Source organism: Burkholderia sp. Bp8984 (genome assembly GCF_003853755.1).
Lineage (GTDB): Bacteria > Pseudomonadota > Gammaproteobacteria > Burkholderiales > Burkholderiaceae > Burkholderia.
This window is the reverse complement of sequence record NZ_QTQN01000011.1, coordinates 1-55986: the sequence shown is the minus strand read 5'-3', so window position 1 is coordinate 55986 and position 55986 is coordinate 1. Positions and strand designations below refer to the sequence as shown.

Sequence of the window (55986 nt, the reverse complement as noted above, 5' to 3'; positions counted from 1 at the left end):
CTCGAGCAGGCCTACGAGCCGATCTTCGCGAAGATCGATTTCGACGTCGATGTCGATGCGCGGCGCGGCCGGATCAGCATCGACGGCGTGCTCGACATCGTCGGCGAGCCGATCCGCAATCCGGTGACGGGCGCCGAACATCGCGTGCGGATCGACCTGCCGCACGGCTTCGAATACGAGCTGGCCGAGATCGGATCCGGCACCGGCCGGTCGCACGGCCACATCCAGCTGGATCTCGAGCGGAGCTACGCGCAGTTCGCACGGCTGCACCTGAACAACCACGGGCTGATCCGGCATCGCGTCGCGGCATGATCCCCGTCGGCGAGCTGCTCGGACGCGAGCGCGTCGTCACGCTGCTCGGCATGACCGCGCTCGTCGGCGCGTGCTGGGCCTACCTGTGGACGGGGGCCGGCACCGGCATGTCGGCGCTGGACATGACGGCGGTCGCGCTGTTCCCGCATCGGCTGGCCGACGGCATGGGCGCCATGGATCCGTCGCTGGCGACCGTGATCCTGATGTGGTGGGTGATGATGATCGCGATGATGACGCCCGGCGCGGCGCCGGTCGTGCTGCTGTACCGGCGCGTGCTGCGGCATCACGATCGGGGCGATGCCGGGTTCATGTCGACGTGCCTGTTGGCCGGTTATCTTGCCGTATGGCTCGCGTTCTCGGTCGGCGCGGCCGTGCTGCAGATGCTGCTGCAGCCTGCCGGCCTGATCTCCGGGATGATGCTGTGGTCGAAGAGCGCCGTGCTGTCCGCGATCGTCCTCGCGCTGGCCGGCGTCTATCAGTTCTCGCCGCTGAAACAGGCCTGCCTGCGGCAATGCCGGTCGCCGGTGCGGTTTCTCGCGACATACTGGCGCCCGGGCATCACGGGCAGCTTCCTGCTCGGCGCGCGCCACGGCGCATATTGCGTGGGCTGCTGCTGGCTGCTGATGGCGCTGCTGTTCGTCGGCGGCGTGATGAACGTCGTGTGGATCGTCGCGTTGTCGCTGTTCGTGCTGGTCGAAAAGGTGCTGCCGGGCGGCGAGCGGGTCGGCCGGGCGCTAGGTGTCGTGCTGATCGGGTGGGCGGTCGCGACGTTGCTGGTGTAGGGGGTGCGTTCCATGCGTTGCCCGCTGCAGCCGGGAGTCGGTTGATGAAGATTCGAAATATTGCCGTCGCCGTCCTCTGCGCGATGAACGTCGTCGCGACACCGGCGTATTCAGCCGGCAGCATGTCCGACATGAACATGGACATGGGCGACTCGAAGACGTCGGCGCCGGATGCCGCGCTGACCAACGCCGAAGTGAAACGGATCGATGCCGAGCACGGCATGGTGACGCTGAAGCACGGCGCGCTCCAGAACGTCGGGATGTCGCCGATGACGATGGCATTCAAGGCCGGCGACCCGGCGATGATCGCGTCACTGCACGTGGGCGACAAGGTCAAGGTCCGGGTCGAGCGCGTGAACGGTGCGCTGACGATCGTGAAGCTCGAGAAGCAGCGGTGAAGTTTGCCGCGCGTGATGGCAGGCGAGACGGGCCAAACCCGAACGCTTCGATCTGCATGCGGCACATCGTGCCCGGGAACGATCGCAGGTACGGCGCGTGAGGGGGGGCGTCCGGCGAGCATTCCGGGGAACGGTAGTCCTGTCAATCATGGCGTTGCGGGGGCAGGGCATAGGCTTCGCCAAGGTAGTGCCACTGCACCTGCTCAGCGGCCAGCCAGTCGAATGACGGTGCGCCGAAGCGTTCCCCGATTTGATAGCGCTCCGCAATGTTACGGCGGGCGGGGATCAGCTCGGCTTTGGAGGCAGAGGGTGAGCCATACAGCGCGAGCCAATAGCCATCGCGTGGTACTGGATTGTCACCCGTGACAACCATCGTGCTATGTTCTCGTGCCGCCACGGCATACCCGTCCGGGATGAATTCCCGGCCTTGCTGCGCCACACTCTTCTGCGGCTTGGGGGGCGGTGTCACGGCCTTTGCGCCGTCGATCAGCGTCTGTGCTTTACCATCCCATTTCGGCAACGGGGCGGGTGGCAGCGGGAGTACCTTGTCGAGATTCGGCAGTTTCAGGCGACCCTGATAGAACTCGAGCGCATCCCCGAGCTTGCTGTAACGTTCCGCACGTGCTTTGTCGATATGCCCGACCAGGTTGGTTCCATCGGTAAGGTCCATTCCATCGAATTCGGTGAAAAGCTTATTTGCGCATTCAGCGGAACCTAGCTTGACCCCTTGATGAAGAACATGAAGCGCACGCAGCTTCGCTTCAGCAGTTTGCGGTCTCGCGTAGACGTGTCCTAACTCTTTCGCAGCAGTTCCATATCCCTGCGCGAGGGCACATTCCAGCATTTGCGTCGCGATAGGCAAATTTCCCCAGAATTCACCACCGGGGTCGTCATATGCAGCATCTGTCTTTGTTCCAATGAACGTTTGTGCGGACGGGCTGCCCATATCAGCCGCGCGCTGGAAGAAGGCATAGGCGCTGGTCGCATCGCCACCTTTAATCAGCCCGTTCTGATGGTAGACCCCCATCATGTCGTAGGCGTCAGGCACACCCAGTTTCATCGCTTTTTCCACCCAGCGGATAGCGGCTTCAGGATCATGGGTTGGTACGCCCTGACGATCGCTCAATATCAGTGAGGCGATATTGAGCATGGCCTTCCAGTGATTGCGCTCGGCAGCCTGCGAGTAGAGTTGGTAAATCTTCGGGTAATCACGCTTATCGTAGTCAATGTTCGGATCATCAAGCGCCAGCGCCTGCTGAAACCACAATTCAGCCTGGGGGTCGACAGGCGGTACGTGTTGGGCCTGATACACGCACGCGAAGGATTTGCGATGAGGGCTGAATAACGGCAGTTTCTCGTAACGGGGCAGGTCGGACATGGAGGTACTCAGCTGGCTGGTCTGGGCTGAAAAAGGGCTGGCTTGCGAATTGACGGCCAGCAAGCAGAGGCTGGCGAATAGAAATCGCAGAACGAGGGTGATCAGTTTCGCGTTGGATCGATTCATCTCAAGTAAGGGCCGATGTGTCTGACGTCGATGGAATGGTCGCGAAAGCGCCAGTTTCCGCCGCGAGGTACGCGGAAACCGCATGCGTGACGATGTTCAGGAAAGCCGCAGCGTCGATCGATGTGCTGAGCACTAATACCGTTTGTCACCGGAATCTCCGCCGACTTCCGCAAAATTCAACTCGACGCCGTTCCCGGCCGGATCGGTGAAAAAGATCTGCAGCTGGCTCGTGACCGGCACGTACCGGCGCGCGTACCGGACCTGCGCGTCGACAAGACGCCGCTCCATGTCCGCGGCGTTCGCGCACGAAAACGCCACATGGTCGAACGTATTGACGACGTGCGCCGGCCGCGCCTCGCCGGGTCGAGCTTCCGACAGGTGGAGAATCGCCTGCGCCCCGGCGTAGAGCCAGTAGCCGCTGCTCTGGAACGGCGGTCGATACCCGGGTTCGAGGCCTACGACGTTCACGTAAAAGTCGCACAGCGTATCGAGCGTGGCCCGATCCGCGCGGAGGTTGTAATGATCGAATCCGATGACTGGCATGGCAGGTTGTCCGGTTCGCGCAAGCGGCGCATGGCACAGCATCGCGCAGCGCGGGGCATCCTGTCACCCCCGAACGCCTTTGACCGCCGCGGCCGGACGCGCGAGCCCGCGTGCCGGCAGCGGCGTCGACATCACGATCGACGTGCGCGTTTCGCCATACAGGTTGATGCGCTCGATCAGCTGTTCGAGATGCGCCATGCTGACGGCGACGAACCGCATCACGTAGGAATCCGCGCCGGTCACGTGATGGCACTCGACCACTTCGGGAATGGTCTCCAGCAGCTTCAGGAATTTCGCCTTCGCCGGCTGCGGCACCGTGATGCCGATCAGCGCGCTCACCGGGTAGCCGGCCGCGGCCGGATTGACCCGCGCCGTATAGCCGTCGATCACGCCGCCCGATTCGAGGCGCTTCACGCGTTCCGTGACCGCCGGCACCGACAGGTGAACCTGGCGTGCCAGATCCGTGTAGCTGATGCGGCCGTTGGCCTGCAGCAGCGCGAGTATTTTCCAGTCGAGTTCGTCCATCGCGGCGGAGTTTTTAAGGTGAAGCGGCTATTTTTCCTTAAAAACCGCCTTCAGCGGCGACCGGAGTTTCCCTACGATGACGGTTCAACGCATTGCATGTCGCGAGGAGCCGGCCATGCTGTTCATCAAGTCCGTCGTAATGGGATTGTCGATCGCGGTGCCGGTCGGCCCGATCGGCATGCTGTGCATCCAGCGCAGCCTGAGCCGCGGCTTTCACGCGGGGTTCGCGACGGGCATCGGCGCCGCGTGCGCCGATGCGATCTACGGGCTGCTCGGCGCGCTGGGTGTCGCCGGCATCGTCACCGCGTTCCCGATGCTGACCGTCGCGCTGAAAATCGGCGGCGGCGCGTTCCTCGTGTGGCTGGCGTGGTCGATCGCGCGGCAGGCGCCGGCGGCGTCGACCGCATCGGCGGCGGTTCGAGACCTGCCGCGCACGACCGTGCTGCGCGATTTCCTGACGACTTTCGGCCTCACGCTGTCGAACCCGATGACGATCCTGTCGTTCGTCGGGATCTTCGCGGCGCTCGGCCCGCTGGCGGGCACGCATGAAGGCGCGATGGGGGCGACCGTGGCGCTGATGGTTGTCGGCGTGTTCCTGGGTTCCGCGACGTGGTGGCTGTGCCTCAGCAGCGCGACCGCCGCGCTGCGCACGAAGATGTCGCTGACGTTCATGCACGGGCTATCGCGCATGTCGGCCGTCGTGATCGCCGCGTTCGGCGCGATCCAGTTGATCGCGGGCGTGCGGGGCGTCGCAGGGGCGTGACGCGTAGCGCGGTGCGAGCGAACGCGATCTTGCGCTCGCGGCCGACGACATCCGGCACCCGTACACCCGTCGGCATCGCCACCCGCGCACCTGGGTGCCGATGCACCGACCACCCCGCTCAGAACGTATAGCTGACCTTGCCGAACGCCGTGCGGCCGAGCGTGTTGTAGCCGTACGCGGTCATGTACTGACGGTCGAACAGGTTCGACAGCGTGGCGGACACCGTCAGGTGCGCGTTGATCCTGTACGACGCGCGCAGGTTCACGCTCAGGTACGACGGCAGGTACGTCGTGTTGGCCGGATCGTCGAACGTCGTGCCGCCGTAGCTCAGCGACGCGCCCGTGCTCAGCGCGTGCAGATGGAATTCGTCCCACGTGTGGTCGACGTTCACGCTGACGGTCTGGCGCGGCCGGCGGTTGAGCCAGCTGTCGTTGGTCTCGTCCTGCGGATTCAGGATCCCGATCGCGACGCTGACCGGCGTATAGCGGCCGATCGTGCCCTTGTACGACAGGTCGATGCCGCGGATATGCGCACGGCCGATGTTGATCGGCGAGAACGTCGCGGGGTTGTACGCGATCAGGTTGCTGACGCGCGTGTCGTAGATCGCGGCGCTGAACGTGCCGTACGCGGTGTTCGCGTCGAGCGCGGCCTCGACCGAATCGCTGCGTTCCGGGCTCAGGTCCGGATTGCCGTAGCCCGGGTAGTACAGGTCGTTGAACGACGGCAGGCGGAACGCATTGCCGTACGACACGCGCGCCGTATAGACCGGCGTAATGGCCCACGACAGCGCGGCGTTGCCGGTGTTCACGGCCTTCCCGGCAATGATCTCGTGGCGGCCCGCGACGAACATCGTCACGCTGCCGAGCGTCGCCGACTGATGCAGCGAGAACGCGGAATCGTTGCGCGTCGGCACGCCGTCCGGCACGTCGACCGGCAGGAACGCCTGTTCGCGCGTGAAGTCGTACGCCACCTTCATCTCGCCCGACAGCGGCAGGCCGAACAGATGGAAGCCGTGCGCCTGATGGGTCAGCGACGTCGACGAGCTGATGCGCTGCGAGTTGATCTGGTCGGTCGGGATGGCCGGGTCGCTCGCGTACAGGAACTGGCGATCGTTCGCATAACCGAACGACTGGTCGAACTGCGTGTCGGGCGTGACGTCGAGATGGAACGCGAGGCCGGTCGTCAGCTGATGATCGAGCTCGCGGTTCGCAAAGCCGGCGTTGTCATAGGACAGGTCGGAGCGGTGGTACAGCGCGAACGTCGAGATCGACCAGTTGTCGCGCGCATAGCCGAGGCGCGCATCGAGGTCCTGCGCGTGATACGGATTGCGGCCGTCTTCGTGGTAGGGCAACACGGGCCGCGTTGCGTCGATGCCCGCCGTGTTGTAGTCGTGCAGGCCGAGCGTGTAGGTGAGGCCACCCAGCGCGGCGAGCGGCCCCGTCGACGGCACGGTGCCCGACGTGCGCAACTGCGTGTCGAAGGTCTTGTTCGAGCCGCCGCCGAACGACACGGTGGTCTGGTTCGGCTGGCCGGCGGCGCGGCGCGTGAACAGCTGCACGACGCCACCCATCGCGTTCGCGCCGAACGACGCGGCGGCCGGCCCCGAGATCACCTCGACGCGCTCGAACGCTTCGGTCGGCAGGTCGGCCCACGGCGCGATGCCGGTGGTCGGCGAGCCGATCCGGATGCCGTCGATGAACACCGCGACCTGGCTGGCCGACGAGCCGCGGATGCTGACCGACGCCGACGAACCCGGGCCGCCGTTCTGCGAGACGGTCACGCCAGGCAGCGTCGCGAGCGCCTGCGTGATGCTCGGGTCGCTCGGCGACAGCCGGTCGAGATCGGCGCGCGTGAGCACCTGCGTCGTCGCATAGCGCTGGTCGAACGACTCGGGCAGATGCCGCGTGTCGGTCACGCTGATCGTCGGCAGGTCGGCGCCTTCGGCGGGTTGGGGCGGCTGCGCGGGCGGCATGTCGCCGGCGGCGTGGGCGATCGGGGAGAGCAGCGCCGTGGCGGCGGACGTGGCGAGAAGGTGGCGAAGATTCATGAGGCAGCGAGCGTGATCGTGTTGCGGGTACGGCGAGCGTAAGCGGGTGGCGGCGGGTACCGCCTGGTTGTCGTTGGTCTATCGCGGGACCGGGCAGCGTGGGCGGCATTCACGCGCGTCGTCACGACACGTGCCGCACGACACGGCACGGCACACGCGTGCGGACACGCCGCGCGGACTGGCCGCGCAACGGCACGACGCTTCCGGCGTGGAAGCGGAGGCGGAAAGATCGGACATCCGAAGGGTCCTGAGGTCGGGCCGTCCATGCAACGGGGCGACCGCCAAAGGCGGTGCTGGCGCATCGGGACACCCCGCCCGGTGCGGCTGCTTGGACCTCGGGTCGATGGCAGGTCTCCTGGCTCGCGGGTCGCGATTCGCACCGGCCTTCCCGGTTTCCCAGTGGCATGGGGTGGTGCGGATTCGCCGCTCACAGTTGCGGGGGCAGCCGCAGATTCGAGGCACGGCCTCTCCTGCGTTCCCTTTTGATCCCGTTCCCGGGAACCATCAGCGCGCAAGCGTAATGGCGAGCGCGCCGGCGCGTCAATTATCGAAGTGCGCAGGGATGCGAAAAAACGTCAGTGTTCGCCGGATGCTTTCGAAATCATTTCAATAGGAGGCTTCGCGCCGCGTTTCATGTCTGACGAAACGCACCGCCGGCGGCGCTGCAATTGCGCCGGAACCGGCTCGGCGCGATGCCCGTCCATCGCACGAACGCCCGCCGAAACGCTTCTTCGCCACCGAACCCGAGATGCGCGGCGATCCGCGCGACCGGCCAGTCCGACTCGCGCAGGCAGCGCCGCGCGACGTCGGCGAGGCACTGTTCGCGCAATGCGTGATAGCCGCTGCCTTCGGCCGCCAGCCGCCGCCGCAACGTCGCTTCGCTGACGCCGAGCCATGTCGCCAGCGCCGCGAGCGCGGGCAGCGCCTGTTCGCGCGCGAGCGCCGCATCGAGAAAGCCGCGCACCTGCTGAGCCCATGACACGACGGCCGGCGCGGCATCGATCAGCCGAAACGGAAAATCGACGAGAAACGCGGCCAGCTCCCCCGGCTGGCGGATCACGCGCGCATCGAGCCGCACCGCGTCGAACGCGAAGCCGTAGGTCTGGCGGCCGACGTCGACCGGCGCGTTGAACAGCCCGAGCAGCGGCATTGCGTCTTCGCGGCGCGGATGGCCGAGCCAGACTTCGTCCGGCCGCAGCGGCTGCCCGATCAGCCAGCCGAACAGTTGCAGATAGCAGAACAGCCCCGTCAGGTCGACGAGGCACGCGGCGGGGTTGCGCGTGCGGCGCAGCGAATCCATCCGGAACGTCGCGCGTCCGTCGCGCGCCGCGAGCGACAGCGCGCCGGCGCGCGGCGTCAGCATCTCGCAGAACTCGGCGGCGCAGCGGATCGCGTCGGCGAGCGTCGCGCAACTGAGCAGGCACCGGCACATCAGGTCGACTTCCTGCTTGCGCATCGGCGGATGGCCGTCGCCGCGCGCGACCTGCGCCTCGAGCCGCTCGATCGCGTCGCGGTACAGCGCGACGAAGCCGCCGGGTGTCGTCGTCGACGCAGCAGCAACGGCCGTCGGCGCAGGCCGTTGCGCCGGCGGCACGCCGCTGCGCGCCAGTTCATCGAGCAGACGGGCACCGAGGCCCGGCAGCACGCGGCCGCGTGCCGGCAATGCGCGCTGTTTCATATGTCTCCCGGTTTGAGCGTCCTGACAGGGGCCGGTGAGCGCGCCGGTAGGGGTTCGCCGGCCGCCGCCACGCAAGAATGCTACTCACGCCGGCCGCTTCCGGCCTCGCCGGAACGGCGTAGGCGGCCGGCATCGCATCCCGCCACGAACCACCCGAGACGACCCGCGAATGATCCAGATCGTAGACGAAATCACCCTCGCGCCCGAGCGCATTCCCGACGTTCTCGCGCTGCTGCGCGACCGCTATTTGCCGGGCCACGCGGCACGCGGACTGACGGCGGCCGGCCGCTGGGTGTCGCCGCCCGTCGCGGTGCCGGGGCAGCCGAGCACGCTGTGGCTGACGTGGCAGGTCGCCGATGCGCCGTCGTACTACCGGATGCGCGCGTTGACCGACGGCGACGTGGTTGCGTTCTGGATGGCCGTCGACGCACTGTGCGACGCCCGCCGCCGCCATGTGATGACGGATGCCGATGCACCGCTGCCGGCCCTGACGGAGGTCGACCATGCGGCATGACACGGCCCAGATTTTCGTTTCGGCGACCGGCGATGCCGGCGCATTCGAACGCGCGTTGCGCGATGCCGCGCAGGCGCTGCCGGGCGCGACCCGCGTCGCGCTCGCGCGCAATCTCGACGGCTGCTGGGGCGCGGGCGACTACACGCTCGACGTGCTGCGCGACGAACGGGCGACCCGCCACGCGACGGATTTCGCCGCGCTGGCCGGCCTGCCGGGCGTTGTGCGGATCGACGGTGCGGCGTGTCATGCGATCGGCGGCGGCCTGCGCGAACCGGCGCTGCGCGACGGCGTATGGCGCACGCTGATGCTGCGCGTGCGGCCCACGGCCGGCGAAGCGCAGGTGGGCGATCTCGAGCGCGAACTGCTGCGCATGCCGGCATTCATGCCCGGCATCCGCAACTGGCGACTGAGCCGAATCGTGACGCCGGGCATGTGGACCCACGTCTGGCAACAGGAATTCGCGCACGTCGGCGATCTGCTCGGCGAATACCTGCTGCATCCGTATCACTGGGGCTGGGTCGACCGCCGCTTCGACGCCGAAAGCCCCGACTGGACGGTCGAGGCGATCTCGCACGCGTTCTGTCCGCTCGCGTCGAGCCTGCTGGCCGACACGGCGGCGTGACGCGCGACGCGCACGCGACCCGCCGCAATGCAAACGACAACACCGGAGACACCACCATGCGAGCCTTGCTGATCGACCGCGTCGGCCATTCCGACGCGCTGCGACTGGCCGACGTTCCCGCCCCGAAGCCGGGCCCCGGCGACGTGCTGATCCGCGTCGCGTACGCGGGCGTCAATCCCGCCGACTGGAAATGCCGCGAAGGCTATCTCGGCGCGTTCATGCAAATGACGTTCCCATTCGTGATCGGTTTCGACGCGGCCGGTGTGGTGGAGGCGGTCGGCGACGGCGTCGAAGGTGTCGCGCCCGGGATGCGCGTGTTCGCGCAGACCGACGTCGGCGCGGGGCGCTGGGGCGCGTATGCGGAATACGTCGCGGTGCGGCACGACTCGGTCGTGCGCCTGCCCGACGCGGTCGGCTTCGCGGAAGCGGCCGCCACGCCGACGCCCGCGCTGGCCGCATGGGCCGGCCTGTTCGACGACGGTGGGCTGCGGGCCGGGCAGACCGTGCTCGTGCACGGCGGCGCGGGCGCGGTCGGCACCTTCGCGATCCAGCTTGCCGCCCAGGCGGGCGCACGCGTCGCGGCGACGTGCTCGGCGCGCAACCGCCCGAGCGTCGAAGCGCTCGGCGCGGCGGCGAGCATCGACTATCGCGCGCAGGACATCGCGACGGCCGTGCGGGCGTGGGCGCCCGGCGGCGTCGATCTCGTGCTCGATGCGGTCGGCGGCGACACGCTGCCCGCCGCACTCGACCTGCTGGCGCCGGGCGGCACGCTCGTGACCATCATGACGCTCGCGCCCGGCGATGCGCAGCGGCTGGCCGCGACGGGCGCGGAGGCCGCGCGGCGCGGGCTGCGCACCGCGATGACCTACAGCCGGATGCCGAGCGGCGCCACGCTTTCATCGATCGCCGAGCGGCTCGGCATGCGCACGCTGCGCGTGCCGCGCTTCGACAGTTTTCCGCTCGAACAGGCGGCGCGCGCGCTCGACCTCGTTCAAACGGGCGACGCGAAAACCAAGTTCGTGCTGCACGTTGCGGATATCGCGGGCTGACGCATAACGGCCCCGACACACCATCATCTACACCGGAGACATCATGACCGACCACCGAACCGCGACGCTCGCGGGCAAATGCGCGCTCGTGACGGGCGCGAGCCGCGGCATCGGCCGCGCGATCGCGCAGCGCCTCGCAGCCGAAGGCGCGACCGTCGTCGTGACGGCGCGCAGCCTCACGCACTCGGCGACGACCGCCGGCACGCTCGCCGAAACGGTCGCGCTGATCGAGCAGGCCGGCGGCCGCGCGATCGCGCTCGCGGCCGACCTGTCGAAGCCGGCCGAGCGCGATGCGCTCGTCGCGCGCGCGGCCGAGGCGGCCGGCGGCCTCGACATCCTCGTGAACAACGCGGGCGTGGCCGACTACGCGTGCGTCGACGCGATGCCGATGACGATGTTCGACGCGACGATCGAACACTATCTGCGCATCCCGTTCGCACTGAGCCAGGCCGCGATTCCGCTGATGCGCGCGCGCGGCGCCGGCTGGATCGTGAACGTCGGCTCGGTCACCGCGCTCGCGCCGCTGCGGCCGTTCGACGACTTCGCGCGTGCGGGCGGCGCGACCGTCTATGCGGCGGTCAAGGCCGCGCTGTCGCGTTTCACGCAGGGGCTCGCAGCCGAACTCGAAGCCGACGGCATCGCGGTGAACCTGGTCGCGCCGAGCACCGCGATCCGCACGCCGGGCGCGGCCCGCTATATCCCCGAAGGCTATCCGACCGAGGACGTCGCGTATCTGGCGGAAACCGCGCTCGCGCTGTGCAGCCTGCCGGCGCGCGAGCGCACGGGCCTCGTCACGCACAGCCTGCATTTTCCGATGTCGCAGGGGCTCGCGGTGCGCTCGCTCGACGGCCGCACGCCGTTGCCGCCGCCCGAGATTCCGGCGTACGCGCATCCCCATATCGACCCGGCAGGACTGTGACATGACGAACCCGATTCGCTTCGACGGCGGCACCGCCGTGATCACCGGCGCGGCCAGCGGCATCGGCAGCGGGCTCGCGCGCCACGCGGCCGCGCTCGGGATGCGCGTGGTGCTGGCCGACCTCGACCCGGCGAAGCTCGACGCATTCGCCGCGACGCTCGACACCGACGTGCTGTGCGTGCCGACCGACGTGAGCCGCCCGGAAGCCGTCGACGCGCTGGCCGACGCCGCCTGGCGGCGCTTCGGCGGCGTCGACCTGCTGTTCAACAACGCGGGCGTGATGGCGACCGGCTTCAGCTGGGAAATCACGCCGGAGCGCTTCGAGCGCAGCGTCGCGATCAACGTGCACGGCGTGATGAACGGGATCCGCAGCTTCGTGCCGCGCATGCTCGAGCGCAACGTGCCGGCGCGCGTCGTCAATACCGCGTCGGTCGGCGGGTTCCTGCCGAGCCCGCTGATGTCGCCTTACTCGGCGACGAAATTCGCGGTGGTCGCGCTGACCGAATCGCTGTACGGCGAACTGAAGATGCTCGGCGCGCCGGTCGGCGTGTCGCTGCTCGCGCCGGGCCCGGTGCAGACGGGCATCTTCAACGACCCGTTCGGCGCCGCGCACGACCGGCCCGAAGTACAGGGCTTCGTCGATACGATGCGCGCGATGCTGAACGCGCACGGGCTCACGCCCGACGTGTTCGCGGCGCGCGCGTTCGACGGCATTCGCGACGGGCGCTACTGGCTGATTCCGCAGCCGGAGACGCTCGACGGCGCGCTGCAGCGGCGCACCGCGGACATCCTCGCCGCGCGCGATCCGTCGCTGCCGTCGTTGTGATGGCGTGACGCGGGCCGGCCGACCGACGCGGCCGGCTCACGCAGCGTGACCCGCGTTACATATGCATGCCGCCGTGCGTGCGGCCGCTCGGGTCGCCGCCGCGATCGGGCGGCGTATTGTTCTGATCGATCTTCGCGAGCACGAAGCCGGCATGCGGCAGCGCGGCGGGCGAACGGTGGGCTGCCTGCGCGACCGAGGCGTGCGGTGCGTGCAGCAGCGTGGCGGGAAAACCGGATGACGTCACGCCCGGTTGAGCGAACGCCGAAAGGGATGCTGCCGCGAGGGCGGCGGCGACGATCGCGTGCGTGTTCATGGTGACTCCTTCTTCACGACTGACTGCGGGACAACGCATTCAGTCTAGGGCGCGAAACTTAACGCGGCGTGAAGGAGCGGCGGCGCGTGGATGACAGGATGTTCATGCGGTCATCCGCGCGACGCGACGCATTACGCGGAGGCGGATACCAGCGCGCAGAAGTTCTCGAGATCGACGTTGCCGCCGCTGATCACGATGCCGACGCGCTTGCCTTGCAGTTCGTCCTTCATCCGGCGCGCGGCCGCGAACGACAGGCAGCCGGTCGGCTCGACGACAATCTTCATACGGGTCGCGAAGAAGCGCATGCAGTCGACCAGCTCCGCGTCGGTCGCGGTCAGGATGTCGTCGACGTCGCGCCGCAGGATCGGGAACGTCAGGTTGCCGAGGTGCTGCGTCTGCGCGCCGTCGGCGATCGTGCGCGGCGTGTCGATATGGACGATCGACCCGGACCGGAACGATTGCTGGCCGTCGTTGCCGGCTTCCGGCTCGACGCCGTACAGCTTCGCGTGCGGCGACAGCGCGCGCGTCGCGAGCGCCGTGCCCGACAGCAGGCCGCCGCCGCCGAGCGGCGTGAAGACCGCGTCGAGCGGCCCGACTTCGTCGAACAGTTCCTTCGCCGCCGTGCCCTGGCCCGCGATCACGTCCGCGTGGTCGTAGGGCGGCACCAGCGTGAGCCCGTGCTTTTCGGCGAGTTCGCGGCCGATCTGCTCGCGGTCCTCGGTATAGCGGTCGTAGGTCACGACGTTGCCGCCGTAGCCGCGCGTCGCGGCCATCTTCGCGGCCGGCGCGTCCTGCGGCATCACGATCGTCGCGGGGATGCCGAGGATGCGCGCCGACAGCGCGATCGCCTGCGCATGGTTGCCGGACGAGAACGCGACGACGCCGTGGCGCCGCTGCGTCGCGTCGAAGCGCGACAACGCGTTGAACGCGCCGCGGAACTTGAACGCGCCCATGCGCTGCAGGTTCTCGCACTTGAAGAACACCTGCGCGCCGAGCGCTTCGTCGATCGTGCGCGACGTCATCACGGGCGTGCGGTGCGCGTGGCCATCGAGCCGCGACGCGGCGGCCGCGACATCGTCGTAGGTGGGGAGGGTCGGAGTGTTCATGAGTCGCTCGTCGGAAGAGTCAGTCAACAGGTAAGCGGGGCGCGCCGCGGGCACGCGTCATTTCGCATCGTTGTATACAGTGGCGCGCGACACGCCGAGGTGCTGCGCGACGATTTCCATCGCGCGGCGCACCTCGAGGAAGCCGTCCGCCTTCAGCGCCTGCATCAGCTCGCGGCGCTGGTCGGTCTTCAGCTCGCGCGGCGTGGTCGCGAGGCGCGTCGCGAACGCATCGATGCGCTGCCGGATCGCGTCCGCGCCGGCCGGGTCGAGCGTTTCGGCGACCGGCGCGCCTTCGGTGCTGCAGAACTGGTTCAGCATCCCCTGGAAGCCGCGGAACAGCGTGACGTCCGCGTTCAGGCACAGCGCGGCCACATAGCGGCCGCCCGAGTCCTTGATGCCGATCGACGTGCTTTTCGCGGTGCGGCCGTCGGCGAAGCGGTTCGCGTAGTTCGCGAGCACCTGCGGGAAGTCGTCGTCCGCGATGCGGGCGAGCCCGAGTTCGGTCGCCGGATCGCCGATCGCGCGGCCCGACAGGTTGTTGTGGATCGCGAGGATCGCGTGCTCCGGCGTGCGCAGGTCGTGCACGACGACTTCGGTGAACGGCGCGAACATCGCGCCGAGCCCTTCGGCGATGCGCAGCACCTGCTCGATCAGCGACGCCTGTTCCGACTGCGGCCTGGGGCGGGGCGTGGTCATGCGCCGGCCTCGAGCACGGGCGCGCCGGTCGTTTCCGGCCGCGTGATGTCGGCCAGCAGCGGGCGGGCGATCCGCACGTAGTCGGACGCGTCGAGCACGACCGAGCGGTCGAGGCGGCCCGCGTTGAACGCGATTTCGTCGTTGAGCTCGATCAGGGCAGGGTCGACGACGAGCGCCACGTTCGCGTCGAACACGAACGGCGGCACGGCGCCCATCACGCAGCGCGTGACCGCGGCGGCGAGTTCGGGCGGCGCGAGCGTCGCCTTGCGGCGGCCGACCGCGTCGGCGACCTTGCGGAAGTCGATCTTCAGGTGGCCGGGGATCACCGCGAGCGCAGTGGCGTCGCCGCCGTCCTTGAACGTGCAGAGCATCGCTTTCGCGCCCTGTTCGGGACGCGTGCCGCGAAGCGCGGCGATCGCGTCGGATTTGCCTTCGGCCGGGTGATCGAGCACGCGGAACCGCGCGCCCGAGGTGTTCAGCAGTTCGCACAGCGCGTCGAAGACGGGGTAGTCGCTCATGGGGTTCCAGGCAGGAGGGCGCGCATCGCGGTACGCGGGAACGGCGCCTGTCGGTTCGCCGTCGATGGATTGTCCAAGTATAGACGTTTTGTCATGTCGGTGGCAAAAGCGCGAAACATGAATCGCCGAGCCTGTCCTCCCACCAACTGCCGAAAGGCCGTTTCATATCGCGGAATGTGCGCCGAATTCCGGCCGCGTCATCTTCCCGCCGCTTGAAAACCTGTTTTGCATCGCAAAACGCGTTGCTTATCTCATTGAAAAACAAGCAGAATTTATATCTTATGTCTTATATAAGAGTTGCTCGACAGTGCGTCGTGCGGCGTTACCATTGAGTCCATGCAGTTCGCTTCGTCACACGGAGCGGGCACGCTGAACCCTTTACTCAAATGCGCTTCGTTCCCAGGAGATTGACATGTCCCAATATCAAGACGACATCAAGGCAGTGGCTGGCTTGAAGGAAAACCACGGCAGCGCGTGGAACGCCATCAGCCCCGAGTATGCGGCCCGCATGCGTGCCCAGAACAAGTTCAAGACGGGGCTCGACATCGCGAAGTACACCGCGAAGATCATGCGCGCCGACATGGCCGCGTACGACGCCGACCCGGCCAAGTACACGCAGTCGCTGGGTTGCTGGCACGGCTTCATCGGCCAGCAGAAGATGATCTCCATTAAGAAGCACTTCAACAGCACCGAACGCCGTTACCTGTACCTGTCGGGCTGGATGGTCGCCGCGCTGCGCTCGGAGTTCGGCCCGCTGCCGGACCAGTCGATGCACGAAAAGACCTCGGTCAGCGCGCTGATCCGCGAGCTGTACACGTTCCTGCGCCAGGCCGATGCACGTGAACTCGGCGGCCTGTTCCGCGAGCTCGATGCTGCGAAGGACGCCGCAGCCAAGGCCGCGATCCAGGAAAAGATCGACAACCACGTGACGCACGTCGTGCCGATCATCGCCGACATCGACGCCGGTTTCGGCAACGCGGAAGCGACCTACCTGCTGGCCAAGCAGTTCATCGAAGCGGGCGCGTGCTGCATCCAGATCGAGAACCAGGTGTCCGACGAGAAGCAGTGCGGCCACCAGGACGGCAAGGTCACGGTGCCGCACGAGGACTTCCTCGCGAAGATCCGCGCGATCCGCTACGCGTTCCTGGAGCTGGGCGTGGACGACGGCATCATCGTCGCCCGTACCGACTCGCTCGGCGCCGGCCTGACCAAGCAGATCGCCGTGACCAACACGCCGGGCGACCTGGGCGACCAGTACAACGCGTTCCTCGACTGCGAGGAACTGTCGGCCGACCAGCTGGGCAACGGTGACGTCGTCATCAAGCGCGACGGCAAGCTGCTGCGTCCGAAGCGCCTGCCGAGCAACCTGTTCCAGTTCCGCGCCGGCACGGGCGAAGCACGCTGCGTGCTCGACTGCATCACGTCGCTGCAGAACGGCGCCGACCTGCTGTGGATCGAAACCGAAAAGCCGCACATCGCGCAGATCGGCGGCATGGTCAGCGAAATCCGCAAGGTCATCCCGAACGCGAAGCTGGTGTACAACAACAGCCCGTCGTTCAACTGGACGCTGAACTTCCGTCAGCAGGCATATGACGCGCTGAAGGCCGCGGGCAAGGACGTGTCGGCATACGACCGCGCGCAGCTGATGAGCGTCGAGTACGACGAGACCGAACTGGCCAAGCTCGCCGACGAGAAGATCCGCACGTTCCAGGCCGATGCATCGCGCGAAGCCGGCATCTTCCATCACCTGATCACGCTGCCGACGTACCACACGGCCGCGCTGTCGACCGACAACCTCGCGAAGGAATACTTCGGCGACCAGGGCATGCTCGGTTACGTGGCCGGCGTGCAGCGCAAGGAAATTCGCCAGGGCATCGCGTGCGTCAAGCACCAGAACATGTCCGGCTCGGATATCGGCGACGACCACAAGGAATACTTCAGCGGCGAAGCAGCGCTGAAGGCGGCGGGCAAGGACAACACGATGAACCAGTTCTCGTAATCGTCATACCCGCGGCACGACGCCAACCCGTTCATGACGGGTTGGCGTTTTTTTTATCCGCGTTTTATCCGCGCACCGCCTTCACGACGTACTGGCTCGTCGGCACCACGTCGATCTTGTCGAAGTCGATGAAGCGTCCGCAGCTGTCCATCATCTCCGCGACGTTGCGCTGGAATTTCTCCTCGTCGCCGACCGCATCGAAGAACGCGTACGGATCGGTCATCGCCGCGGCCGGGAAGCACTCCTCGACGATCGCGTCGTAGCCGGGCGCCGCATGCGTGAGCGCGCGCACGACCACGTTCTGAACGTACAGGAAGTTATCCTGAGTATCGATCGCGACGCGCGTGTGATGGCCGTGCCACACATCGAGCCACGCTTCGTGCGTGAGGCGCGGCGGGCGCTTCAGGAACGCGAGCTGAGAGAAGCCGCTGGTGCGCTCGCCGGGCCGCGCCGGAAAGCGCGTGTTCGGAATCGGCTGCGATTCGGTGACCAGATACGCGGCCATGTGCGGGACGGCCGCGCGCACCGCGTCGTCGAACGGCTGGCGGAACATCGGGTTCGCACTGTCGATCCATACCGCGACGATGCCGTCGATGCCCGGGTGCGTGTTGGTCTGCTTGAGGCCGGCGGCCGGCGCGACGTCGGCGTCGGCGACGTTCACCTGCACGCCGTGCGCGCCGAGCGACAGCAGCTTGTCGGCGAGCTGCGCGCGCACGCTGCGGCTCCACGGCTCGGGCGCGGCCTGCGCGTCGCGCCACAACACGTAAATGACTTTCTCCATTGCTCCGGCTCCAGGGGGGAATGACGGGATCGGCGGCGCTGCCGCCGGGTTTCAGGAAGCGTTGACGGCCGAATCGGCCGGGCGCGTTGCGTCGTGCGCGTGCGGCGCGAAGCGGTTCGCGGTCAGCGTGAACGACGGCGGAATCGGCGACGTGACGGTTTCGAACAGGCGCTCGTGACGCGTCGCGTGAATGCGCCACACACCGTCGTGCTTCACGTACTGGTCGTCGTAGAACGCGGTGCCGTGCACCAGGTAGTCATCCTCGAGATTGATCGCGTGATCCTCGAGAAACCACACGCCGCACGCGTGACCGGCGGACACCAGCGTGAGCTCGGGATGATGGCCGTGATGCATCGTCAGGAAGGTCGGCTTGCCGATCAGCGCACGCAGGCTCGACACGAATGCGTCGCGGCCGTCGTACGCATAGCGGCCGCCTTGCAGGCGCACCTCGCAATCCTCGGTCACGCATTGTTCGAGCAACGCCCAGTCGTGCGTGTCGATCGCGCGGAAATACCGGTACTTCAGCTGGCGGATCTGCTCGTACTCGTAGAGCGTGCGGGTCGTCTCGTCCATCGCCGTGTCTCGTGGTGGTGTCGTCCGATCTTAGGAACGAAGCCACTCATGTCACATCGTCTGTTCGGACGAACGCCGGGACGGCCGCGACTGCCGCATTCACCGCCGTCGATACGAACCCTCGGTTTCATCCAAACAGGTGATGGCCGGCCATTCGTGCGGCTGTAACGTGGCGTCGACGCGGCTTCGATCCGCGCACACGAGACCAAGGAGACGGCATGACCCCGATCGAACGAATGGAAGTGCGCGTGCGCAGGCTCGAGGACGCCGACGCTATCCGCCAGCTGAAGGCCCGCTACTTCACGTGCTGCGACCGGAAGGATCCGCAAGGGATGCGCGATTGTTTCGCGCCCGGCACCGTGCACATCGACTATGGCCGGATCGGCACGTTCGAGCATCGCGACGCGCTCGTCGACGTGTTCGAGCGGCTCGGCTGCCACCCGCACATCGTCGAGATGCACCACGGCGTGAATCCGCACATCACCGTGCTCGACGACACGCATGCGCGCGGCACGTGGGGGCTGCATTACCAGATGCTCGACACCGATGCGCGCACGCTCACGCAGCTCGGCGCGACCTACGACGACGAATACCGGAAGGTCGACGGCGAATGGAAAATCGCGGCCACGCGCTGCGTCGTCACGTCGACGCTGTCGGCCCGCTACGACGGCGATCCGCCTGGCGTGCTGTTCGCCGGCGCGCAGCCGCCTGCCGCATAACGAAACGACGCGCGCTCCCCGCGCCGGTCGAGAACATTCCCCCAGGAGACATCGAACATGACACAGAACCACGAGGCGCCGGTCGCCGTCGTGACGGGCGCGTCGCGCGGCGCAGGCAAGGGCATCGCGCGCGCGCTCGGTGCGGCCGGCATGACCGTCTACGTGACGGGCCGCTCGCAGAACGAAGGCGATGCGCCGCTGCCCGGCACGATCCACGAGACCGCGCGCGAGATCGACGCGCTCGGCGGCCGCGGGATCGCGGTCGCGTGCGACCACGCGGACGACGCGCAGGTGAAGGCGCTGTTCGAGCGTGTCGAACGGGAAAGCGGGCGGCTCGACATCCTCGTCAACAACGCGACGTACCTGCACGACCAGCTGATCCTGCCGGGCCCGTTCTGGGAGAAGTCGCTCGACCTCGTGAACATCCTCGACGTCGGGCTGCGTTCGGCCTATGTCGCGAGCTGGCATGCCGCGCCGCTGATGGCGAAGCGCCGCAGCGGGCTGATCGCGTTCACGTCGTCGTTCGGCGCGAGCTGCTACATGCACGGCGCCGCGTACGGCGCGCAGAAATCCGGTGTCGACAAGTTCGCGAAGGACATGGCGGTCGACCTGAAGCCGTTCGACGTCGCGGCCGTGTCGATCTGGATGGGGCCGCTGCGCACCGAGCGCACGACGCGCGTGTGGGACGAGCATCCGGACCTCTACAAGGAATTCTCGCTCGTCGCCGAAAGCCCCGAATTCACCGGCCGCGTGATTCACGCGATCCATGCCGATCCGCAGCGCATGGCGCTGTCCGGGCAGGTGCTGGTCGGCGCGGAAGCCGCGCTGCAGTACGGCATTTCTGATCTCGACGGCAAACAGCCGCCGTCGTATCGCGAACTGCTCGGCGGCCCCGTGCAGGCGCATCCGGCAATCGTCGCTTAAGGAGCGCGCATGGGCATGCTCAAGGGCAAGGTCGCGCTCGTGACGGGCGCGGGGCAGGGCGTCGGGCAAGGTGTCGCGCACGCGCTCGCAGCCGAAGGCGCGCAGGTGGCCGTGGTCGGCCGCACACGCGACAAGCTGGCCGCGACGTGCGATGCGATTCGCGCACGCGGCGGGGTCGCGGAGCCGTTCGTGTGCGACGTGATGGACGCCGCGCAGATCGCGCAGTGCGTCGATGCTGTGGTCGAGCGTTTTCGCGGCGTGCAGATCCTGATCAACAACGCGCAGGTCGTACCGCTCGGCCGCCTGCTCGACGTGACCGACGCGGATTTTCTCGCGGGCCTCGAATCGGGGCCGATCGCCACGCTGCGGATGATGCGCGCGTGTCATCCGCATCTGAAGGGCGATGGCGTGATCGTCAATTTCGCATCGTCGGCCGCGGTGCGCTGGGACACGTCGGGTTACGGCGCCTATGCGGCAACCAAGGAAGCGATTCGTGCGCTCACGCGTGCGGCGGCATGCGAATGGGGCGCCGACGGCATCCGCGTGAACGCGGTCGCGCCGCATGCGCTGTCGCCGGGGCTGAAGGGCTGGGTCGACGCGAACCCGGACGAGGCCGCCGCGTTCTTCCGCACGATCCCGCTCGGCCGCGTCGGCGACTGCGAGCAGGACATCGGGCGCGCGATCGTGTTTCTCGCGAGCCGTGACGCGGCCTACCTGACGGGCGCGACGCTGCCGCTCGACGGCGGGCAGGCGTACTGGGGCTGACGGCTGGCGCGGGATCGCCGCGTCGTCGTCAGCTCGTGATCGGCCGCGCACCGGCGTGCAGCCGGGCGTGGCGGCCAGCAAACGGAACCGGAACCGGAACCGGAACCGGAACCGGAACCGGAACCGGAACTGAAATCGAAACGAATCGAAGAGAGAACGACATGAGTCGACTGGAAGGAAAGGTAGCGATCGTCACGGGCGGCGCGCGCGGAATGGGCGCGGCGACGTGCAGGCTGTTCGTCGAAGAGGGCGCGCGCGTCGTGATCGCCGACGTGCTCGACGCGGAAGGCGAGGCGCTCGCGCGCGAGCTCGGCGACGCCGCGCGCTTCATGCGGCTCGACGTGGCCGACGAAGCAAACTGGCAACGCGTGGCCGACGCGACCGTCGAGCAGTTCGGCCGCATCGACGTGCTCGTCAACAACGCGGCGGTGCTGATGTTCGGCGCGATCACCGAGTTGTCGAAACGCGATTTCGAGCGTGCGGTGTCGATCAATCTTGTCGGCACGTTCGTCGGCATCCATACGATCGCGCCGCGCATGATCGCGCAAAAGCGCGGGTCGATCGTCAACATTTCGTCGGTGGACGGGCTGCGCGGCGTGAATGCGCTGGCCGCCTATGTCTCGAGCAAATGGGGCGTGCGCGGGCTGACGAAGGTGGCGGCGCTCGAACTCGGCCACCAGGGCGTGCGCGTGAATTCGATCCATCCCGGTGGCGTGAACACCGCGATGTCGAACCCGACCGGCGCGCCGCTCGACGAAGTCAACAAGCACTACACGCACGTGCCGCTGCAGCGTGTCGGCTTGCCTGAGGAAATCGCGCGCGCGACGCTGTTTCTCGCGAGCGACGAAGCGTCGTACTGCAACGGCGCCGAGCTGTCGGTCGACGGCGGGATGGCGGCGGGCGCGTATTACCCCGGATTGCCCGGCGCGCCGTTTTGAGCGGTAGCGTACACAACGCGTGCGCGACGGATGTTTGTGTACGCAACCTAATTCAGGGTTTGCCTGAGTAGCGAAAACGCGAATTCGGACGGCGACGGTTCGGGTGCATCGCATGCGAACGTGTCGCGCCGATTTTGCGTTTTTGCGAAACCCTTGCCGGACGGACGTTCCAGCCGTTTCGTCCCCAAAGCGTACGCGGCGGCGCAAAAAAAGGACCTGCCGGCAAGCGGCGTGCCGGCGCGTCGACACAGTTGTTTCTTGTTGCAACGCAACGCCAGCCCAATAACGGCGATGGTATGCTGGCCGATATGGAGTTGTACGGCAGGTTGCTTGCATGGCGAAACTCGCGTTCGCACACTCATACGAGACATCACATTCTCTCGCCCGCATCGCGGCATCGACACGCGCTCCGCTCGCGCGTCCCGCCTTGCGCGTCGCTTCAACCTGCGCTCCGACCGCATTCCCCATCTCGCGGGCTCGCCCCGCATCCCCCATCCCCGCCCAATAATCTGGAGACATTCCCATGTCGCAAAACTCTTTGGCCGAAGCGACGCACGGCCCGCTGATCGCTCCCCCGGCATACGTCAAACATCGCAAGCTGATCGACTGGGTATCGCGCATCGCGGCGCTGACGGAGCCCGAGCGTGTCGTCTGGTGCGACGGCTCGCAGGAAGAGAACGACGCGCTGTGCCAGGCGATGGTCGACCAGGGCACGCTCACGCGCCTGAACCCGGCGAAGCGCCCGAACTCGTATCTCGCGCAGTCCGATCCGTCCGACGTCGCGCGCGTCGAGGACCGCACCTTCATCTGCACCGAATCGCCCGACGACGTCGGCCCGACCAACAACTGGATCGCGCCGGAAGAAATGCGCGAGACGCTGAACGGCCTGTTCCGCGGCTCGATGCGCGGCCGCACGCTGTACGTCGTGCCGTTCTCGATGGGCCCGCTCGGCTCGCCGATCGCGCACGTCGGGGTCGAGCTGTCCGACAGCCCGTACGTGGTCGTGAACATGCGGATCATGACGCGCATGGGCCGCGAGGTGTATGACGTGCTCGGCGAGGACGGCGAATTCGTGCCGTGCGTGCACAGCGTCGGCCATCCGCTCGAAGCGGGCCAGAATGACGTGCCGTGGCCGTGCAACCCGGTCAAGTACATCGTGCATTTCCCCGATACGCGTGAAATCTGGAGCTTCGGCTCCGGCTATGGCGGCAACGCGCTGCTCGGCAAGAAGTGCTTCGCGCTGCGCATCGCGTCGACGATGGGCCGCGACCAGGGCTGGCTCGCCGAACACATGCTGATCCTCGGCGTGACGTCGCCGGCCGGCAAGAAGTATCACGTCGCGGCCGCGTTCCCGTCCGCGTGCGGCAAGACCAACTTCGCGATGCTGATCCCGCCGCAGGGCTTCGACGGCTGGAAGGTCACGACGATCGGCGACGACATCGCGTGGCTGAAGCCCGGCCGCGACGGGCGCCTGTATGCGATCAACCCGGAAGCCGGTTTCTTCGGCGTCGCGCCGGGCACCGGCGTGAAGACCAACCCGAATGCGATCTCGACGCTGAAGGAGAACGTGATCTTCACGAACGTCGCGCTGACGGAGGACGGCGACGTGTGGTGGGAAGGCCTGACCGACACACCGCCCGCGAAGCTGACGGACTGGCAGGGCAACCCGTGGACGCCGGAGATCGGCAAGGAAACGGGCCGCAAGGCCGCGCATCCGAACTCGCGCTTCACGGCGCCGGCATCGCAATGCCCGTCGATCGACGCGGACTGGGAGAACCCGGCCGGCGTGCCGATCGACGCGTTCATCTTCGGCGGCCGCCGCTCGACGACCGTGCCGCTCGTGACCGAGGCGCGCGACTGGGTCGAAGGCGTGTACATGGCCGCGACGATGGGCTCCGAGACGACCGCCGCCGCGGCCGGCCAGCAGGGTGTGGTGCGCCGCGACCCGTTCGCGATGCTGCCGTTCTGCGGCTACAACATGAGCGATTATTTCGCGCACTGGCTGAAGCTCGGCAAGCAGCTCGAAGGCGCGGGCGCGACGCTGCCGAAGATCTACTGCGTGAACTGGTTCCGCAAGGACGCGAACGGCAAGTTCGTGTGGCCGGGCTTCGGCGAGAACATGCGCGTGCTGAAGTGGATGCTCGATCGCCTCGAAGGCAACGGCGGCGGCGGCGAACATGCGTTCGGCGTGTCGCCGGCGTATGACGACCTGCACTGGGACGGGCTCGACTTCACGCGCGAGCAGTTCGAGGCGGTCACGTCGATGAATGCAGGCGAATGGCGCGAGGAACTGAAGCTGCATGCGGCGCTGTTCGACACGCTGAAGCTGCGTCTGCCGGCGGAGCTGACCGAGACGATGAAGAAGATCGAACAGCGTATCGGCGGCTGACGATGCGAGTCGAAGTCACGCGGTAACGACGTAACGCCGTTGCGGCACGAACGTCCCGCCGCCGGCATGCATCGCCGGTGGCGGGACGTTTTCGTTTCTGCTTCGTTTCAGCGTCGCGCGTGCAACGCCGGCCGTGCGCTTACGCGCCGCACTGCGCAACCACCTCATTCACCGCGCGCTGCACGTCGCCGCGCCGGTAGCGCAGCAGCGCGATATCGGCCGGGTCCGGCTCGTACGCCACGACGTTACCGCGCCCCGTATAGATCGCGATGTCCGGCAGCAGCGGATGCTCCTGGTCGAGCGACGGCACCGGCTGCGGATTGCCGGCCGCGCGAAAGAATGCAGCGAAGTAGTCGGCGAAGCTCAGGTTCTCGTCGCCGACGAGATAGGCCTTGCCGGATTCGCCGCGTTGCAGCGCGCCCCAGATCGCTTCCGACAGCGATTGCGTCGAGATGAAGTTGCTGCCGCCGGCCGGCCCGTACACCGGCAGCCCCGCGAGTTTCCCCTGCGCGTAGCCCGTGTACGCGGCGAACATCTCGTTGCGCAGCCCCGGCACCGAGCCGACCACGAACGGCGCATTCACGCTGCACACCGCGAACGACGGCGACGCGAGCGCGCGCACGCGTTCGTCGGCGAGATGGCGCGAGCGCACGTACGGCACCGTGTCGACGAGCGCCGGCGCGACCTGCGGATAGAAGCTGCCGACCAGCACCGCGCGCTTTACGCCGGCGTCGCGCGCGAGCGCGAAGAAGCGCGGCACCGCGTCGACGTTCGCGCGTTCCCAGTGCGCGGCTTCGTCGGTGCCGGGCGGCAGGTGGCGAATGTCGTTGCCGGCCGCGAACACGACCGCGTCGAATGGCGCGAGATCGTCGCGCGTGAAGTTGCCGGCCACGTAGTCGCGCAGCAGCACGTCGAATTGCGCGAGCGCGCTGCCCGGCGCGGGCGGCTTGCGCGCGGCGAGCGTCACGTCGTTGCCTTGCGCGCGCAGATGCAATGCGGCGTGGCCGCCGATGAGGCCGGTACCGCCGATGATCAGGATTTTCATGGTGTCTCCGGTGGCGGCGCCGCTGCGCCGCTTGAATTGAACCGATGATTGAACGGACGAATCCGTGCGGAACGTCGCTCAGAAATTGAAGCCGTTGCCGGTGACGACCGGCATGTTGGTCCAGAATCCGTTCGGATCGCGATACCAGCCGGCCGCCGCGAGTGCGCCGCCGTCGACGTGCAGCGTCGTGCCGGTGACCCATGCGGCGAGCGGGCTCGCGAGGAACAGCGCGGCGCCCGCGATGTCGCCGGCCGCACCGAAGCGCCCGAGCGGAATCCAGCGCGGGACGTGCGCGCGATGCTCGGGCGCGACCATCGCGTTGACCGGCACCTGCGGCGTCTCGGTGGTCTCCGGCGCGATCTGGTTCACGCGGATGCCGGCCGGCCCGAGTTCGAGCGCGAGGCTTTTCGTGAAGCCGGTCAGCGCGGCCTTGAACGACGCGTACACGGTGCAGTTCGGAATCGCGCGAAAGCCCTCGATCGACGACACGCCGACGATGCTGCTGCCCGCGCCGCGCTTGCGCAGCAACGACAGCATCGCGCGCGTGACGACGAACACCTGGCGCAGGTTCACGTCGAACAGCCGCGCGATGTCGTCGTCGGTATGGTCGTCGAACGGTTTCGCGATCTGCAGGAAATCGCCGACGTTGTTGACGAGCACGTCGAGCCCGCCGAAGCGGGCGTCGATCGTCCGCGCGAACGCGTCGACCTCGTCGCGGCGTGTGACGTCCACGGTGCCGACCAGCGCGTCGACGCCCGCGGCTTCGAGTGCCTGACGCACGTCCTGCGCGCGGGCGGGATCGACCTCGGCCACCACGACCCGCGCGCCCGCCGCGCCGAACGCTTGCGCGCACGCGCGGCCGATGCCCGCGCCGCCGCCGGTGACCAGCACGGTCTTGCCGGAAAAGGAAATCATCGGAACGCTACTCCTTCGAACGGAAAAGCCACGCGCCGCATCACAGCGACGCAACCAGTTGCGCGTTGTCGATCCGCAGCTCCGCGCCGTTCACGAAGCGCGATTCGTCGGATGCGAGGAACAGCACGAGATTCGCGACGTCCTGCGGATCGCACATGCGTGCCATCGGATCGTTGCCGATGCCGAGCTCGGCCGGATCGAGGCCGGGCATCAGCGCCTGCGTCATCGGTGTCCAGATGCCGTCCGGATGGATCGAGTTGCAGCGGATCCGGTAGCCGCTGCGCTTGCAGTGCACGGCGACGCTGCGCGCGAGCGCCGTTACCGCGCCTTTCGAGCCGGTGTACGCGCACATCATCGGCAGGCCGCCGAGCGCGGCGACCGACGACATCATCACGATCGAGCCCGGCGTGTCGTTGTGCTTCATCGCGCCGATCGCATACTTGCAGCCGAGAAAGTAGCCGTCCGCGTTGACACGCAGCACGCGTCGCCAGGTGTCGAGGCTCGTGTCCTCGATCGATCCGACCGGGCAGATCGCCGCGTTGTTGACGAGCACGTCGAGGCGGCCGAAGCGCTCGAGCGTCGACGCGATCGCGTGCCGCCAGCCGTCTTCGTCGGCGATGTCCTGATGGACGAAGAGCGCGGTGTCGCCGATCTCGCGCGCGAGTGCGCGGCCCGCGTCCTCGTCGATGTCGGTGAGGACCACGCGCGCGCCTTCGGCGACGAGCAGCAGCGCATCCGCGCGGCCGACCCCGCTCGCCGCGCCGGTGATCAGCGCGACCTTGTTTGCGACTCGATTCATGTCCGGTCGATTTCCTGTGACGTTGAAAGAAGGCGGGCGCTCATGCGGCGCCCGGCGCACGGCCGGCCCTGACCGCGTCGAGCGCGGCCGCGCCGTAGATCTGCGCGATGGTGGCGTCGACGCGCGGGTTGGCGCGCAGCTCGTGGCCGCCGTCGACCGCGAAGCTCTGGCCGGTGACCCAGCCCGACTCGGGGCCGGCGAGATAGCGCACCGCGTGCGCGATCGCTTCCGGCTCGCCGAGTGAGCCGAGCGGAATCTGGTCGAGGAAGCTGTCGACGAGCGCCCGGTTGTCGAACATCGGCGCGGTGGCCTCCGAGCGCGTGAGGCCCGGCCGCACCGCGTTCACGCGGATCCTCGCGCCGGCCAGTTCCTCGGCGGCCCCGCGCACCAGCGCTTCTAGCGCGGCCTTCGCGGTGCAGTACGCGGTCAGCCAGCGGAAATTGATCTGCGCGGCCGTCGACGAGATGCAGACGATCGTGCCGCCGCCGCTGTCGGCGAGCCTCGGCGCCGCGTGACGGATCGCGGCGAACGCGCTGTTCAGGTTCAGCTCGATTTCCGCGCGGAAGCTGTCGGCGTCGTGCATCAGCAGCGGCCGGAACCCGGCACCGCCGACGGTCGGCACGACGATGTCGAGCCGGCCGTCGAGCGCCCACGCGGTATCCAGCGCCGCCTGCAGGTCGCCGTCGTCGCACGCGTCGCCGGCATGGATCGCGACGCGGCTGCCGGGCAGCGTGTCGGTCAGGTGCCGCTGCGTGCGTTCGAGTGCATCGCGGCGGCGGCCCATCAGCACGACGGCCGCGCCATCGGCGGCAAGCGCGTGCGCGCAGGCCGCGCCGATGCCGCCGGCGCCGCCCGTGACGAGCGCGGTGCGGCCGGCGAGGGGAAGGGATGCGCGCATCGTTCAGCCCTCCAGCGGCAGGTCTTGCGACCAGTCGACGTGCAGCGTGCGCGCGGCGAAGCGCCACGTGCCGCCGTCGAACACGCAGCGGTCGCGATAGCGCAGCCCCCAGTCGAGCTTGCGCTTCACGCCGTCGCGCACGTACACGTGGCACGCGAGGCAGTAGGTCTCGACGTCGGCCTCACCGCCGTCGAGCGTGGCGAGCTGGTTGTGCACGTGATGCTGGGTGGTTTCGTAGCGCTCGATCACGCGCATGCCGGCGACGATCGCATCGCGGTCGTCGAAACGGAAACCGGGGCCGTCGAGCTGGGCGTCGGCGGTGAAGAGGGTGGCGAGGCGCGGCCAGTCGCGCCGGTCGACGGCCTGCGCGTAACGGCACGCGAGTTCGTACAGCGCGTGGCGGGGATTCGAATCGGTCATGCGGTACTCCCGTGAATGAACGGAAAGACTCGGCCGCGCCGCGAGCGCGGACGCGACGGCATTGCGACGTCGACCCGCAGGTTCGCATCCGGCCGCGCGATCCTCATCATCCATACGGAGCAGGGGCACGATCAGGGAAAACACCGGCGCGATGGCCGCGCATCGTCCGATGGTGCGATGCAGCGGTGAACGCGCGGCGTGCGTCCGAAGATCGCGCGCCCCGTCACGACGGGCCAAGGCACGCGGTTTTCGGATCGCGACGCCGCTGCCACCGCTCGGCGATGCTGCGGCGCAGTACGTCGCGTCAGGGCCGCTTCGCGTTTGCCCCTAGTCGAAATGGACGATGGCCGGCGGGCCGGCGCTGGCTACCGTGCAGTCATCCGGTGCGGTTGCCTGTTTGCCCGAGGCCAGTGCGCCGGACACGAACCGCGATAGCGGCCAACCGGAGGGGACACGATCATGAGACTGACGACTCGCAAGCTGTGCGTATTGGCGACGGGCGCGTTCGCGGCGATGGTGATGGCGCGATATGGCGCCGATCAGGTCCCGGCGCCGCCGTATGCGGCCGGCATCCTGCAATGTCGCTCGCTCGATGCGAACGGGCTGCCGACCGGTTGCGTGCCGATCGATCCCTCGCGCTTCGGTTTCGCCGCGTTGCGCGGCATGTGACGACGGCGTGGCCGCGTGCCGCGCCGACTCGATGTCACGTTGACGCCGTCACGATGCGACGGCGACCGGGTGGACGGCGTTCGCGCAGCGCAGTGTCGCGGCGCGGCGCGGCGCGGCGCGCTCGCGGCAGTTCGTCCGGCGTGTGCATGCCCCCGGCTTGGCTCGCCGCTGCCGCTCGATTTCCCCGTCGACGACGCGGCGTTCGCGTGCCTGCGATCGCTCGCATCGACGACGCGCCGGCCTGCCGGGCCGGCCGCGCAGCGCCCCGACCGCCGCCTTTCACCGAATCCCTTCACGCAGACCCTTGCCTCCATGTCATCCGAATATTCCCTCGCTCGCCCCCTGAATATCCGCGACGTCCATCGCTGGGACGCCGAACACGACGTCGTGATCGTCGGCTTCGGCGCGGCCGGCGCGTGCGCGGCGATCGAAGCCGCGAGCGCCGGCGCCGACACGCTGATCGTCGAGCGCGCGTCGAGCTACGGCGGCACGAGCGCGCTGTCCGGCGGCGAGATCTACCTCGGCGGCAGCGGCGGCACGCCCGCGCAGCGGCAGGCCGGCTTCAGCGACGACACCGAGGACCTGTACCGCTACCTGATGCTCGCGGGCGGCCGCGACGCCGACGAGGCGAAGGTGCGCCTCTATGCGAACGAGAGCCTCGCGCATCACGACTGGCTGGTCGCGCAGGGCGTCACGTACAAGAACACGTTCATCGCCGAACGGATCGTCGAGCCGGAAACCGACGACTGCCTGATCTGGTCGGGCAGCGAGGAGGCCTGGCCGTTCAGCGAGAGCGCGAAGCCTTGCCCGCGTGGCCACACGCCGCAATGGCCGGGCTGGGGCGGCGGGCAGATGCTGATGCGCGTGCTGGCCGAGCGCGTGCAGGCGCTCGGCGTGTCGACGCGCTACGACACGCGCGCACAGGCGCTGATCGTCGACGATGCCGGCGCGGTGCGAGGCGTCGTGCTGCGGGCGTACGGCGAGACGGCGTTCGTGCGGGCGCGCCGCGCGGTGATCCTGTGTGCGGGCGGCTTCGCGATGAACCGCGACATGGTGCGCCGGCATGCGCCGCAGTTCCTGCGCTCAGCCGAACCGATCGGCAGCCCCGGCGACGACGGCTCGGGCATCCTGCTCGGCCAGAGCGCGGGCGGCGCCGCGATCCACATGGACCAGGGTTTCGTCAGCCTGCCGTTCTACGCGCCCGAATCGCTGATCCGCGGGATCTTCGTGAACGCGCGCGGGCAGCGTTTCATCAACGAGGACGGCTATCACGGCCGCACGGGCCACCACGCGTTCCACCAGGCCGACGACCGGGTCTACCTGCTGGTCGACCAGGCGACCTACCAGGAGCCGCCGGACATCGCGCGGATCGGCATCGCGGCGGCCGGCGAGACCTGGGACGAAGTCGAGCGCGACCTGCAGATGCCGGCCGGCACGCTGACGGCGACCGTCGACGTCTACAACCGTCACGCGGCCGAAGGCGTCGATCCGCTGTTCCACAAGGCGAGGAAGTGGCTGAAGCCGCTGATCGAGCCGCCGTTCGTCGCGCTCGATTGCCGGATCGATTACGCGTTCTACCCGCATTTCACGCTGGGCGGACTCGATACGCTGCCGACCGGGCAGGTGCTCGACGCGGCGCGCATACCGGTGGCGGGCCTCTATGCGGCCGGCCGCACGACCTGCGGGCTGCCGCGCTGGGGCGCCGGGTACAGCTCGGGATTGTCGCTGGCCGATGCGACGTTCTTCGGCCGGCAGGCAGGTCGTCATGCCGCAAGTGCGGCGAGCGACGCGTTGCACGGCGTCGCGTAGCGTCGCCTGCGTGGAGCACGGATCGCAGAACGCAGAACGCACGCGGCAAAACACGACGCCCCGGGCAACCGCGTTGCACCGGGGCGTCGTCGTTTCAGCGAGGCGTCAGTCGTTCGTCAGCCGAGATCGAGCGCGTTCGTCAGATCGCCCGGCGGCGTCGCGCCGCGCGCCGCGAACGCCTTGTCGCGCGCGGCGACGCCGTCGAGCGGCGCGAGCCCGTGCACGCGGCTGATGAAGCGCAGGATCGAGTTCGTGTCGTACATCGTGTGGTCGACGTAACCCTTCTTCGCGAACGGCGAAATCACGAGCGCCGGAATCCGCGAGCCGGGGCCCCAGCGATCGCCGACCGGCGGCGCGACGTGATCCCACCAGCCGCCGTTCTCGTCGTGCGTCATCACGATCACCGTGTTCGCCCACTGCGGGCCGCGCCGGATGCGTTCGATCACGTGCGCGATGTGGCGGTCGCCGGATTCGACGTCCGCATAACCCGCGTGCATGTTCAGGTTGCCCTGCGGCTTGTAGAACGCGACGGCCGGCAGGCGGCCCGCGTCGATGTCGGCGATGAAATGATTGGTCGACGGCTCGTCGCCGAGGCCCGCATCGCGCAGGTGCTTGCGGCGCGCGTCGGTGCCCGGCGCGTAGTTCACGAAGTAGTTGAACGGCTGGTGGTGGTACTGGAAATCCGGCACCATGCCGGTGTCGCGGTGCTCGAGCGCGTACTGCCACGCGCCGCTGTACCACGCCCAGTCGACGTTCTTCTCCGACAGGCGGTCGCCGATCGTCGCATGGCCTTGCGGCGGGATCACGCGATGATCGGACGGATCCGCATACGCGGCGTTGCCCGGATCGGCCGGCGGCACGTAGCTCGGCTGATACGGCGGCGCCATCGTGTTGACGCCGTAGCCATCGGGCGTCAGCGGGCCGTCGACCGCGAACTTCGGCGGGCCGTCGAGCGCGGACGCGGGCGAATCGGCGGCGAGCGTCAGGCGCGTGCCGGCCGGATCGTCGCCGTCGACCTTCGACAGCAGCTTCGCCGCATGCGGATGCTTGTGCGCATCCGGATACATCGGCGGCTGCGCGGAAATCAGGAACATGTGGTTCAGCCACGACCCGCCGAAGGCCGCCATGAAGAAGTTGTCGCACAGCGTGTATTGCCGTGCGAGGTTCCACAGCCGCAGCGTGTCGGCGGAATTGCGGTAATGGCCCATCACGAGGCCGCCGGAATCGGCCCACGCGGCGAACTGGTCGTTGCGGCCCGCGGCGATCTGCATCTGGTTCTGGTAGAAGCGGTGCCACAGGTCGCGCGTGATCACGCCGTTCGGCAGCGGCTTGCCCTGCGCGTCTGCGATCCGGAACGGCGCGTTCGGCAGCTTGTCGATGTCGCGCTCGGCGATCGCGTAGCGCTGGCCGCCGACTTCCTGCGCCTGCGGCACGAGCCCGCCCCAGATCTTCGGCAGCACCGGCAGCGGCGTCTTGCCGTCGCGATCGAGCTGCCGCGCGTGCTCGGGTTTCACCTCGCTCAGCGGATATTGCACGCCCGGGAAATCGCCGTACAGGTTCGCGAAGCTGCGGTTCTCCGCATAGATCACGACGATGTGGCGCACCTGCCGGCGCAGCGCGTCGTCGATCCGCAGGTCGGCGGCCGAGCGCGGCGCGCTGCCCGGCGTGGTCTCGCAGCCGCCGAGCGCGACGCCCGCGCCGAGCGCGGCGAGGCCGCCGAGCATGCGGCGGCGGTCGGGATCGGCGGGAAGGTCGTCGGGGCGATCGGGGGTGTCGTTCACGTCGTGTGCTCCTCGGATGGGCGGTTGTCGTTCGATGCGCGGCAGCGTCGCACAGCCTGCCGCGACGCGCGGCGGGACGCAACGGCCGGCGTCGCGCCCGGGCGCGGGCGACGCCGGCTGTCACTAAAATGTCACGAACGCGACTATAACGCGGCCGGCGGCGTCGATGAAAGGCGTTTGTCGGACAATGCGCGACGTCCGCGCGCGAACTAGACTTGAATCACGGGCGGCGCGTTGCGGCGCGCTGCCCGCGCGAACGGCGCCCGGCGGCGCCGTCGCGGTGTCATTCATGCGACGAAACGAGGCGACGATGGCGCGGATCCATTCCGTTTGCGCGTGGCCGGCGATGCCGCGCGCCGACCGGGCGCGCGTGCACGCGTAAGCGCGCGCGTCGACGCGCGCGGCCGGCCCGATGCCATGGACAGGAAATTCGATTACGCAGGATTGCTGATCGCGGCGGGCTTCTTCGTGCTGTTCGCCGCGCAGTTGCTGATGCTGCGTCCGGCGTCGACGATGATCGCGTACAGCGACTTCCACCGGCTCGTCGCCGCGCGGCTCGTCGACGATCTCGAGATCGGACCGGCGACGATCACGGGCACGCTGACGATGCCGCAGGCCGGCACGCTGCTGCCGGCGTCCGAAGTCGCGGCCGTGAAGTCGGACGGCACGCCGCCGCGCTTCAGCACCAACCGCGTGACCGACCCGCAGCTGATCGACACGCTGACCGCCGCTGGCATCCGGTTTCACGGCGCGTCCGACACCGGCTGGATCGCGTCGCTTGCGTCGTGGCTGGTGCCGCTCGTCGCGTTCGTGTTCATCTGGAACCTGATGCTGCGCAAGCGCGGCGGGCTGCAGGATTTCACCGGGATGGGCAAGAGCCGCGCACGCGTGTACGTGCAGCAGGAAACCGGCATCACGTTCGACGACATCGCGGGCATCGACGAAGCGAAGGCCGAGCTGCAGCAGCTCGTCGCGTTCCTGCGCAACCCCGATCGCTACCAGCGGCTCGGCGGCAAGATCCCGAAGGGCGTGCTCGTCGTCGGCGCGCCCGGCACCGGCAAGACGCTGCTCGCGCGCGCGGTGGCCGGCGAGGCGGCCGTGCCGTTCTTCTCGATCAGCGGCTCGGCGTTCGTCGAGATGTTCGTCGGTGTTGGCGCGGCGCGCGTGCGCGACCTGTTCGAGCAGGCGCAGCAGAAGGCGCCGTGCATCGTGTTCGTCGACGAGCTCGACGCGCTCGGCAAGGTGCGCGGCGTCGGCCCGATGTCGGGCAACGACGAGCGCGAGCAGACGCTCAACCAGCTGCTCGTCGAGATGGACGGCTTCCAGGCCGGCTCCGGCGTGATCATCATGGCCGCGACCAACCGGCCGGAGATTCTCGATCCCGCGCTGCTGCGCCCGGGCCGCTTCGACCGTCACATCGCGATCGACCGGCCCGACGTGAACGGCCGCCGCCAGATTCTCGGCGTGCACGTGAAGCGCGTGAAGCTCGCGGCCGAGGTCGATCTCGGCGAACTCGCGTCGCGCACGCCGGGCTTCGTCGGCGCCGATCTCGCGAACGTCGTCAACGAAGCCGCGCTGCATGCGGCGGAACTCGGCAAGCCGGCGATCGGGATGGACGACTTCGACGAGGCGATCGACCGCGCGCTGACGGGCCTCGAGCGCAAGAGCCGCGTGATGAACGCGCAGGAGAAGCTGACGATCGCCTATCACGAGGCCGGCCATGCGCTTGTCGCGGAAAGCCGCGCGCATTGCGATCCGGTGAAGAAGGTGTCGATCATTCCGCGCGGCGTGGCCGCGCTCGGCTACACGCAGCAGGTGCCGACGGAGGATCGCTACGTCCTGCGCCGCAGCGAGCTGCTCGATCGGATCGATGCACTGCTCGGCGGGCGCGTCGCGGAAGAACTCGTGTTCGGCGACGTGTCGACGGGCGCGCAGAACGACCTCGAACGCGCGACCGCGATGGCGCGCCACATGGTCATGCAATACGGGATGAGCGAGAAGATCGGGCTCGTCAGCGTCGACGACGGCGAAACGCGCACCGGCATCCCGGGCGCATGGCATGCGGGCGAGGGCCGCTGCAGCGAGCACACCGCACGGATGATCGACGACGAGGTGCATACGCTGTTGACCGACGCGCATGCGCGCGTCGCGGCAACGCTCGGCGAACGCCGCGATGCGCTGGAGCGCATCGCGCGACGGCTGCTCGAGCGCGAAGTGCTCGAACGCGACGCGTTGCAGGCGCTGATCGACGGGCGCGAGGCGCCGGTCGCCGAATCTTCCCTGACCGATCGCGGGCCATGCACGAGCGCGAATGCGCCGGAGCAAGCGTCGGCGATCGAGCGCGATTTCGTCGCATACGGGCCGCCGCGCGAACCCGAACGCTGAAGCGCGGACCGCTCGCGCAGCCGGCGGGCGGCCATGATCGCGCCGCGCCTTCGCTGCAATTCGCACTTGCCGGCACGCCGTTGCGCTGGCGTTCTCTTTCCCTTTTTCGAGTCACGGAGTCGCCATGAGCGAGGCACACGTATCGGTGGATGTCGCGCAGCATGCGCGTTTCAGTTTCGAAGTCACGTTTGCCGGCACCGAGCTTTCGCCGGTGCTCACCGACGAGCCGCCGCCGCTCGGTGCCGGCCGCGGCCCGAACCCGGTCCGGCTGCTGGCCGCGGCGGTCGCGAGCTGCCTCGCGGCGAGCCTGTTGTTCGCGCTCGAGAAACAGCGCGTCGATCCGCAGCCGGTCACCGCGCATATCGACGTCGACATGGTGCAGAACGATGCGGGCAGGGTGCGCGTCGGCTCGATGGCCGTGACGCTGTCGGTCGGCAAGGCATGGGCCGATCTCGCGGCGGCGACGCGCATGCTCGACCGGTTCGATGCGTATTGCGTGGTGACCGAGAGCATGCGCGAAGGCATTCCGATCGCGGTGGCGGTGCAGGACGTGAACGGTGCGGTGCTCGACCGCGAGATGACCGGCGTGTAAGCGAGGGCAGGACCCGGCGCGTCAGGACACGGTCGCGGCGGCGACTTCCGCGGCCTCGGCGAGCGCCTCGAGAAAGCGCGTACGCCACCAGTGCACGTCGGTCTTGCGCACGATCGCCATCAGCGCGTCGTGACGCTGGCGGCGTTCGTCGAGCGGCATCGTGAGCGCGCGCTGGATCGCCTGCGCGGTGCCCTGCGTGTCGTACGGATTGACGAGCAGCGCAGGCTTCAGCTGCTCGGCCGCGCCCGCGAAACGCGACAGCACGAGCACGCCCGGGTCGGCCTCGTCCTGCGCGGCGAGAAACTCCTTCGCGACCAGGTTCATCCCGTCGCGCAGCGGCGTGACGAGCGCGACGCGGCTCGCGCGGTAGAGGCCCGGCAAGCGCTTGCGCGCGACCGTGCGGTGGATGTAGCGCATCGGCATCCACTCGAGTTCGCCGTAATCGCCGTTGATCGCGCCGCACAGGCTGTCCATCTCGCGCCGCAGGTCGTCGTACGCGCCGAGATCCTCGCGGCTCGGCGCGGCGATCTGGATCAGCGTCGCGCGGTCGCGGTTCTCCGGATACTGTTCGAGCAGCTGACGGAACGCGTGCACGCGCTGCGGCAGCCCCTTCGTATAGTCGAGCCGGTCGACGCCGACGAGCAGCTGGCGGCGCGAATACTCGTCGCGCATCCGCTCGAACATGTCGATGCCGTCGCGATTCTCCGCGAGCGCCGTGAACTCGTCGACGTTGATGCCGATCGGAAACGCACCGGCCGACAACGTGCGGCCGAACGCGCGCAGGCGGCCGTCCGGCAGCCGCGCGGCGCCGGCTTCCGCCTCGACGTAGTGCTCGAAGTGAAGCAGGTCCGATTCGGTCTGGAAGCCGACGAGATCGTAGGCGAACAGCGAGCGCATCAGCCACTCGTGCTCCGGGATCGCGGCCATGATCGGCGGCGGCGGCATCGGAATGTGCAGGAAGAAACCGATCGGGTTCGTGCAGCCCGTCGCGCGCAGCTCGGCGGCGAGCGGAATCAGCTGGTAGTCGTGGACCCAGACGATATCGTCGGGGCGCAGCAACGTGCTCAGCTTGCGCGCGAACAGCTGGTTCACGCGCCGGTAACCGTCCGCGAAGCGGCGGTCGAACTGTGCGAGATCGAGGCGGTAGTGGAACACCGGCCACAGCACGTTGTTCGAGTAGCCGAGGTAGTACGCGTCGTAATCCTGCGGATCGAGATCGATCGTCGCGAGCTGGATGCCGCCGACGTTCTGGATCTGCACGTCTTCGCCGTGCGCGGGATGGTCGCCGTCGCCGCGCAGCCTGCCGCTCCACCCGAACCAGACGCCGCCCGATTCCTGCAGGCTGTCTTTCACGGCCACGGCAAGCCCGCCTGCCGCGGCCTTACGGGGATCTGCAATACGATTGGATACGACGACGAGTCGGCTCACCAGCTCTCCTGCGAATGGTTGGGGAAGGTTCGTGCGGCCAGGGCGTGAGGCGGACGCCGCCATCGACGCGTGGCGCGATGGGGCCGCGATACGAGCGGACGGGAATCAGGGCGCGCGATTCGCCGTCCGAACGTGGAGTGCTTTTTTTAGGATACTCGTCATTCGGCTGATTTAAAAGTGCATGACCGGGATCAATGATCCTGGCTATCGGTGCGATGCAGTGCGATGCGCGGCGTTCCGCGCGTTCGACCGGCAGGACCGGAAATTGCGTGGCGCTGCAGCGGCCGTGTGCGCAACGGAAGGTGGAGGGCCGGAGAAGGGCGAGCGAAGGCGAGGGCGATCGATCGTGTTCGGTCACGCCGGCGCGGTCGATCGCGACGGTTTCGATCGACGCAGGCTGGCTGCGCCGATCGATCATGGCGGGCGTTGGCGACGCGCGGGACGCGTGGCGCGAACGCACCGGCGCGCGATCAGAACGTCGTGCGCAGGCCGGCCATCACGCTGCGGCCGCCTTCCGGCGCGAAGCCGCGCACGACCGAGGTCGCATAGCGGATCTCCTGGTTCGTCAGGTTGTCGCCGCGCAGGTACGCGAGCCAGTGCGTCGCGCCGACACGGAACTTGTACGTCAGCATCACGCCAAGCGACGTGTAGCCGTCCGTCGGAAAGTCGTTGTCGGGCACACGATGCTGCGACCACGCGCGCGTGACCTGCGCGCGTGCGCCGAACGGGCCGTAGCCGTAGTCGGCCGCGAGCGTCACGCGCAGCGGCGCGATGCGCGGCAGCGGCTGGCCGGTGTCGACGTTGCGCGCATGCGTGTAGTCGGCGGTCAGTTCCAGGTCGACCGTATGGCCGCGCTGCGAGAACGCGCGCCATTTGCCGTCGAGTTCGACGCCATAGAACTCGGCGCGCACGCCGCGATAGATTGCTTCGTTGAGCGTATCACCGGCGCCGGGCGCGACCGGTTCGCCGTCGCCGTTCACGACGCGGCCCGTGTTGTACTCGGTCAGGTAGTTCGAGAAGCGGTTGTAGAACACGCCGACGCTGCCGCGGTTCGGGCCGCTCGCGTAGCGCAGCGACAGGTCGGTCGACACGGCTTTTTCCTTCGATGCGTTCGGGTTGCCGATCAGGAACTGGCCGGTCGCATCGTGCGGGCCGTTCGAGTACAGCTCGTAGAAGGTCGGCGCGCGCTCCGTGTAGGCGACGTTCGCCGCGACCGACCACACGGGCGTCAGCGAGAACAGCGCGCCGGCCGAGACGCTGCCGGCATTGAAGTCGCGCGGCTGCGCGAGCGCGAATTTCTCGACGCCGGCCGGATCGGGATCGACCTTCACGTGCTCGAAGCGCCCGCCGACGCTCAGCTTCAGCGCCGGGACGACCTGCCATTCCTCGAGACCGAACAGCGCGACGCTGTTCGTGCGCGTCGACGGCACGAGCGTTTCGTCGCCGAGTGCCGAGAACGTGTTCTGGCCGAACTGCACGCCGATCGCGCCTTCGAACGGGCCGATCCTGCGATGCCGCGCCTCGATGCGCGCTTCGTAGCCGCGGTTGCGGAAGGTGGTGGCGGTCTCGCCGTTGTCGACTTCCTTGTGGCGATAGTCGGTGTACGCGAAGTCGAACTTCAGCTTCGTGAACGGGCCGCTCAGGTTGCGTATCTCGGACGCGAACGCGAGCCGTTCCTGGCGCATCCGCAGGCGCACGTCGTCCTCGGCGACGGAGCCGTAGTTCGACTCGTAGCCGCTGTACGACAGGCCCGCGAAACCGTCGGCCCACGTGTACGACGCGCCGAGCGCGCCGCCATGCACGCGGCCGTCGCTGTTCGGCACGTTGCCGTACGGTTGCGGCGTATCGGGATCGTCGATCGCGCGTTGCTGGCTGCTGCGTGCGTAGCCGGGAATCCGCAGCTTGCTCGTTTCACGGTCGAACGCGTCGACATGGAACGCGAAGCGGCCGTTGCCGCCTTCGACCTGCGCCGCGCCCGCGCGCACCGAGTTCGCGCCGCCGTAGCGCGCGTCGAGCGCGCCCGTCACGCCTTCGATCGCTTCGCGCGGAATCCGGTTGTCGATCGTGTTGACGACGCCGCCGACCGCGTTGCCGCCGTACAGCAGCGCGGCCGGACCGCGCACGATCTCGACGCGCTCGATCGACAGCGGATCCTGCGGCACCGCGTGGTCGTACGACAGCGACGACGCGTCGTAGGCGGCGACGCCGTTCTGCAGCAGCCGGATCCGGTCGCCGTCCATCCCGCGGATGATCGGGCGGCCGACCATCGGCCCGTAGGTGGTGGTCGACACGCCGGGCAGGCCGTTGAGCGTCTCGCCGAGCGAATCGGCCTGGCGGCGCGTCAGCGCATCGCCGGACAGTTGCGCGGTCGGCGCGATCAGCTCGGTGTCGCCGAGCGGGTTCGCGGTCACGAAGATCGGCGCGAGCGGTGTGGTCTGTGGCGGCGAAGACGGGGCGGGCGTCTCGGCCTGCGCGTGCGCGACGGCGGCGAACAGCATCAGCGAAACGGGCGAGAGCGGGCGAAGCGGTAGACGAGGGAGGTCGCGCATGGTCGGTGAATCGGTTGGTATCGGATCGGAAAGCGAGCCATGCGGGTCAAGGCTGGATACGATATATTGTTGCATTCGCGGCGCGTAATGACCCGGTTGGATTGGACTCGGCGTAACCCGGCCACCGGGTTGAGAGGGTTTTAGGTGGACGAGGTCGCGAAATGATATGTTATATCATTTCAAATTCCAAGTGAAACGGCGGCATGCCGCAGGGTTTCCGACAAGCTGCGGAAACGGCGGCGAAAGCAGAGCCGGGCCGTCAAACCCGCGCCGGCACTGGTGGCCCACGCAATAGGTCTCGCGATGAATCTGTCACTGTCGCGCGCGTTTCCCGCTCCGTTGATACGCATCAAGTCGTTCCGGTTTCGAGCCCGGATACTGGCCCGGTCATCGACCAGACAGGAGCGACGCATGACTCAAACCATGAAGGCGGCGGTGGTCCACGCGTTCGGCGAACCGTTGCGCATCGAGGAGGTGCCGGTCCCGACGCCGGGCCCGGGCCAGATCCTCGTCAACATCAAGGCTTCGGGCGTCTGCCACACCGACCTGCACGCAGCCGACGGCGACTGGCCCGTGAAGCCGACGCTGCCGTTCATTCCCGGCCACGAAGGCGTGGGCGTCGTCGCGGCGGTCGGGGCGGGTGTCACGCACGTGCGCGAGGGAGACCGCGTCGGCGTGCCGTGGCTCTATACGGCATGCGGTCACTGCGAGTACTGCCACACCGGCTGGGAAACCCTTTGCCACGGGCAGCAGAACACCGGCTATTCGGTCAACGGCAGCTATGCGGAATACGTGCTGGCCGATCCCGACTACGTCGGCCATCTGCCCGCGCAGGTCGCGTTCGACGAGATCGCGCCGATCCTGTGCGCGGGCGTGACCGTCTACAAGGGCATCCGCGTCACCGACACGCGTCCGGGCCAGTGGCTCGCGATTTCGGGCATCGGCGGGCTTGGCCACGTGGCCGTGCAGTACGCGCGCGCGATGGGCCTGCACGTCGCGGCGATCGACGTGTCTCCCGCCAAACTCGCACTCGCGCGCGAACTGGGCGCCGAGCTGACGATCGATGCGTCGGCCGACGATCCGGCGAAGGTGATCCAGAAGGAGATCGGCGGCGCGCATGGCGTGCTGGTGACGGCCGTGTCGCGCAGCGCGTTCGCGCAGGTGCTCGGGATGGTGCGGCGCGGCGGCACGGTGGCGCTCAACGGCTTGCCGCCCGGCGACTTCCCGCTGCCGATCTTCTCGACGGTGCTGAACGGCATCACGGTGCGCGGCTCGATCGTCGGCACGCGGCGCGACCTGCAGGAATCGCTCGACTTCGCGGCGGACGGGCTGGTGCGCGCGCATATCCATCGCGACCGGCTCGGCAACATCAACGACATATTCGCGCGGCTGCGCGAAGGGAAAGTCGACGGTCGCATCGTGCTGACCGACATGCATTGACGCGCATTCGGGAGCGCTGCCGCGACGCAATGGACGTCGCGGCGGCGCTACGCTCACCCGCGCATCACGGCGCGAAGAACACGTCGGTGCGGTTCGTCAGGTTGCCCGCGTTGGTCTGGACGAAGAACGGATGGAAAGACGACGACGGCAGCACGTCGAGCCCCTGGTAATCGCCGATGAAGAAGCCTTCCGCATTCGGCGCGAGCTTCATGTCGAACGGGCCGCCGACGCGCCGCTCGTCCGCGAACGTGGTGCCGTTGTCGTGCGAGATCTTGCGCCAGAACCCGGTCGGCAGCGTCGTCGTATTGCCGGCCAGCAGGTCGCGGAAATCATAGTGGGTGACCATCACCGAGCCGGCATTGTCGACGCGCACCGACGGATTGAACGCGGGACGCCCGGTCGGCGTGTTCACTTGCAGCGGCGCGCTCCAGCTCGCGCCGCCGTCCTTCGACGTCGATAGCGCGATCTCGTCGTAGTTGCCGCCGTTGAAGCGGCTGTCCTGCCACACGACGTAGAGCTGCCCCGACGCCGGATCGATCGCCGGTTCCGGAATGATGTCGCCGGTGCGTACCGGTTCGCCGGTGTTCGGATCGGTCACGCCGACCGTCTGCAGCCCGGCGATCACCTGCGGTTTCGTCCAGGTCGCGCCGTCGTCGGTCGACTTGACGAACGCGACCTTGCCGGCCGCCTTGTTGAACGGCGGCTGGATCAGGTCGAAGAAGTCGTAGAGCGTGCCGGTCTTCGGATCGACGACGATCTGGTTGCCGATCGTCTGCTGGCGCGACGGCACGTTGACGATCACCTTCGCACGGCTCCACGTCTTGCCGCCGTCGAGCGTCTTCGAGAAGAACGTCGGCCCGCGGTATGCCTGCGTGTGCAGGTTCGCATACGGGTTGCCGTTCGGCAGTTCGAGGCGGTCCCACACCGCGTAGGCCGTGCCGGCCTTCACCGGGTTCGCCGTCACCGATTCCTTGTCGTTGAAGAACTGCGTCGTCGGTTCGTCGTTCGCGATCAGCACGGCCGGGCTGCTCCATGTCTGTCCGCCGTCGGTCGACACCGAGGCCGCGACCGCGTTGCTGTTGTTCGACTGGTTGAACGAGATCGATACCGAATACGCGGTGCCGTCCGGACCGAACGACACCCACGGATCGGACGCGCGCTCGTACTTGAGCCCGCCGGGCGCGCAGGCGCTGAACGGCTGCGGCGTGCGCGCCCAGGTCGCGCCGCCATCGAACGTATAGCCCGCGACGAGCCCGTGGGCGCCGCCGTTCGACCAGCGGTCCTGCTGCCACACGCCGATCATGTTGGTCGGGTTCGCGGGGTTGACCGACAGCCACGGTTCGACCTCGGCGTTCACGTAGTTCGTGCCGGGGCCGCCGATGGTGCAGGCGGCGAACGGGCTCGGGCCGGACACGACCACGGGATCGGCATGCGCGGCCGCGGCGGCGGCCATCGCCACGGCCATCGCGGCGGACAGGCGGGTGAGGCTGGGGACAAGCGAGTGGGACACGATCGTGCGTCGCATGGACTGCTCCTCGTTGACGTGCGGCGGCGATGGCGCGGCACGGCGGCACGACGCGCACCGGTACGCGCGGCAATAAATGCCGTGCCATGCGTCGGATCGTGTCGTTCAGGAAGCCGCCGCGGTCATCGCAATCCGCGTGTGCTGGATGCCGCCAGCACGTCGGTCAAGACACCTCTTCGTTTTCATTGCTTGTCGGGTGCGTCCAGGGTTGCGGACGCAACGGGAAGGCCAGGCCGTGCAGACGACGAATGCGTCGAAGTGGATTGCAATGTAGGCGATCGATATGCGGCGCGGCAGGCAATTTTTTGTAACAGTACGTAGCCGGAAAGCGTTGCCGAAGCAATGCCGCCGGAACGCAAAATTTGCCGCCTGAAAGTTCGGAAACCGAATTGAAAGCGCGAATCGAAATCGCTATCGATTACGCGGATTCGTGCCCATGCGGCGCGCCGCCGGCACGGTTCAGCGCTCGGCCGGAAAGCGGTCCTGCAATGCGTGCAGCCAGCGCGCGACGACGTCGAGTTCGGCGTCGGAAAAGCCGTCGCACAGCTTGCCGTTCAGCTCGCGCAGCGCTACGCGCGCGCGCTTGAGCGCCGCGTGTCCTTCGTCGGTCAGGAACAGTCGCGTTGCGCGCCCGTCGTCCGAATCGGCGTGACGCGCAAGCAGGCCGGCCTTCGCCATCCGGTCGGCGAGCCCCGTCATCGCGGACGGCGCCAGTTGCAGTGCCGCGCCGACTTCGCCGATCAGCGCGCCGTCCTGCCTCGCGAGGCAGAACAGCACGCCGGCCTGCGCGGCACTCGCGCGCGCATCGGTCTCGGCCTTGCGGTCGACCCAGCGCTGCACGCGCCGCTGGCCGATGGTCAACAGGAAAAACAGTCGTCGGTCTTCGCTCAAGCTCGGTTCCCGGCTGCAATGGAAAGGGACGGGCGACCCGCATCGCGCGGCGCGTCGAGCGCCTGCGCGAGCCAGTCGGCGACCGCGGGCCACAGCACCGTGCCTGGCCGGCTGCGGAAGAAGCCCATGTGTCCGACCGGCCCGCTGCCCGCGGCGTGCGGATCGATCTGGCGGCGTTCGACGGCCGCCCGGGTCAGGTAGCTTACCAGCAGGTCGATCGCGGGCGGGTTCGCCCACGGATCGTCGTCGAAGCCGAGCACGAGGATCGGCAGCTGCTGCTTCGAGAAGCGCTCGGCTGCGCCGAGCGTCGGATCGTCGAAGAAGTAGCGCGGCAGCGTGGTCCAGCGGCTCCATTCGCGGAACACGCCGGCCGGGAGGTCCTCGCCGAGGCCGAGCCGCTTGCCGGGCACGTACCCGAGCAGCGCGGACGCGAGCGGGCCGAGCACGCGCAGGATCAGCCGCACCTTCAGCCGCTCGGCCGCGCGGGCGATCAGCCGCGTGCTGCCCGCGTGCGCGGCGACGAGCACGGCCGCGCGCAGGTGCGCGGTGCCGGCCGACAGCCCGATCGCATGGCCGCCGACGCTATGCCCGACCGCCAGCAGCGGCAGCCCGTCGTGCGTAGCGCGCGCCCACGCGATTGCGGCGCCGACGTCGAGTTCGACCCAGTCGCGCATGCGGGCCTGCAGCGCGCTCAGCCGCGCGGGCCGCGACGCGCCGATGCCGCGATAGTTGTAGGTGAGCGCCGCGAAGCCGCGTTCGGTCAGGAAGCGCGCGAAGCCCGCGTAGAGCCGCTCCGGCACGGCGGTGGCCGGATGGATCAAGACCAGCGCGCGCGGCGGCGCGTCCGGCGACCACAGCGTGCCGCGCAGCGTGTAGCCGTCGGCGGCGGAAAACTCGATGGGTTCTGACGTCATGGCCGTCCTCGTTCCGGGTGGGTATTTCGTATGCGAAATATAGTCCGCCATGTATTTCGCGTGCGAAATATCTGTCGAGGGATCATTCGAACGGCGTCCCACGAAGCCCGGTGAGCGGGGGCGCTGCGTGGCGATCATTCCATAAAACATTTGCATATTTGCATAGCAGAATATTGCGTTTGTCTCATGAAGCGGAACGCCGTATCTTCACCAGTTCCATCCCGTCCGCCAGCCGTCGCGCCAGGCGGACCCAGGGGCGACGCCGTCGCGCGGCCGCCCGCCAACCTCCGGGGAGATCACGTTGTTGAGCCGAATCGTCACGGCGCTGCTGCTCGCGCTCGCCGCGCAGCCGGGCATCGCGAAAGACACCGTCACGCTGCGCGTCGGTGAACAGAACTACTTCAACATCCAGGCATCGATGGAGGCGTCCGGCGTGTTGAAGGACCTGCCTTATACGATCGAGTGGAAGCACTTCCAGGCCGCCGCGCCCGTCGCCGAAAGCCTGAACGGCAACGCGATCGACGTCGGCTTCCTCGGCGATTCTGCGCTGCTCACGCTGGCCGCGCGCGGCGCGCCGGTGAAAGTCGTCGCGGTGTCGCGGCAGAGCCTCGACGGCGTCGCGATCCTCGTGCCGAAGAACTCGCCGGTGCGCACCGTCGCCGACCTGCAGGGCAAGACGATTGCGGTCTGGCGCGGTGCGTGGAGCCAGCAGCTCGTGCTGCGCGCGCTCGAACACGATGGCCTGCGCGCGGATTCCGTCAAGTACGCGTACCTGATGCCGATCGATGCGACCAACGCGCTCGCGAACGGCTCGGTCGACGCCGTGTCGCTGTGGGAGCCGTTCGTCAGCACGCTCGCGCTGCGGCAGGGCGCCCGTCCCGTGACGACCGCGCAGGGCCTGATGCCCGCGCTCAGCTTCGTCGCCGCGAACGAGCAGGCGGCCACGGCCAGGCGCGCGGAGATCACCGATTTCCTGAAGCGCGTGGTGGCGGCACGCCAGTGGGTCGACAGTCATCCGCGCGAGTACGCGGACCTGTGGGCGAAGCGCGCGAAGCTGGAGCCGGACGTCGCGTACCGCTGGCTCAACAACGCGCACCAGCGCGTGGGCCCGGTCGACGACACGGCCGCGAAGGATGCGCAGAACATCGCCGACTTCCTGCACAAGGCCGGCGTGATTCCGGTCGCGTACGACACGGCGAAGCTGCTCGACCGCTCGTATGCGGGCGCGTTCGCGGCGCCCGCGCAGAAGACGGCCGCCGCGCAGTGAGCGTGCCGCAGCACGCAGCCATTTCCGATCGACGACAAGAAGGACCATCGACATGCCCGTCGACATCATCGGCATGATCACCGCGACGCCCGGCGCGGAGGTCGACGTACCGGGCGGGGCCGCCGTCCAGCCCGACTACGTGCGGCGCTTCGCGCAGGCGCACGAAGCCGCCGGCTTCGACCAGATCCTGGTCGGCCATTTCAGCAACGCGGCGGACGGCTTCATCGTCGCGTCGTTCGCGGCCGCCGCGACCGAACATATTCGCATCCTGCTCGCGCACCGGCCGGGCGTGATCGTGCCATCGGCCGCCGCGCGGCAGATCGCGACGCTCGACGTGTTCAGCGGCGGCCGGCTCGCATTGAACGTCGTGTCGGGCGGCGACGATGCCGATCTTCAGCGCGACGGCGATTTCGTGCCGCACGACGCGCGCTACCGCCGCACCGGCGAATATCTCGACGTGCTGAAACGCATCTGGCTGGCCGACACGCCGGTCGATCACGACGGCGAGTTCTATCGGCTGCATGGTGCGTCGCCGGTCGTGAAAGGCGCGCAGCAGCCGCACGTGCCGATCTATTTCGGCGGTTCGTCGCCGGCCGCGCTGGCCGTGGCCGGGCAGCACGCGGATGTCTACATGACGTGGGGCGAGCCGCTCGCGGCCGTGCGCGAGCAGATCGCGCGCGTGCGGGCCGCGGCAGGGCCGTTCGGACGCGCGCCGCGCATCAGCGTGTCGTTCCGGCCGATCGTCGCGGACACCGAAGCCGCCGCGTGGGAGAAGGCCGAGGCGATCCGCGCGCGCGTGCGCGCGGCGCGGCTCGCGAACGGCCAGCCGATCGACGGCCATGCGCCGCAGAACGCAGGGTCGCAACGCCTGATGGCCGCGGCCGCGCAGGGCGACGTGCTCGACGAGCGGTTGTGGATGGGCGTCGCGAACCTGACCGGCGCGCGCTGGAATTCGACCGCGCTCGTCGGCACGCCGGAACAGGTCGCGCGTGCGCTCGGTGCGTATTACGAACTCGGCGTATCGACGTTCCTGGTTCGCGGTTTCGATCCGCTCGACGATGCGCTGGATTACGGACGCAAGCTGATTCCTGCGATCCACGCGCACATCGCGGAACTCGACCACCATCGCGATCGCGCGGCGCTGACGGCGTAGGAAACGACGGCCCGCCCACGTCGGTTCGCCCCGGCCTCTTCTTTAAGGGATGCCGGGGCGATTTCATTTGCTGCGCGACCGATGCGCAGCTCGCCGTGTCGACGCAACGACGCGTCGGCACATCGACACATCGACACATCGACACATCGAATCAAAACGACGGCAATCCCGGCGGATTCGTCTCCGCGCGCGCGACCGCCTCGCTCTGCAACCCCCAGCGCGCCAGCGCCTGCCCGTAGCGGCCGTTGTCGATCAGCGCGTTCGTCGCGAGCGTCAGCGCCGGCGCGAGCCCGCTGCCGCGGCGCGTCGCGATCGCGACGTCCGCGTTCGCGGGCCAGCCCGCGTTGACGACGCCGACCCGCCGGATCTTGCCGTCGCGCGCGGCTTCGTACGCGAGCGACGCGTTCGGATTCAGCTCGGCATCGGCGCGGCCCGACAGCAGCGCGACGCGTGCCGCCGCATCGTCGTCGAAATAGAGCAGTTCGGTCGGCTTCAGCCCTTGCGCGACGTTGCGCCGGCTCCACTCGAGCAGGATGCGCTCCTGGCTCGTCCCCGCGCCCGTGATGACGCGCAGGCCGGCGACGTCCTTCGGTTCGGCGATCTTCGCGATCGGGCTCGCGGTGCGAACGTAGAAGCCGTGCAGCCCGAGCCGGTAGGTCGTGAAGTCGTATTTCTCCTTGCGCTTCTCGGTCACGCCGACGTTCGAGATCACCGCGTCGTACTTGCCCGACGTGAGCCCGAGCGGCCAGTCGGCCCATGCGATCGGCACCAGCACCAGCGTGCGGCCGAGCGCGTCGGCGACGAGCTGCGCATAGTCGGGATCGGCACCGACCACGGTGCGTGCGTCGGTCGCATAGGTCGATACCGGTGGCGCGTGCGGCGAGATCGCGACCGTGAAGGCCCCGTCGCGTACCCAGCGGTAGTTGCTTGCCGCGCGAATCGCCGCATCGTCGCGCGCTGCGCGGATCCGGCCGGCCTGGCGCGGATCGAGGTCCGCCGTCGCGGCGGCGGCCTCGGCCGCGTGCCACCGGAGGCCGGCGGCGGCCGCCAGCGTGGCGGTGATGAACTGGCGTCGGTCGATCATCGTCGGTTGCCTCGCAGGTCGTGGGCGGCGTGCATCAGAGCACCCGTGACAGGAACGCGCGTGTGCGCGGATGGGCCGGCGCGTCGAGCACGACGGCGGGCGGCCCCGACTCGACGATGCGGCCGCGCTCCATGAACAGCACGTTGTCCGCGACTTCGCGCGCGAAGCCGATCTCGTGCGTGACGATCACGAGCGTGGTGCCCGAGCGTGCGAGCTCCTTGATCACGTCGAGCACTTCGTTGACCAGTTCGGGATCGAGCGCCGACGTCGGCTCGTCGAACAGCAGCACCTTCGGGCGCAACGCGAGCGCGCGCGCGATCGCGACGCGCTGCTGCTGGCCGCCGGACAGCTGGCGCGGGTACGCATCGGCTTTATCGGCGAGGCCGACGCGCGCGAGCAGCGTGCGCGCGGTGCGTTCGGCGGCCTCGCGCGTGACGCCGCCGACGGCGACCGGCGCCTCGATCAGGTTCTCGAGCACCGTCAGGTGCGGAAACAGGTTGAAGTTCTGGAACACCATGCCGACCGCCGTGCGGCGCTTCAGCACGTCGCGCTCCTTCAACTCGTGCAGCACGTCGCCGTCGCGCCGATAGCCGATCAGCTCGCCGTCGATGTCGATGAAGCCGTCGTCGACGCGCTCGAGATGGTTGATGGTGCGCAGCAGTGTCGACTTGCCCGAACCGGACGGCCCGACGATCACCGTCACGCTGCCGCGCGGTGCGACGAACGACACGTTGTCGAGCACGCGCTGCATGCCGAACTGCTTCGATACGTTGTGCACGGCGACTTCGCCGCCGGTGCGCGGCACCGGAGCGGCCGCGGCGTCATCGTGGGCCGCCGCGCCGGTTGCCGTTGCGTTGCGCGCCGCCGCATGCCGCCACAGCGCACTGACGCGCGCCAGCACGAACGTCAGCGCCGACGGCGGCGGGTTGCGCAGCGCGCCGCGCGCATAGTGGCGCTCGACCTGTACCTGGATCGCGGACAGCACGGTCAGGATGATCAGGTACCAGACGGTCGCGACCATCAGCAGCGGAATCACTTCGAGATTGCGGCGATAGATCACCTGCACCGTGTAGAACAGCTCGGGCATCGCGAGCACGTAGACCATCGACGTGCCTTTCGCGAGCGAGATCAGGTCGTTGAACGCGGTCGGCAGGATCGCGCGCATCGCCTGCGGCAACACGATCCGCGTGGTCTGGCGGCCGCGCGGCAGGCCGAGCGCGGCGGCCGCTTCGAGCTGGCCCTGGTCGACCGCGAGAATGCCGCCGCGAATCACTTCCGCGGAAAACGCCGCGTGGTTCAGCGAGAGGCCGAGCACGGCCGCGAGGAACGGGCTGATCAGGTCGGTGGTCGGTGTGTCGAACCACACGATGTCGGTGAACGGCACGCCGAGCCGCACGTGTTCGTACAGGTAGCCGAGGTTGTTGAGGATCAGCAGCAGCACGATCAGTGGAATCGACCGGAACAGCCACACGAAGGTCCATGCGCTCGCCGCGAGCAGACGCGAGCGCGACAGCCGCGCCAGCGCGACGAACCCGCCTAGCGCGAAGCCGAACACCGCGCCGAGCAGCGTCAGCACCAGCGTGCGCGCGAGCCCGGACAGCACCGGCGGCGACAGGAACCACTCCGCGAACACCGGCCAGCCCCATTGCGGGTTGCCGAGGATCGAATACAGCACGAGTGCGATCAGCACGAGCGCGAGCACGGTGCCGACGGTGCGCGACCGGTGCCGGGCCGGCACGATCCGCAGGTGCGTGCCGGCGTCGCGGGCGCGGGAGGGGGAGAGCGGCGGCACTGCGCCGCCGAGATGGGTCGTGTCGCTCATGTCGGTGAGGGTCCTCGATCGAGTTGGCCGGAAGCGCCGCGCGAGGCGGCGCGTCGGCGTCACGCGTGCGCTTCGGCCGCGTCGTCCTGTTGCTGCACCGCGCCGGGCGCCGCATGGCGGCTCGCCTTGCGCGGTAGGCCGAGGTGGTCGCGCAGCGTGCTGCCCGGCAGGTCGCGGCTATAACGGCCGCGCGCCTCGAGTACCGGAATCACGAGGTCGATGAAGTCGTCGACGCCCTGCGCCTGTACCGGGAAGCCGAGGATGAAGCCGTCGCCGGAACCGGCGTCGTGCCAGCGGATCAGCTCGTCGGCGACGTGCTCGGCCGTGCCGATGAAGTTCGGGCGCGGCGTCGCGACGGCGAGCGCAGTCTCGCGCAGCGTGAGGTGCTTGCGCTTCGCGTCGGCCTTGATCCGGTCGGTGGTCGAGCGGAAGCTGTTGCGGCCGATGTCGCCGAGCTCGGGGAACGGCGCATCGAGCGCGTACTGCGTGAAATCGTGGTGATCGAAATAGCGGCCGAGATACGCGAGCGCTTCGTCGATCGTCAGCAGGTCGCGGATCGCCTGGTATTTGTCTTCCGCCTCGGCGGCCGTGCGGCCGACGATCGGCCCGATGCCCGGGAAGATCTTCACGTCGCCGGGCTGCCGCCCGTGCTCGACCGCGCTTTGCTTCACGCGCCGTGTGAACGCGGCCGTTTCGTCGAGCGACGGCGAGTGCGTGAACACGGCGTCCGCGTACTTGCCCGCGAGCCCGATGCCGGTGTCGGACGAGCCGGCCTGGAAGATCACCGGCTGCCCCTGCGGCGAGCGCTGGATGTTCAGCGGGCCGGCGACCTGGAAGAAGCGGCCGTGGTGATCGAGCGTGTGGAGCTTGTCGCGATCGAAGAAGCGACCGGTCGCGCGATCGCGCACGAACGCGTCGTCGTCCCAGCTATCCCACAGCCCCTGCACGACCTCGAGGTATTCGTCGGCGATCTCGTAGCGCAACTCGTGATCGGGATGCGCCTTGCCGAAATTCTTCGCGGTGCCTTCGAGCGGCGTCGTCACGACGTTCCAGCCCGCGCGCCCGCCGCTGATCGTGTCGAGCGACGCGAGTTGGCGCGCGACCGTGAACGGCTCGCTGTACGACGTCGAGATCGTGCCCGCGAGGCCGATCTTCTTCGTCGCGACCGCGAGCGCTGACAGCACGGTGAGCGGCTCGAAGCGGTTCAGGAAGTGCGGGATCGACTTCTCGTTGATGTAGAGGCCGTCCGCGACGAACGCGAACGCGATGCCGGCGGCTTCCGCCTTGCGCGCGATGCCGATCGCGAAGTCGAGGTTGATGCTCGCGTCCGGCGGGTTGCTCGGGTGCCGCCATGCGTTCATGTGGCTGCCTGCGCCTTGCAGCATCAGGCCGAAGGGAATCGATCGTCGGGTCGTCATGGGCGCGTCACGCGTTCTGGTCGGGGGAAAGGGAGCGAAGGGAGCGGTCGGCCGCGAGGGCCGCCTGCACGGGGGTGATCGACTGCGCGCCGCCGAGCCATTCGGCCGACGCGAGCCGTGCCGCGTAATCGGTCACCGGCGAGTCGATCACGAACGCGTCGACGTCGAGCCGCCGGCTCAGCGCGTCGAGCGCGCGGTGGATTCGCTCGGGCGTATCGGCCAGCACGGTCGGGCGCAACTCGTCGATCCGGTAGTCGGACGCGCCGCTTTGCCGCGCAAATTCGGCCGCGGCCTGCGCGCTCGGCAGGTTGAAGCTCTGGCCGCCGGCGAACTGCAGCTTGAAGATCTTCAGCGGCCCGATCAGTCGCTCGGCCTCCTCGCGGGTCGGCGCGGCGACCGCGTACAGCGCGACGAGCGCTCGCGTGCCGCCTGCGTCGCGGTAGGCGGCGAGCGAGCGTTCGAGGTTCGCGTCGTCGCCGTTGAAGTGCCCCGCGTAGCAGAAGCGCCAGCCGTGTCGGGCGGCGAGCGCACCGCTGTCGGGCGAGCCGCCGAGCAGGATGCGCTCCGGCGCGTGCGGTGGCACCGGCATCGCGACCGCGCCGGCGAGCGGATGATCTTCGGCGACGCCCCAGCCCAGGAACGCATCGAGTTCGGCGAGCTGGCCCGCGAAGCCGGGCTTCTTCGCCTTGTCGTGAAACCACTGCAGCGCGCGCGTGGTCAGCGGCAGCCCGCCGGGCGCCTTGCCGACGCCGAGATCGACGCGGCCCGGCCCGAGCGCGGCGAGCAGCTTGAAGGTTTCGGCGACCTTGAACGGGCTGTAGTGCTGCAGCATCACGCCGCCCGAACCGATGCGAATGCGCGACGTGTGCGCGAGCAGGTGCGCGACGACGATCTCGGGCGCGGAGCTCGCGAAGCCGGGCGCGCCGTGATGCTCGGCGACCCAGAAGCGCTCGTAGCCGAGCTGTTCGGCGCGCTGCGCGAGGGTCGTCGTGAAGCGCAGCGCGTCGGCGGCGGTCGCGCCGTCGGCGATCGGACTCTTGTCCAGCAATGAAAGCGAGTAAGCCATGGTGTTCGGCGTTCCTGCGAAGGCGTGAAGGGGCCGGCGCTCAGCTCTTCGGCAAACCCGGCGGATTCGTGCGCGACTGGTCGATCGCTTCGGACGCGAGGTTCCAGCGGTCGAGGATCTGCTGATAGCGGCCGTTCTTGATCAACCCGTTCAGCGCGACCGTCAGCGGATCGGCGAGCCCGCTGCCGCGGCGCGTCGCGATCGCGATGTCGGCCGTGCGCGGCCAGCCGCCGCTGATCGCGCCGACGAGCCGTGTCTTGCCCTGCTGCGCGCTCTGGTACGCGAGCACCGAGTTCACGCTGAACACGGCATCGGCGCGGCCCGACTGCACGGCGACGATCCGCATCGCCTGGTCGTCGTAGTACTGCACCTGCACCGGTTTCAGGCCGTGCGCGACGTTCTCGCGGTCCCACGCGAGCAGGATCTTTTCCTGGTTGGTGCCGGCGTCGGTCACGATGCGCAGCCCCGCGACGTCCTTCGGCTCGCGGATCGACTGGATCTTGCTGTCGTTGCGCACGTAGAAGCCGACCTGGTCCTTGCGGTAGGTCGAGAAATCGAACTTCTGCTTGCGCTCCTCGGTGACGGTGACGTTCGAGATCACGGCGTCGACCTTCCCCGATTCGAGCGCGAGCGGCCAGTCGGCCCATGCGAGCGGGACGATCTTCAGCTTGCGGCCGAGGCTGTCGGACACCAGTTGGCCGACGTCCGCGTCGAAGCCGATCACCGTGCGCGCGTCGGTCGCATACGTGCTGATCGGCGGCAGGCTCGGCGCGACGCCGATGGTCAGCGTGCCGGCTTCGGCGAACTTGAACGACGCGGGCACCGCGCGCTCGACGGCCGCATCGGCCGTGCCGCGCGGGCGGCCGCGCTGCTCGGGGCTCAGGTCGAAGGTCGCGGCGGCCGCGGCGGCCGCGGCGATCGCGGTCACGCCGATCAGCGCGGCGGCCAGGGTGCGGAGCGCACGCGGCGTGAAGGGTACGGCTCGTTGCATGGATGCGTCCTTGTTGTGTTGTCGTCGGGAGCGAGGGAGCGGAATCGGATGGTGCGATGCGTTCAGCGCGGCAGCACCGCTTCGGGCAGTGGCGCCCACAGGTCCGCGAGCGTCGACGTGCGCGACGGATCGGCGAGATCCTTGCCGAAGCGCAGGTGGAAATACGCTTCGGGGTCGATCGACGAATCGAACAGCCGCGTATAGCCGGTGCGGTCGTACAGGGCCCACGCTTCGGGCTGGCGAAAACCGGTGGTCAGGTACACGCGCCGATAGCCCTGCTGCGCGGCGCGCAGTTCGAGCGCGTCGACGATCAGGCGCGCGAGCCCCTGGCGGCGCAGGTCCGCGCGGGTCCAGATGCGTTTGAGTTCGGCGGTCTGCGCGTCGTAGCGCTTGAATGCGCCGCCGCCGATCGTCTCGCCGTCGCGCAGCAGCAGCACGAACGCGCCTTCGGGCGGCGCGAACAGCTCGGCCGGGTAGCGCGCGAGTTCGTCGCGTGCGGACGCGCGGCTGTCGGGGCGGTACGCGTCGTAGCGCGTCGCGTATTCGTCGATCAGCGCGTCGATCAACGGCTGGGCGCGGACGTCGAGCGGCGTCGTGTCGATGATGCGGTCGTTCGTGGCCATGGGCATCGCGAAGGGCGCGCGATGCGGACGTTCCTGGCGGGGGCGGGGCACATCGCCCGGCCGGTCTGTTCCGTTATCGCGACGCGGTTGTCGTGATGACGGCGGCCGCGGTGCTTCCTGCGCTGCATCCGGCGTGCCGCCGCCGTTTCGAACACGTTAGCGGCGTGGGCGGCAAAGGCGAACGAAGCAATTTCGATAAGGATTTCGCGGGGGGCGTCAGAAGGCTTGCAGGGGGAGTGGGGTGGGGAGGCGATCGAGAGTAGTGCGGAGCCGAGCCAGTTCGATGTGTGTGCAATACATATGAATGCCGTGGGTTTGCACGCTGTTATTGCTCGATGTTCTATCGGTATTGCCGATTTGGGGGGCGAAAAGGTTTGGCAGGAAGCGGCAAATCAGCCAGAACGAGTCATACGCCGTCTCGCCGAGCCGGACCTGCGGGCGACCGCTTTGTCTTATGAATCGACAGGACCTTCCGGATTGCCGCTATCGAGACTATGGTTCTCTTCTAGTCCTGTCCCGCTTCGGGCAGCAGGCGACTTGACGGAAACGTAATACGAAGTGCCAGGGTAGAGCGGGCTCGCCCGGATGTTCCGTGTTTCCCCCCTGTCGCATGCATCGGACTAGTCGGCGGATTGCGTACCGCGCTCCTGCCGCCGTGTCGCCAGATCGGGCGCAAGCGCTGCCACGCTTCAACGACGGCCGACGCGTGCGATGCAACATCGGCCCCCGCAACGAACCATTTGAAAGGATCGATCATGCCTGCATTGGTGGAAGCGACCAAGGACGCCATCGAAAGCCTCCTGCCCGAGCTCGAAGCGATCTACAAGGACCTGCACGAGCATCCCGAACTGTCGATGCAGGAAGTGCGCACCGCACGTATTGCAGCCGATTATCTCGAAAATGTCGGCTATGACGTTACGCGGGGTGTCGGCGTGACCGGCGTCGTGGCGATGTTACGCAACGGCGACGGTCCGACTGTAATGTTGCGCGCCGACATGGATGCGCTTCCGATGGAAGAAGCGACCGGATTGCCATATGCCAGCACGGCGAGGGCGAAGGACGAGGATGGCCTCGAAGTGGGCGTCGCGCACTCGTGCGGCCACGACATGCACGTGGCCTGGCTGATGGGTGTGGCGCACCTGATGGCTGCGCACCGGGACGCCTGGCGCGGAACGCTGATGGCGGTCTTTCAGCCGGGCGAGGAAGTGGCGCGCGGCGCCCGCAGCATGATTGACGACGGCATGGCCGAACGCTTCCCGAAGCCTGACGTGATCCTTGGCCAGCACGTCATGGTTGGCGCGGCGGGCACGGTCGGCTATCGGAGCGGCACGATTCTTTCGGCGGGCGACAGTTTGAAGGTGAGGCTGTTTGGACGCGGTTCGCACGGATCGCAGCCACAAACCTCGATCGATCCGGTCATCATGGCGGCTTCGACGACGCTCCGTCTGCAGACGATCGTATCGCGGGAAATCTCCCCGCGCGATAGTGCGGTGCTGACGATCGGTGCGCTGCAGGCGGGAACGAAAGAGAACATTATCCCCGACGACGCGACGCTCAAGCTCAACATGCGCACATTCGACGAAGACGTGCGCGAATACATGCTGGGTGCGATCCGTCGCATCTGTTGCGCGGAATGCATGGCCTCCAACGCACCACGCGAGCCCGAATTCACGACGCTCTCGAGCTATCCGCTGACGATCAACGACGCGCAGACAAGCGAGCGTGTGCGGGAGGCATTCGAAGCGCACTTTGGCGAGCGCGCCTACGAAACGCCCCCGGCAGCAGCGAGCGAGGACTTCAGCGTATTCGGGCGCGAATGGGGCGTGCCATATGGGTTCTGGTTCATCGGCGGGACCGATCCGGATACATTTGGAAAGGCGTTGGCGGAGAAAAAGCTCAACGAGATTCCCAGCAATCATTCGCCGAAGTTCGCGCCGGTACTCGACCCGACGCTGCGTACGGGGCTGGAAGCGATGCTATGCGCGGCAGGGGCGTGGCTCGACAAGCGAGATGCATCGGCGTGACTTCGCACGCCGGCACGGTGACCATGCGTCGAATCCACGTACAGCAGGAAGTTTGATAGCTTTGAGGCAAGCCCGATTTCCGTCCCGGTCTTGCTTGGAAAATCCCGGCTCTTCAGGGCGGGCCGGATCGGTCCGATCGGTGCACTGACGTGTATAAGACTGGACCAAACCAAGCAGACAGTGTCAGGTTGTCTGGCTCAGTTCGGCCACTTCCGGACGTTCGTCGAGTCGGGAAAGTTGCCGTTGGAATGGCTGCATTACTCCGGAACCTGACG

At 68.2% G+C, this 55986-nt stretch carries 51 protein-coding genes and 1 riboswitch (1 of these 52 only partly in view); of the genes, 23 read left to right on the top strand and 28 right to left on the bottom strand.

The annotated features are described in order from the left end of the window. The 3 genes in view from DID98_RS13830 to DID98_RS13820 are tightly spaced (at most 44 nt apart) and all read left to right on the top strand, a layout consistent with a single transcriptional unit that may run on beyond the window. Positions 1 to 312, top strand: the final stretch of a protein-coding gene (locus DID98_RS13830) for a DUF1326 domain-containing protein (RefSeq protein WP_044844625.1). Its footprint begins 333 nt before the window's first position; the window shows 312 of its 645 coding nt (coding positions 334–645); its start codon lies beyond the left edge, outside the window; it ends in the stop codon at positions 310 to 312. Next, entirely contained in the window at positions 309 to 1094 is a 786-nt protein-coding gene (locus tag DID98_RS13825; protein WP_124570861.1) for a DUF2182 domain-containing protein, read from the top strand. The genes DID98_RS13830 and DID98_RS13825 overlap by 4 nt, the downstream gene beginning before the upstream one ends. A 44-nt stretch (positions 1095 to 1138) precedes the next feature. Continuing rightward, positions 1139 to 1492, top strand: a complete 354-nt coding sequence (locus DID98_RS13820; RefSeq protein WP_124523987.1) for a copper-binding protein — start codon at positions 1139 to 1141, stop codon at positions 1490 to 1492. A 142-nt stretch (positions 1493 to 1634) separates the two neighbouring features. On the opposite strand, the gene DID98_RS13815 is transcribed toward DID98_RS13820, so the two are convergent. From DID98_RS13815 to DID98_RS13805, 3 genes are all read right to left on the bottom strand, one after another. Next, a complete protein-coding gene (locus tag DID98_RS13815; RefSeq protein ID WP_260428071.1) occupies positions 1635 to 2870 on the bottom strand; it encodes a sel1 repeat family protein in 1236 nt (411 codons plus the stop codon). A gap of 258 nt (positions 2871 to 3128) precedes the next feature. Then, entirely contained in the window at positions 3129 to 3539 is a 411-nt protein-coding gene (locus DID98_RS13810; RefSeq protein ID WP_124570938.1) for a VOC family protein, read from the bottom strand. Positions 3540 to 3602: 63 nt separating this feature from the next. Continuing rightward, complete coding sequence (locus tag DID98_RS13805) at positions 3603 to 4064, bottom strand: Lrp/AsnC family transcriptional regulator (protein ID WP_124484707.1); 462 nt, start codon at positions 4062 to 4064, stop codon at positions 3603 to 3605. Positions 4065 to 4179: 115 nt separating this feature from the next. On the opposite strand from DID98_RS13805, the gene DID98_RS13800 reads away from it, so the two are divergent. After that, entirely contained in the window at positions 4180 to 4827 is a 648-nt protein-coding gene (locus tag DID98_RS13800) for a LysE/ArgO family amino acid transporter (RefSeq protein WP_124570860.1), read from the top strand. A gap of 118 nt (positions 4828 to 4945) precedes the next feature. On the opposite strand, the gene DID98_RS13795 is transcribed toward DID98_RS13800, so the two are convergent. Continuing rightward, positions 4946 to 6874 carry a TonB-dependent receptor domain-containing protein gene (locus DID98_RS13795; protein ID WP_124570859.1) on the bottom strand — a complete coding sequence of 643 codons (1929 nt, stop codon included), beginning with the start codon at positions 6872 to 6874 and terminating at the stop codon, positions 4946 to 4948. A gap of 327 nt (positions 6875 to 7201) precedes the next feature. Continuing rightward, positions 7202 to 7395: riboswitch (cobalamin riboswitch) on the bottom strand. A 110-nt stretch (positions 7396 to 7505) separates the two neighbouring features. Further along, on the bottom strand, positions 7506 to 8552 hold the full coding sequence (locus tag DID98_RS13790; RefSeq protein WP_124570858.1) for an AraC family transcriptional regulator: 1047 nt from the start codon (positions 8550 to 8552) through the stop codon (positions 7506 to 7508). A gap of 169 nt (positions 8553 to 8721) precedes the next feature. Here DID98_RS13790 and DID98_RS13785 point away from each other — a divergent pair, with 169 nt between their 5' ends. Genes DID98_RS13785 through DID98_RS13765 form a run of 5 tightly spaced genes read left to right on the top strand, consistent with a single transcriptional unit; the run spans position 8722 to position 12482 of the window. Beyond that, positions 8722 to 9066, top strand: coding sequence for a hypothetical protein (locus DID98_RS13785; protein WP_044844617.1), 345 nt, complete (start codon positions 8722 to 8724; stop codon positions 9064 to 9066). After that, positions 9056 to 9688 (top strand): Dabb family protein, encoded by a 633-nt coding sequence (locus tag DID98_RS13780; protein ID WP_124570857.1) that lies wholly within the window; start codon positions 9056 to 9058, stop codon positions 9686 to 9688. The genes DID98_RS13785 and DID98_RS13780 overlap by 11 nt, the downstream gene beginning before the upstream one ends. Positions 9689 to 9744: 56 nt before the next feature. After that, a complete protein-coding gene (locus DID98_RS13775) occupies positions 9745 to 10737 on the top strand; it encodes an NADP-dependent oxidoreductase (RefSeq protein ID WP_124570856.1) in 993 nt (330 codons plus the stop codon). Positions 10738 to 10780: 43 nt separating this feature from the next. Then, the gene (locus tag DID98_RS13770; RefSeq protein ID WP_124570855.1) at positions 10781 to 11656 is read left to right on the top strand and encodes an SDR family NAD(P)-dependent oxidoreductase; all 876 of its coding nucleotides are present in this window, start codon (positions 10781 to 10783) and stop codon (positions 11654 to 11656) included. Position 11657: 1 nt separating this feature from the next. Further along, positions 11658 to 12482 (top strand): SDR family NAD(P)-dependent oxidoreductase, encoded by an 825-nt coding sequence (locus DID98_RS13765; RefSeq protein ID WP_124522869.1) that lies wholly within the window; start codon positions 11658 to 11660, stop codon positions 12480 to 12482. Between the two features lie 55 nt (positions 12483 to 12537). Here the strand turns inward: DID98_RS13765 and DID98_RS13760 are convergent, their stop codons facing one another. The 4 genes from DID98_RS13760 to DID98_RS13745 form a co-directional block, all read right to left on the bottom strand. Next, positions 12538 to 12795, bottom strand: coding sequence for a hypothetical protein (locus DID98_RS13760; protein WP_124523997.1), 258 nt, complete (start codon positions 12793 to 12795; stop codon positions 12538 to 12540). 131 nt (positions 12796 to 12926) lie between these two features. Beyond that, on the bottom strand, positions 12927 to 13901 hold the full coding sequence (locus DID98_RS13755) for a threo-3-hydroxy-L-aspartate ammonia-lyase (protein ID WP_124522871.1): 975 nt from the start codon (positions 13899 to 13901) through the stop codon (positions 12927 to 12929). Between the two features lie 57 nt (positions 13902 to 13958). Then, entirely contained in the window at positions 13959 to 14597 is a 639-nt protein-coding gene (locus DID98_RS13750) for a transcriptional regulator (protein WP_124570854.1), read from the bottom strand. Continuing rightward, on the bottom strand, positions 14594 to 15115 hold the full coding sequence (locus DID98_RS13745; protein WP_124570853.1) for a YbaK/prolyl-tRNA synthetase associated domain-containing protein: 522 nt from the start codon (positions 15113 to 15115) through the stop codon (positions 14594 to 14596). Before DID98_RS13745 ends, DID98_RS13750 begins: the two co-directional genes overlap by 4 nt. A 412-nt stretch (positions 15116 to 15527) precedes the next feature. Here DID98_RS13745 and DID98_RS13740 point away from each other — a divergent pair, with 412 nt between their 5' ends. Then, entirely contained in the window at positions 15528 to 17114 is a 1587-nt protein-coding gene (locus DID98_RS13740; RefSeq protein WP_124522875.1) for an isocitrate lyase, read from the top strand. A gap of 64 nt (positions 17115 to 17178) precedes the next feature. Here DID98_RS13740 and DID98_RS13735 read toward each other — a convergent pair whose 3' ends face one another. Further along, on the bottom strand, positions 17179 to 17895 hold the full coding sequence (locus tag DID98_RS13735) for an EthD domain-containing protein (RefSeq protein WP_044844608.1): 717 nt from the start codon (positions 17893 to 17895) through the stop codon (positions 17179 to 17181). A gap of 51 nt (positions 17896 to 17946) precedes the next feature. After that, positions 17947 to 18468, bottom strand: a complete 522-nt coding sequence (locus tag DID98_RS13730; RefSeq protein ID WP_124524005.1) for a nuclear transport factor 2 family protein — start codon at positions 18466 to 18468, stop codon at positions 17947 to 17949. 218 nt (positions 18469 to 18686) lie between these two features. On the opposite strand from DID98_RS13730, the gene DID98_RS13725 reads away from it, so the two are divergent. The 5 genes from DID98_RS13725 to DID98_RS13700 all read left to right on the top strand — a co-directional run bounded on the left by DID98_RS13725 (position 18687) and on the right by DID98_RS13700 (position 24203). Further along, complete coding sequence (locus DID98_RS13725) at positions 18687 to 19187, top strand: nuclear transport factor 2 family protein (RefSeq protein WP_124570852.1); 501 nt, start codon at positions 18687 to 18689, stop codon at positions 19185 to 19187. Between the two features lie 57 nt (positions 19188 to 19244). Then, entirely contained in the window at positions 19245 to 20111 is an 867-nt protein-coding gene (locus DID98_RS13720) for an SDR family NAD(P)-dependent oxidoreductase (RefSeq protein WP_124570851.1), read from the top strand. A 9-nt stretch (positions 20112 to 20120) separates the two neighbouring features. Further along, positions 20121 to 20876, top strand: a complete 756-nt coding sequence (locus tag DID98_RS13715; protein WP_124570850.1) for an SDR family NAD(P)-dependent oxidoreductase — start codon at positions 20121 to 20123, stop codon at positions 20874 to 20876. A 161-nt stretch (positions 20877 to 21037) separates the two neighbouring features. Beyond that, positions 21038 to 21814 carry a glucose 1-dehydrogenase gene (locus DID98_RS13710; protein WP_124484724.1) on the top strand — a complete coding sequence of 259 codons (777 nt, stop codon included), beginning with the start codon at positions 21038 to 21040 and terminating at the stop codon, positions 21812 to 21814. 523 nt (positions 21815 to 22337) lie between these two features. Beyond that, positions 22338 to 24203 (top strand): phosphoenolpyruvate carboxykinase (GTP), encoded by a 1866-nt coding sequence (locus DID98_RS13700; protein ID WP_124570849.1) that lies wholly within the window; start codon positions 22338 to 22340, stop codon positions 24201 to 24203. A gap of 139 nt (positions 24204 to 24342) precedes the next feature. Here DID98_RS13700 and DID98_RS13695 read toward each other — a convergent pair whose 3' ends face one another. From DID98_RS13695 to DID98_RS13675, 5 genes are all read right to left on the bottom strand, one after another. Continuing rightward, entirely contained in the window at positions 24343 to 25248 is a 906-nt protein-coding gene (locus DID98_RS13695; RefSeq protein ID WP_044844601.1) for an NAD-dependent epimerase/dehydratase family protein, read from the bottom strand. Between the two features lie 78 nt (positions 25249 to 25326). Beyond that, on the bottom strand, positions 25327 to 26163 hold the full coding sequence (locus tag DID98_RS13690) for an SDR family NAD(P)-dependent oxidoreductase (RefSeq protein WP_124570848.1): 837 nt from the start codon (positions 26161 to 26163) through the stop codon (positions 25327 to 25329). A gap of 40 nt (positions 26164 to 26203) precedes the next feature. After that, positions 26204 to 26962 (bottom strand): SDR family oxidoreductase, encoded by a 759-nt coding sequence (locus DID98_RS13685; RefSeq protein ID WP_124570847.1) that lies wholly within the window; start codon positions 26960 to 26962, stop codon positions 26204 to 26206. A 40-nt stretch (positions 26963 to 27002) separates the two neighbouring features. Next, positions 27003 to 27860: an SDR family NAD(P)-dependent oxidoreductase gene (locus DID98_RS13680; RefSeq protein WP_124484728.1), complete on the bottom strand. Its 858-nt coding sequence runs from the start codon at positions 27858 to 27860 to the stop codon at positions 27003 to 27005. A 3-nt stretch (positions 27861 to 27863) separates the two neighbouring features. Then, positions 27864 to 28280, bottom strand: a complete 417-nt coding sequence (locus DID98_RS13675) for a nuclear transport factor 2 family protein (protein ID WP_124570846.1) — start codon at positions 28278 to 28280, stop codon at positions 27864 to 27866. A gap of 459 nt (positions 28281 to 28739) precedes the next feature. Between DID98_RS13675 and DID98_RS13670 the strand changes: the two genes are divergently transcribed. Together DID98_RS13670 and DID98_RS13665 are read left to right on the top strand one after the other, a co-directional pair. Next, the gene (locus DID98_RS13670; protein ID WP_124484730.1) at positions 28740 to 28949 is read left to right on the top strand and encodes a hypothetical protein; all 210 of its coding nucleotides are present in this window, start codon (positions 28740 to 28742) and stop codon (positions 28947 to 28949) included. Positions 28950 to 29261: 312 nt separating this feature from the next. Then, the gene (locus DID98_RS13665; protein WP_124570845.1) at positions 29262 to 30758 is read left to right on the top strand and encodes an FAD-dependent oxidoreductase; all 1497 of its coding nucleotides are present in this window, start codon (positions 29262 to 29264) and stop codon (positions 30756 to 30758) included. A gap of 116 nt (positions 30759 to 30874) precedes the next feature. Here DID98_RS13665 and DID98_RS13660 read toward each other — a convergent pair whose 3' ends face one another. Continuing rightward, positions 30875 to 32539 (bottom strand): acid phosphatase, encoded by a 1665-nt coding sequence (locus tag DID98_RS13660; protein ID WP_124570844.1) that lies wholly within the window; start codon positions 32537 to 32539, stop codon positions 30875 to 30877. A 417-nt stretch (positions 32540 to 32956) separates the two neighbouring features. Between DID98_RS13660 and ftsH the strand changes: the two genes are divergently transcribed. Further along, complete coding sequence (gene ftsH, locus DID98_RS13655; RefSeq protein ID WP_124484733.1) at positions 32957 to 34924, top strand: ATP-dependent zinc metalloprotease FtsH; 1968 nt, start codon at positions 32957 to 32959, stop codon at positions 34922 to 34924. A 124-nt stretch (positions 34925 to 35048) separates the two neighbouring features. Then, positions 35049 to 35516: an OsmC family protein gene (locus DID98_RS13650; RefSeq protein ID WP_124570843.1), complete on the top strand. Its 468-nt coding sequence runs from the start codon at positions 35049 to 35051 to the stop codon at positions 35514 to 35516. Between the two features lie 21 nt (positions 35517 to 35537). Here the strand turns inward: DID98_RS13650 and otsA are convergent, their stop codons facing one another. Further along, positions 35538 to 36944 (bottom strand): alpha,alpha-trehalose-phosphate synthase (UDP-forming), encoded by a 1407-nt coding sequence (gene otsA, locus DID98_RS13645; RefSeq protein ID WP_044844592.1) that lies wholly within the window; start codon positions 36942 to 36944, stop codon positions 35538 to 35540. Positions 36945 to 37414: 470 nt separating this feature from the next. Then, a complete protein-coding gene (locus tag DID98_RS13640; protein WP_260428069.1) occupies positions 37415 to 39493 on the bottom strand; it encodes a TonB-dependent receptor in 2079 nt (692 codons plus the stop codon). A 411-nt stretch (positions 39494 to 39904) separates the two neighbouring features. Between DID98_RS13640 and adhP the strand changes: the two genes are divergently transcribed. Further along, positions 39905 to 40933, top strand: a complete 1029-nt coding sequence (gene adhP, locus DID98_RS13635) for an alcohol dehydrogenase AdhP (protein WP_124570841.1) — start codon at positions 39905 to 39907, stop codon at positions 40931 to 40933. Between the two features lie 64 nt (positions 40934 to 40997). Here the strand turns inward: adhP and DID98_RS13630 are convergent, their stop codons facing one another. The 3 genes from DID98_RS13630 to DID98_RS13615 form a co-directional block, all read right to left on the bottom strand. Then, the gene (locus tag DID98_RS13630) at positions 40998 to 42458 is read right to left on the bottom strand and encodes a sialidase family protein (protein WP_124570840.1); all 1461 of its coding nucleotides are present in this window, start codon (positions 42456 to 42458) and stop codon (positions 40998 to 41000) included. Between the two features lie 459 nt (positions 42459 to 42917). Continuing rightward, positions 42918 to 43349: a MarR family winged helix-turn-helix transcriptional regulator gene (locus DID98_RS13620; RefSeq protein ID WP_124484736.1), complete on the bottom strand. Its 432-nt coding sequence runs from the start codon at positions 43347 to 43349 to the stop codon at positions 42918 to 42920. Beyond that, positions 43346 to 44263: a serine aminopeptidase domain-containing protein gene (locus DID98_RS13615; RefSeq protein WP_044844586.1), complete on the bottom strand. Its 918-nt coding sequence runs from the start codon at positions 44261 to 44263 to the stop codon at positions 43346 to 43348. Before DID98_RS13615 ends, DID98_RS13620 begins: the two co-directional genes overlap by 4 nt. A gap of 301 nt (positions 44264 to 44564) precedes the next feature. Between DID98_RS13615 and DID98_RS13610 the strand changes: the two genes are divergently transcribed. Next, a complete protein-coding gene (locus DID98_RS13610) occupies positions 44565 to 45530 on the top strand; it encodes an ABC transporter substrate-binding protein (protein WP_124570839.1) in 966 nt (321 codons plus the stop codon). A gap of 52 nt (positions 45531 to 45582) precedes the next feature. Beyond that, complete coding sequence (locus tag DID98_RS13605; RefSeq protein WP_124570838.1) at positions 45583 to 46683, top strand: LLM class flavin-dependent oxidoreductase; 1101 nt, start codon at positions 45583 to 45585, stop codon at positions 46681 to 46683. A gap of 151 nt (positions 46684 to 46834) precedes the next feature. On the opposite strand, the gene DID98_RS13600 is transcribed toward DID98_RS13605, so the two are convergent. The 6 genes from DID98_RS13600 to DID98_RS13575 form a co-directional block, all read right to left on the bottom strand. Continuing rightward, entirely contained in the window at positions 46835 to 47767 is a 933-nt protein-coding gene (locus DID98_RS13600) for an ABC transporter substrate-binding protein (RefSeq protein WP_124570837.1), read from the bottom strand. A gap of 34 nt (positions 47768 to 47801) precedes the next feature. Then, positions 47802 to 49589, bottom strand: a complete 1788-nt coding sequence (locus DID98_RS36535; protein WP_124484740.1) for an amino acid ABC transporter permease/ATP-binding protein — start codon at positions 49587 to 49589, stop codon at positions 47802 to 47804. Between the two features lie 59 nt (positions 49590 to 49648). Beyond that, complete coding sequence (locus DID98_RS13590) at positions 49649 to 51007, bottom strand: LLM class flavin-dependent oxidoreductase (protein ID WP_124570836.1); 1359 nt, start codon at positions 51005 to 51007, stop codon at positions 49649 to 49651. A 7-nt stretch (positions 51008 to 51014) separates the two neighbouring features. Beyond that, complete coding sequence (locus tag DID98_RS13585; RefSeq protein WP_124484742.1) at positions 51015 to 52073, bottom strand: LLM class flavin-dependent oxidoreductase; 1059 nt, start codon at positions 52071 to 52073, stop codon at positions 51015 to 51017. A gap of 40 nt (positions 52074 to 52113) precedes the next feature. Then, complete coding sequence (locus DID98_RS13580) at positions 52114 to 53064, bottom strand: ABC transporter substrate-binding protein (protein WP_124570835.1); 951 nt, start codon at positions 53062 to 53064, stop codon at positions 52114 to 52116. A gap of 62 nt (positions 53065 to 53126) precedes the next feature. After that, positions 53127 to 53687, bottom strand: a complete 561-nt coding sequence (locus DID98_RS13575) for a GNAT family N-acetyltransferase (protein ID WP_124484744.1) — start codon at positions 53685 to 53687, stop codon at positions 53127 to 53129. Positions 53688 to 54442: 755 nt separating this feature from the next. On the opposite strand from DID98_RS13575, the gene DID98_RS13570 reads away from it, so the two are divergent. Then, positions 54443 to 55711, top strand: a complete 1269-nt coding sequence (locus DID98_RS13570) for a M20 family metallopeptidase (RefSeq protein WP_124570834.1) — start codon at positions 54443 to 54445, stop codon at positions 55709 to 55711. The last annotated feature ends 275 nt before the right edge of the window (positions 55712 to 55986 follow it).

Excerpts from the sequence above, each read along its gene's own strand:
- DID98_RS13825 (WP_124570861.1), top strand. The coding sequence starts at position 309 with ATGATCCCCGTCGGCGAGCTGCTCGGACGCGAGCGCGTCGTCACGCTG.
- DID98_RS13820 (WP_124523987.1), top strand. The coding sequence starts at position 1,139 with ATGAAGATTCGAAATATTGCCGTCGCCGTCCTCTGCGCGATGAACGTC.
- DID98_RS13815 (WP_260428071.1), bottom strand. The coding sequence starts at position 2,870 with ATGTCCGACCTGCCCCGTTACGAGAAACTGCCGTTATTCAGCCCTCAT.
- DID98_RS13810 (WP_124570938.1), bottom strand. The coding sequence starts at position 3,539 with ATGCCAGTCATCGGATTCGATCATTACAACCTCCGCGCGGATCGGGCC.
- DID98_RS13805 (WP_124484707.1), bottom strand. The coding sequence starts at position 4,064 with ATGGACGAACTCGACTGGAAAATACTCGCGCTGCTGCAGGCCAACGGC.
- DID98_RS13800 (WP_124570860.1), top strand. The coding sequence starts at position 4,180 with ATGCTGTTCATCAAGTCCGTCGTAATGGGATTGTCGATCGCGGTGCCG.
- DID98_RS13795 (WP_124570859.1), bottom strand. The coding sequence starts at position 6,874 with ATGAATCTTCGCCACCTTCTCGCCACGTCCGCCGCCACGGCGCTGCTC.
- DID98_RS13790 (WP_124570858.1), bottom strand. The coding sequence starts at position 8,552 with ATGAAACAGCGCGCATTGCCGGCACGCGGCCGCGTGCTGCCGGGCCTC.
- DID98_RS13785 (WP_044844617.1), top strand. The coding sequence starts at position 8,722 with ATGATCCAGATCGTAGACGAAATCACCCTCGCGCCCGAGCGCATTCCC.
- DID98_RS13780 (WP_124570857.1), top strand. The coding sequence starts at position 9,056 with ATGCGGCATGACACGGCCCAGATTTTCGTTTCGGCGACCGGCGATGCC.
- DID98_RS13775 (WP_124570856.1), top strand. The coding sequence starts at position 9,745 with ATGCGAGCCTTGCTGATCGACCGCGTCGGCCATTCCGACGCGCTGCGA.
- DID98_RS13770 (WP_124570855.1), top strand. The coding sequence starts at position 10,781 with ATGACCGACCACCGAACCGCGACGCTCGCGGGCAAATGCGCGCTCGTG.
- DID98_RS13765 (WP_124522869.1), top strand. The coding sequence starts at position 11,658 with ATGACGAACCCGATTCGCTTCGACGGCGGCACCGCCGTGATCACCGGC.
- DID98_RS13760 (WP_124523997.1), bottom strand. The coding sequence starts at position 12,795 with ATGAACACGCACGCGATCGTCGCCGCCGCCCTCGCGGCAGCATCCCTT.
- DID98_RS13755 (WP_124522871.1), bottom strand. The coding sequence starts at position 13,901 with ATGAACACTCCGACCCTCCCCACCTACGACGATGTCGCGGCCGCCGCG.
- DID98_RS13750 (WP_124570854.1), bottom strand. The coding sequence starts at position 14,597 with ATGACCACGCCCCGCCCCAGGCCGCAGTCGGAACAGGCGTCGCTGATC.
- DID98_RS13745 (WP_124570853.1), bottom strand. The coding sequence starts at position 15,115 with ATGAGCGACTACCCCGTCTTCGACGCGCTGTGCGAACTGCTGAACACC.
- DID98_RS13740 (WP_124522875.1), top strand. The coding sequence starts at position 15,528 with ATGTCCCAATATCAAGACGACATCAAGGCAGTGGCTGGCTTGAAGGAA.
- DID98_RS13735 (WP_044844608.1), bottom strand. The coding sequence starts at position 17,895 with ATGGAGAAAGTCATTTACGTGTTGTGGCGCGACGCGCAGGCCGCGCCC.
- DID98_RS13730 (WP_124524005.1), bottom strand. The coding sequence starts at position 18,468 with ATGGACGAGACGACCCGCACGCTCTACGAGTACGAGCAGATCCGCCAG.
- DID98_RS13725 (WP_124570852.1), top strand. The coding sequence starts at position 18,687 with ATGACCCCGATCGAACGAATGGAAGTGCGCGTGCGCAGGCTCGAGGAC.
- DID98_RS13720 (WP_124570851.1), top strand. The coding sequence starts at position 19,245 with ATGACACAGAACCACGAGGCGCCGGTCGCCGTCGTGACGGGCGCGTCG.
- DID98_RS13715 (WP_124570850.1), top strand. The coding sequence starts at position 20,121 with ATGGGCATGCTCAAGGGCAAGGTCGCGCTCGTGACGGGCGCGGGGCAG.
- DID98_RS13710 (WP_124484724.1), top strand. The coding sequence starts at position 21,038 with ATGAGTCGACTGGAAGGAAAGGTAGCGATCGTCACGGGCGGCGCGCGC.
- DID98_RS13700 (WP_124570849.1), top strand. The coding sequence starts at position 22,338 with ATGTCGCAAAACTCTTTGGCCGAAGCGACGCACGGCCCGCTGATCGCT.
- DID98_RS13695 (WP_044844601.1), bottom strand. The coding sequence starts at position 25,248 with ATGAAAATCCTGATCATCGGCGGTACCGGCCTCATCGGCGGCCACGCC.
- DID98_RS13690 (WP_124570848.1), bottom strand. The coding sequence starts at position 26,163 with ATGATTTCCTTTTCCGGCAAGACCGTGCTGGTCACCGGCGGCGGCGCG.
- DID98_RS13685 (WP_124570847.1), bottom strand. The coding sequence starts at position 26,962 with ATGAATCGAGTCGCAAACAAGGTCGCGCTGATCACCGGCGCGGCGAGC.
- DID98_RS13680 (WP_124484728.1), bottom strand. The coding sequence starts at position 27,860 with ATGCGCGCATCCCTTCCCCTCGCCGGCCGCACCGCGCTCGTCACGGGC.
- DID98_RS13675 (WP_124570846.1), bottom strand. The coding sequence starts at position 28,280 with ATGACCGATTCGAATCCCCGCCACGCGCTGTACGAACTCGCGTGCCGT.
- DID98_RS13670 (WP_124484730.1), top strand. The coding sequence starts at position 28,740 with ATGAGACTGACGACTCGCAAGCTGTGCGTATTGGCGACGGGCGCGTTC.
- DID98_RS13665 (WP_124570845.1), top strand. The coding sequence starts at position 29,262 with ATGTCATCCGAATATTCCCTCGCTCGCCCCCTGAATATCCGCGACGTC.
- ftsH (WP_124484733.1), top strand. The coding sequence starts at position 32,957 with ATGGACAGGAAATTCGATTACGCAGGATTGCTGATCGCGGCGGGCTTC.
- DID98_RS13650 (WP_124570843.1), top strand. The coding sequence starts at position 35,049 with ATGAGCGAGGCACACGTATCGGTGGATGTCGCGCAGCATGCGCGTTTC.
- DID98_RS13640 (WP_260428069.1), bottom strand. The coding sequence starts at position 39,493 with ATGCGCGACCTCCCTCGTCTACCGCTTCGCCCGCTCTCGCCCGTTTCG.
- adhP (WP_124570841.1), top strand. The coding sequence starts at position 39,905 with ATGACTCAAACCATGAAGGCGGCGGTGGTCCACGCGTTCGGCGAACCG.
- DID98_RS13630 (WP_124570840.1), bottom strand. The coding sequence starts at position 42,458 with ATGCGACGCACGATCGTGTCCCACTCGCTTGTCCCCAGCCTCACCCGC.
- DID98_RS13615 (WP_044844586.1), bottom strand. The coding sequence starts at position 44,263 with ATGACGTCAGAACCCATCGAGTTTTCCGCCGCCGACGGCTACACGCTG.
- DID98_RS13605 (WP_124570838.1), top strand. The coding sequence starts at position 45,583 with ATGCCCGTCGACATCATCGGCATGATCACCGCGACGCCCGGCGCGGAG.
- DID98_RS13600 (WP_124570837.1), bottom strand. The coding sequence starts at position 47,767 with ATGATCGACCGACGCCAGTTCATCACCGCCACGCTGGCGGCCGCCGCC.
- DID98_RS36535 (WP_124484740.1), bottom strand. The coding sequence starts at position 49,589 with ATGAGCGACACGACCCATCTCGGCGGCGCAGTGCCGCCGCTCTCCCCC.
- DID98_RS13590 (WP_124570836.1), bottom strand. The coding sequence starts at position 51,007 with ATGACGACCCGACGATCGATTCCCTTCGGCCTGATGCTGCAAGGCGCA.
- DID98_RS13585 (WP_124484742.1), bottom strand. The coding sequence starts at position 52,073 with ATGGCTTACTCGCTTTCATTGCTGGACAAGAGTCCGATCGCCGACGGC.
- DID98_RS13580 (WP_124570835.1), bottom strand. The coding sequence starts at position 53,064 with ATGCAACGAGCCGTACCCTTCACGCCGCGTGCGCTCCGCACCCTGGCC.
- DID98_RS13575 (WP_124484744.1), bottom strand. The coding sequence starts at position 53,687 with ATGGCCACGAACGACCGCATCATCGACACGACGCCGCTCGACGTCCGC.
- DID98_RS13570 (WP_124570834.1), top strand. The coding sequence starts at position 54,443 with ATGCCTGCATTGGTGGAAGCGACCAAGGACGCCATCGAAAGCCTCCTG.